General features: G+C 66.1%; 62 protein-coding genes (1 of these 62 running past the window's edge). 34 read left to right on the top strand and 28 right to left on the bottom strand.

Annotation, left to right across the window (positions count from 1 at the left end):
- The first annotated feature begins 40 nt into the window (after window positions 1-40).
- From ACFC0O_RS15545 to ACFC0O_RS15530, 4 genes are all read left to right on the top strand, one after another.
- Entirely contained in the window at window positions 41-811 is a 771-nt protein-coding gene (locus ACFC0O_RS15545; RefSeq protein ID WP_375958195.1) for an alpha/beta fold hydrolase, read from the top strand.
- The gene (locus tag ACFC0O_RS15540) at window positions 808-1,614 is read left to right on the top strand and encodes a class I SAM-dependent methyltransferase (RefSeq protein WP_375958193.1); all 807 of its coding nucleotides are present in this window, start codon (window positions 808-810) and stop codon (window positions 1,612-1,614) included. The genes ACFC0O_RS15545 and ACFC0O_RS15540 overlap by 4 nt, the downstream gene beginning before the upstream one ends.
- A 167-nt stretch (window positions 1,615-1,781) precedes the next feature.
- A complete protein-coding gene (locus tag ACFC0O_RS15535; RefSeq protein ID WP_375958191.1) occupies window positions 1,782-2,618 on the top strand; it encodes an NAD(P)H-binding protein in 837 nt (278 codons plus the stop codon).
- Between the two features lie 92 nt (window positions 2,619-2,710).
- Entirely contained in the window at window positions 2,711-4,174 is a 1,464-nt protein-coding gene (locus tag ACFC0O_RS15530) for an MFS transporter (RefSeq protein WP_375958189.1), read from the top strand.
- A 33-nt stretch (window positions 4,175-4,207) separates the two neighbouring features.
- Here the strand turns inward: ACFC0O_RS15530 and ACFC0O_RS15525 are convergent, their stop codons facing one another.
- Together ACFC0O_RS15525 and ACFC0O_RS15520 are read right to left on the bottom strand one after the other, a co-directional pair.
- Window positions 4,208-5,014 carry an SDR family NAD(P)-dependent oxidoreductase gene (locus ACFC0O_RS15525; protein ID WP_375958187.1) on the bottom strand — a complete coding sequence of 269 codons (807 nt, stop codon included), beginning with the start codon at window positions 5,012-5,014 and terminating at the stop codon, window positions 4,208-4,210.
- Between the two features lie 32 nt (window positions 5,015-5,046).
- Window positions 5,047-5,949, bottom strand: coding sequence for a DNA-processing protein DprA (locus ACFC0O_RS15520; RefSeq protein ID WP_375958185.1), 903 nt, complete (start codon window positions 5,947-5,949; stop codon window positions 5,047-5,049).
- A gap of 290 nt (window positions 5,950-6,239) precedes the next feature.
- Between ACFC0O_RS15520 and ACFC0O_RS15515 the strand changes: the two genes are divergently transcribed.
- The 4 genes from ACFC0O_RS15515 to ACFC0O_RS15500 all read left to right on the top strand — a co-directional run bounded on the left by ACFC0O_RS15515 (window position 6,240) and on the right by ACFC0O_RS15500 (window position 9,721).
- A complete protein-coding gene (locus ACFC0O_RS15515; protein WP_375958183.1) occupies window positions 6,240-6,608 on the top strand; it encodes a hypothetical protein in 369 nt (122 codons plus the stop codon).
- Window positions 6,609-6,704: 96 nt separating this feature from the next.
- Window positions 6,705-7,532, top strand: a complete 828-nt coding sequence (locus ACFC0O_RS15510) for an SGNH/GDSL hydrolase family protein (protein ID WP_375958181.1) — start codon at window positions 6,705-6,707, stop codon at window positions 7,530-7,532.
- Window positions 7,529-8,833, top strand: a complete 1,305-nt coding sequence (locus ACFC0O_RS15505) for an acyltransferase family protein (protein WP_375958179.1) — start codon at window positions 7,529-7,531, stop codon at window positions 8,831-8,833. Before ACFC0O_RS15510 ends, ACFC0O_RS15505 begins: the two co-directional genes overlap by 4 nt.
- Before the next feature lie 63 nt (window positions 8,834-8,896).
- Window positions 8,897-9,721, top strand: a complete 825-nt coding sequence (locus ACFC0O_RS15500; protein ID WP_375958177.1) for a helix-turn-helix transcriptional regulator — start codon at window positions 8,897-8,899, stop codon at window positions 9,719-9,721.
- Window positions 9,722-9,735: 14 nt separating this feature from the next.
- On the opposite strand, the gene ACFC0O_RS15495 is transcribed toward ACFC0O_RS15500, so the two are convergent.
- From ACFC0O_RS15495 to ACFC0O_RS15480, 4 genes are all read right to left on the bottom strand, one after another.
- Window positions 9,736-10,902 carry a serine hydrolase domain-containing protein gene (locus ACFC0O_RS15495; protein ID WP_375958175.1) on the bottom strand — a complete coding sequence of 389 codons (1,167 nt, stop codon included), beginning with the start codon at window positions 10,900-10,902 and terminating at the stop codon, window positions 9,736-9,738.
- Window positions 10,903-10,916: 14 nt separating this feature from the next.
- Entirely contained in the window at window positions 10,917-11,645 is a 729-nt protein-coding gene (locus ACFC0O_RS15490) for an MBL fold metallo-hydrolase (protein WP_375960732.1), read from the bottom strand.
- Window positions 11,646-11,712: 67 nt separating this feature from the next.
- Window positions 11,713-12,303, bottom strand: coding sequence for an SRPBCC family protein (locus ACFC0O_RS15485; protein WP_375958174.1), 591 nt, complete (start codon window positions 12,301-12,303; stop codon window positions 11,713-11,715).
- A complete protein-coding gene (locus tag ACFC0O_RS15480; RefSeq protein ID WP_375958172.1) occupies window positions 12,293-13,270 on the bottom strand; it encodes an alpha/beta hydrolase in 978 nt (325 codons plus the stop codon). Before ACFC0O_RS15480 ends, ACFC0O_RS15485 begins: the two co-directional genes overlap by 11 nt.
- 201 nt (window positions 13,271-13,471) lie before the next feature.
- On the opposite strand from ACFC0O_RS15480, the gene ACFC0O_RS15475 reads away from it, so the two are divergent.
- The 5 genes from ACFC0O_RS15475 to ACFC0O_RS15455 all read left to right on the top strand — a co-directional run bounded on the left by ACFC0O_RS15475 (window position 13,472) and on the right by ACFC0O_RS15455 (window position 18,953).
- Complete coding sequence (locus tag ACFC0O_RS15475) at window positions 13,472-14,077, top strand: TetR/AcrR family transcriptional regulator (RefSeq protein ID WP_375958170.1); 606 nt, start codon at window positions 13,472-13,474, stop codon at window positions 14,075-14,077.
- 6 nt (window positions 14,078-14,083) lie between these two features.
- Window positions 14,084-14,728 carry a TetR/AcrR family transcriptional regulator gene (locus ACFC0O_RS15470; RefSeq protein ID WP_375958168.1) on the top strand — a complete coding sequence of 215 codons (645 nt, stop codon included), beginning with the start codon at window positions 14,084-14,086 and terminating at the stop codon, window positions 14,726-14,728.
- A gap of 92 nt (window positions 14,729-14,820) precedes the next feature.
- On the top strand, window positions 14,821-16,350 hold the full coding sequence (locus tag ACFC0O_RS15465) for a flavin-containing monooxygenase (RefSeq protein WP_375958166.1): 1,530 nt from the start codon (window positions 14,821-14,823) through the stop codon (window positions 16,348-16,350).
- A 50-nt stretch (window positions 16,351-16,400) separates the two neighbouring features.
- Window positions 16,401-17,912, top strand: coding sequence for a phospholipase C (locus ACFC0O_RS15460; protein WP_375960730.1), 1,512 nt, complete (start codon window positions 16,401-16,403; stop codon window positions 17,910-17,912).
- Between the two features lie 84 nt (window positions 17,913-17,996).
- Window positions 17,997-18,953 (top strand): hypothetical protein, encoded by a 957-nt coding sequence (locus ACFC0O_RS15455; RefSeq protein WP_375958164.1) that lies wholly within the window; start codon window positions 17,997-17,999, stop codon window positions 18,951-18,953.
- Between the two features lie 6 nt (window positions 18,954-18,959).
- Here ACFC0O_RS15455 and ACFC0O_RS15450 read toward each other — a convergent pair whose 3' ends face one another.
- Together ACFC0O_RS15450 and ACFC0O_RS15445 are read right to left on the bottom strand one after the other, a co-directional pair.
- Entirely contained in the window at window positions 18,960-19,646 is a 687-nt protein-coding gene (locus ACFC0O_RS15450) for a permease prefix domain 1-containing protein (protein WP_375958162.1), read from the bottom strand.
- Window positions 19,631-19,984, bottom strand: coding sequence for a helix-turn-helix transcriptional regulator (locus ACFC0O_RS15445; protein WP_364644831.1), 354 nt, complete (start codon window positions 19,982-19,984; stop codon window positions 19,631-19,633). The genes ACFC0O_RS15450 and ACFC0O_RS15445 overlap by 16 nt, the downstream gene beginning before the upstream one ends.
- 74 nt (window positions 19,985-20,058) lie before the next feature.
- On the opposite strand from ACFC0O_RS15445, the gene ACFC0O_RS15440 reads away from it, so the two are divergent.
- From ACFC0O_RS15440 to ACFC0O_RS15430, 3 genes are read left to right on the top strand one after another with little or no spacing between them, the layout of a single operon-like run.
- Window positions 20,059-20,718, top strand: a complete 660-nt coding sequence (locus ACFC0O_RS15440) for an LppX_LprAFG lipoprotein (protein WP_375958160.1) — start codon at window positions 20,059-20,061, stop codon at window positions 20,716-20,718.
- Between the two features lie 11 nt (window positions 20,719-20,729).
- Window positions 20,730-21,473, top strand: a complete 744-nt coding sequence (locus ACFC0O_RS15435) for an ABC transporter ATP-binding protein (protein WP_375958158.1) — start codon at window positions 20,730-20,732, stop codon at window positions 21,471-21,473.
- Window positions 21,473-22,210: an ABC transporter permease gene (locus ACFC0O_RS15430; RefSeq protein ID WP_364644823.1), complete on the top strand. Its 738-nt coding sequence runs from the start codon at window positions 21,473-21,475 to the stop codon at window positions 22,208-22,210. Before ACFC0O_RS15435 ends, ACFC0O_RS15430 begins: the two co-directional genes overlap by 1 nt.
- Window positions 22,211-22,464: 254 nt before the next feature.
- Here ACFC0O_RS15430 and ACFC0O_RS15425 read toward each other — a convergent pair whose 3' ends face one another.
- The 3 genes from ACFC0O_RS15425 to ACFC0O_RS15415 all read right to left on the bottom strand — a co-directional run bounded on the left by ACFC0O_RS15425 (window position 22,465) and on the right by ACFC0O_RS15415 (window position 23,634).
- On the bottom strand, window positions 22,465-22,782 hold the full coding sequence (locus ACFC0O_RS15425; RefSeq protein ID WP_375958155.1) for a DUF6247 family protein: 318 nt from the start codon (window positions 22,780-22,782) through the stop codon (window positions 22,465-22,467).
- Window positions 22,783-22,852: 70 nt separating this feature from the next.
- A complete protein-coding gene (locus ACFC0O_RS15420) occupies window positions 22,853-23,227 on the bottom strand; it encodes a cupin domain-containing protein (protein WP_375958153.1) in 375 nt (124 codons plus the stop codon).
- A 32-nt stretch (window positions 23,228-23,259) separates the two neighbouring features.
- On the bottom strand, window positions 23,260-23,634 hold the full coding sequence (locus ACFC0O_RS15415) for a cupin domain-containing protein (RefSeq protein WP_375958151.1): 375 nt from the start codon (window positions 23,632-23,634) through the stop codon (window positions 23,260-23,262).
- A gap of 83 nt (window positions 23,635-23,717) precedes the next feature.
- On the opposite strand from ACFC0O_RS15415, the gene ACFC0O_RS15410 reads away from it, so the two are divergent.
- The 3 genes from ACFC0O_RS15410 (at window position 23,718) to ACFC0O_RS15400 (ending at window position 27,802) form a co-directional block, all read left to right on the top strand.
- The gene (locus ACFC0O_RS15410; protein ID WP_375958149.1) at window positions 23,718-24,164 is read left to right on the top strand and encodes a MarR family winged helix-turn-helix transcriptional regulator; all 447 of its coding nucleotides are present in this window, start codon (window positions 23,718-23,720) and stop codon (window positions 24,162-24,164) included.
- Between the two features lie 185 nt (window positions 24,165-24,349).
- Window positions 24,350-26,254 (top strand): alkyl/aryl-sulfatase, encoded by a 1,905-nt coding sequence (locus ACFC0O_RS15405; protein ID WP_375958148.1) that lies wholly within the window; start codon window positions 24,350-24,352, stop codon window positions 26,252-26,254.
- Between the two features lie 168 nt (window positions 26,255-26,422).
- Complete coding sequence (locus ACFC0O_RS15400) at window positions 26,423-27,802, top strand: hypothetical protein (protein ID WP_375958146.1); 1,380 nt, start codon at window positions 26,423-26,425, stop codon at window positions 27,800-27,802.
- Here ACFC0O_RS15400 and ACFC0O_RS15395 read toward each other — a convergent pair.
- The 4 genes from ACFC0O_RS15395 to ACFC0O_RS15380 form a co-directional block, all read right to left on the bottom strand.
- Window positions 27,788-28,654, bottom strand: a complete 867-nt coding sequence (locus ACFC0O_RS15395; RefSeq protein ID WP_375958144.1) for a hypothetical protein — start codon at window positions 28,652-28,654, stop codon at window positions 27,788-27,790. The genes ACFC0O_RS15400 and ACFC0O_RS15395 overlap by 15 nt on opposite strands.
- A 46-nt stretch (window positions 28,655-28,700) precedes the next feature.
- On the bottom strand, window positions 28,701-28,910 hold the full coding sequence (locus tag ACFC0O_RS15390; protein ID WP_375958142.1) for a hypothetical protein: 210 nt from the start codon (window positions 28,908-28,910) through the stop codon (window positions 28,701-28,703).
- A gap of 77 nt (window positions 28,911-28,987) precedes the next feature.
- Complete coding sequence (locus tag ACFC0O_RS15385; protein ID WP_375958141.1) at window positions 28,988-29,311, bottom strand: SHOCT domain-containing protein; 324 nt, start codon at window positions 29,309-29,311, stop codon at window positions 28,988-28,990.
- Window positions 29,312-29,326: 15 nt separating this feature from the next.
- Complete coding sequence (locus ACFC0O_RS15380; RefSeq protein WP_375958139.1) at window positions 29,327-29,749, bottom strand: DUF6325 family protein; 423 nt, start codon at window positions 29,747-29,749, stop codon at window positions 29,327-29,329.
- A gap of 163 nt (window positions 29,750-29,912) precedes the next feature.
- On the opposite strand from ACFC0O_RS15380, the gene ACFC0O_RS15375 reads away from it, so the two are divergent.
- The 3 genes from ACFC0O_RS15375 to ACFC0O_RS15365 are packed head-to-tail and all read left to right on the top strand — an operon-like array spanning window position 29,913 to window position 33,007.
- Window positions 29,913-30,572, top strand: coding sequence for a GAP family protein (locus tag ACFC0O_RS15375; RefSeq protein ID WP_375958137.1), 660 nt, complete (start codon window positions 29,913-29,915; stop codon window positions 30,570-30,572).
- Between the two features lie 38 nt (window positions 30,573-30,610).
- A complete protein-coding gene (locus tag ACFC0O_RS15370) occupies window positions 30,611-32,329 on the top strand; it encodes a SulP family inorganic anion transporter (RefSeq protein ID WP_375958136.1) in 1,719 nt (572 codons plus the stop codon).
- A gap of 21 nt (window positions 32,330-32,350) precedes the next feature.
- Complete coding sequence (locus tag ACFC0O_RS15365; RefSeq protein ID WP_375958134.1) at window positions 32,351-33,007, top strand: GAP family protein; 657 nt, start codon at window positions 32,351-32,353, stop codon at window positions 33,005-33,007.
- Window positions 33,008-33,063: 56 nt separating this feature from the next.
- Here ACFC0O_RS15365 and ACFC0O_RS15360 read toward each other — a convergent pair whose 3' ends face one another.
- Together ACFC0O_RS15360 and ACFC0O_RS15355 are read right to left on the bottom strand one after the other, a co-directional pair.
- Complete coding sequence (locus tag ACFC0O_RS15360) at window positions 33,064-33,438, bottom strand: SHOCT domain-containing protein (RefSeq protein ID WP_375958132.1); 375 nt, start codon at window positions 33,436-33,438, stop codon at window positions 33,064-33,066.
- 52 nt (window positions 33,439-33,490) lie between these two features.
- Window positions 33,491-34,642 (bottom strand): AI-2E family transporter, encoded by a 1,152-nt coding sequence (locus ACFC0O_RS15355; RefSeq protein ID WP_375958130.1) that lies wholly within the window; start codon window positions 34,640-34,642, stop codon window positions 33,491-33,493.
- Between the two features lie 390 nt (window positions 34,643-35,032).
- Between ACFC0O_RS15355 and ACFC0O_RS15350 the strand changes: the two genes are divergently transcribed.
- The 4 genes from ACFC0O_RS15350 to ACFC0O_RS15335 all read left to right on the top strand — a co-directional run bounded on the left by ACFC0O_RS15350 (window position 35,033) and on the right by ACFC0O_RS15335 (window position 39,383).
- The gene (locus tag ACFC0O_RS15350; RefSeq protein ID WP_375958129.1) at window positions 35,033-37,558 is read left to right on the top strand and encodes a LuxR C-terminal-related transcriptional regulator; all 2,526 of its coding nucleotides are present in this window, start codon (window positions 35,033-35,035) and stop codon (window positions 37,556-37,558) included.
- Window positions 37,559-37,696: 138 nt separating this feature from the next.
- Entirely contained in the window at window positions 37,697-37,903 is a 207-nt protein-coding gene (locus ACFC0O_RS15345; protein WP_364644775.1) for a hypothetical protein, read from the top strand.
- Window positions 37,904-37,913: 10 nt separating this feature from the next.
- On the top strand, window positions 37,914-38,882 hold the full coding sequence (locus ACFC0O_RS15340) for a TIGR00341 family protein (protein WP_375958127.1): 969 nt from the start codon (window positions 37,914-37,916) through the stop codon (window positions 38,880-38,882).
- A gap of 93 nt (window positions 38,883-38,975) precedes the next feature.
- Window positions 38,976-39,383, top strand: a complete 408-nt coding sequence (locus tag ACFC0O_RS15335; RefSeq protein ID WP_375958125.1) for a hypothetical protein — start codon at window positions 38,976-38,978, stop codon at window positions 39,381-39,383.
- Window positions 39,384-39,390: 7 nt separating this feature from the next.
- Here the strand turns inward: ACFC0O_RS15335 and ACFC0O_RS15330 are convergent, their stop codons facing one another.
- Complete coding sequence (locus ACFC0O_RS15330) at window positions 39,391-39,756, bottom strand: hypothetical protein (protein WP_375958123.1); 366 nt, start codon at window positions 39,754-39,756, stop codon at window positions 39,391-39,393.
- 28 nt (window positions 39,757-39,784) lie between these two features.
- Here ACFC0O_RS15330 and ACFC0O_RS15325 point away from each other — a divergent pair, with 28 nt between their 5' ends.
- Window positions 39,785-40,159, top strand: a complete 375-nt coding sequence (locus ACFC0O_RS15325; protein ID WP_375958121.1) for a hypothetical protein — start codon at window positions 39,785-39,787, stop codon at window positions 40,157-40,159.
- Window positions 40,160-40,205: 46 nt separating this feature from the next.
- Here the strand turns inward: ACFC0O_RS15325 and ACFC0O_RS15320 are convergent, their stop codons facing one another.
- Window positions 40,206-41,009, bottom strand: coding sequence for an alpha/beta fold hydrolase (locus ACFC0O_RS15320; RefSeq protein WP_375958119.1), 804 nt, complete (start codon window positions 41,007-41,009; stop codon window positions 40,206-40,208).
- Window positions 41,010-41,047: 38 nt separating this feature from the next.
- On the opposite strand from ACFC0O_RS15320, the gene ACFC0O_RS15315 reads away from it, so the two are divergent.
- Both ACFC0O_RS15315 and ACFC0O_RS15310 read left to right on the top strand, forming a co-directional pair.
- On the top strand, window positions 41,048-41,668 hold the full coding sequence (locus ACFC0O_RS15315; RefSeq protein WP_375958118.1) for a TetR/AcrR family transcriptional regulator: 621 nt from the start codon (window positions 41,048-41,050) through the stop codon (window positions 41,666-41,668).
- Window positions 41,669-41,759: 91 nt separating this feature from the next.
- The gene (locus tag ACFC0O_RS15310) at window positions 41,760-42,881 is read left to right on the top strand and encodes an epoxide hydrolase family protein (RefSeq protein ID WP_375958116.1); all 1,122 of its coding nucleotides are present in this window, start codon (window positions 41,760-41,762) and stop codon (window positions 42,879-42,881) included.
- A 13-nt stretch (window positions 42,882-42,894) separates the two neighbouring features.
- Here the strand turns inward: ACFC0O_RS15310 and ACFC0O_RS15305 are convergent, their stop codons facing one another.
- From ACFC0O_RS15305 to ACFC0O_RS15295, 3 genes are all read right to left on the bottom strand, one after another.
- Complete coding sequence (locus tag ACFC0O_RS15305) at window positions 42,895-43,386, bottom strand: hypothetical protein (protein ID WP_375958114.1); 492 nt, start codon at window positions 43,384-43,386, stop codon at window positions 42,895-42,897.
- Window positions 43,387-43,651: 265 nt separating this feature from the next.
- A complete protein-coding gene (locus tag ACFC0O_RS15300; protein WP_375958112.1) occupies window positions 43,652-44,239 on the bottom strand; it encodes a hypothetical protein in 588 nt (195 codons plus the stop codon).
- A 273-nt stretch (window positions 44,240-44,512) separates the two neighbouring features.
- A complete protein-coding gene (locus ACFC0O_RS15295; protein ID WP_375958110.1) occupies window positions 44,513-45,232 on the bottom strand; it encodes a DUF1990 family protein in 720 nt (239 codons plus the stop codon).
- On the opposite strand from ACFC0O_RS15295, the gene ACFC0O_RS15290 reads away from it, so the two are divergent.
- From ACFC0O_RS15290 to ACFC0O_RS15280, 3 genes are all read left to right on the top strand, one after another.
- Entirely contained in the window at window positions 45,231-45,794 is a 564-nt protein-coding gene (locus ACFC0O_RS15290; RefSeq protein ID WP_375958108.1) for a TIGR03086 family metal-binding protein, read from the top strand. The genes ACFC0O_RS15295 and ACFC0O_RS15290 overlap by 2 nt on opposite strands.
- A gap of 71 nt (window positions 45,795-45,865) precedes the next feature.
- The gene (locus ACFC0O_RS15285; RefSeq protein WP_375958106.1) at window positions 45,866-46,732 is read left to right on the top strand and encodes an SDR family NAD(P)-dependent oxidoreductase; all 867 of its coding nucleotides are present in this window, start codon (window positions 45,866-45,868) and stop codon (window positions 46,730-46,732) included.
- Between the two features lie 19 nt (window positions 46,733-46,751).
- Complete coding sequence (locus ACFC0O_RS15280) at window positions 46,752-47,219, top strand: MerR family transcriptional regulator (protein WP_375958104.1); 468 nt, start codon at window positions 46,752-46,754, stop codon at window positions 47,217-47,219.
- A gap of 34 nt (window positions 47,220-47,253) precedes the next feature.
- On the opposite strand, the gene arr is transcribed toward ACFC0O_RS15280, so the two are convergent.
- The 4 genes from arr to ACFC0O_RS15260 all read right to left on the bottom strand — a co-directional run bounded on the left by arr (window position 47,254) and on the right by ACFC0O_RS15260 (window position 51,195).
- Window positions 47,254-47,667, bottom strand: a complete 414-nt coding sequence (gene arr, locus ACFC0O_RS15275; protein WP_375958102.1) for an NAD(+)--rifampin ADP-ribosyltransferase — start codon at window positions 47,665-47,667, stop codon at window positions 47,254-47,256.
- A 102-nt stretch (window positions 47,668-47,769) separates the two neighbouring features.
- Window positions 47,770-48,645 carry a hypothetical protein gene (locus ACFC0O_RS15270; protein WP_375958100.1) on the bottom strand — a complete coding sequence of 292 codons (876 nt, stop codon included), beginning with the start codon at window positions 48,643-48,645 and terminating at the stop codon, window positions 47,770-47,772.
- A gap of 79 nt (window positions 48,646-48,724) precedes the next feature.
- Window positions 48,725-49,420: a YitT family protein gene (locus ACFC0O_RS15265; RefSeq protein ID WP_375958098.1), complete on the bottom strand. Its 696-nt coding sequence runs from the start codon at window positions 49,418-49,420 to the stop codon at window positions 48,725-48,727.
- A 17-nt stretch (window positions 49,421-49,437) separates the two neighbouring features.
- The gene (locus tag ACFC0O_RS15260) at window positions 49,438-51,195 is read right to left on the bottom strand and encodes an adenine deaminase C-terminal domain-containing protein (protein WP_375958096.1); all 1,758 of its coding nucleotides are present in this window, start codon (window positions 51,193-51,195) and stop codon (window positions 49,438-49,440) included.
- Window positions 51,196-51,358: 163 nt separating this feature from the next.
- Here ACFC0O_RS15260 and ACFC0O_RS15255 point away from each other — a divergent pair, with 163 nt between their 5' ends.
- Window positions 51,359-52,270, top strand: a complete 912-nt coding sequence (locus ACFC0O_RS15255) for a LysR family transcriptional regulator (protein WP_375958094.1) — start codon at window positions 51,359-51,361, stop codon at window positions 52,268-52,270.
- 8 nt (window positions 52,271-52,278) lie between these two features.
- Here ACFC0O_RS15255 and ACFC0O_RS15250 read toward each other — a convergent pair whose 3' ends face one another.
- Both ACFC0O_RS15250 and ACFC0O_RS15245 read right to left on the bottom strand, forming a co-directional pair.
- A complete protein-coding gene (locus tag ACFC0O_RS15250) occupies window positions 52,279-53,673 on the bottom strand; it encodes a serine hydrolase domain-containing protein (protein ID WP_375958092.1) in 1,395 nt (464 codons plus the stop codon).
- Between the two features lie 29 nt (window positions 53,674-53,702).
- Window positions 53,703-54,707 carry an alpha/beta hydrolase gene (locus tag ACFC0O_RS15245; RefSeq protein ID WP_375958090.1) on the bottom strand — a complete coding sequence of 335 codons (1,005 nt, stop codon included), beginning with the start codon at window positions 54,705-54,707 and terminating at the stop codon, window positions 53,703-53,705.
- A gap of 223 nt (window positions 54,708-54,930) precedes the next feature.
- Between ACFC0O_RS15245 and ACFC0O_RS15240 the strand changes: the two genes are divergently transcribed.
- On the top strand, window positions 54,931-54,961 hold the beginning of the coding sequence (locus tag ACFC0O_RS15240; protein WP_375958088.1) for an LLM class F420-dependent oxidoreductase. It continues 914 nt past the right edge of the window; the window shows 31 of its 945 coding nt (coding positions 1-31); its start codon is at window positions 54,931-54,933; the stop codon falls past the right edge of the window.

The raw sequence follows: 54,961 nt of genomic DNA, 5'->3' as shown, positions 1-54,961 counted from the left end.
CCGGGAGTCGGTTCGGCCCTCGGACGGTAGTGAACTCCATGTGACCCAGGACGGGCCGCGCGATGCCCCGGCGCTGCTGCTGATCCACGGTACGGCCGCGTCGGGGCGGTCGTGGGATCCGATGGTTCCGTTGCTCACCGGGTCACATCAGGTCATTCGAGTGGACCTGCTCGGGTGCGGTGAATCGGCCGGGCTGGGCGCTGTGGGCTATAGCGTTCCGGATCAGGCACATCGGGTCGCGGCGGTGCTGGATCGGCTCGGAGTCGAGCAGGTCGTCGCCGTGGGTCATTCCAGTGGCAGTGCGGTGGTCACGGCGCTGGCCGAGCTCCGACCGGATTTGGTGAGCGCGGTGGTGGTCATGGATTTCGGGCCGCATATGCGCGCCTATCTGGACCCGCTGCTGCCTGCGGTGTCGGGGCCGTGGTCGGAGCTCTCCGATGATCAGTTCCGTGAGCTGATGCGCTCGGGCTTCAGCCCGGACTATGAGATCCCGCAGGAGTACGTGGATCAGTTCCGTGTCATCGATCCGATCGTGTTCGCCGCCGCGTCGCAGGCCAATCTCGCCTATATCGACGAGCGTTCGCTCCCCGAACGCCTTGCGCCCCTGGGCAAACCGCTGCTGGTCATCTTCGGGGAGGACGACAGCAGATTCGATCCCGCCTTCACGGTCGAGTACCGCGTCGTGCCCGATACGACGGTGGTGCTGCTGCCGGGCGTGGGCCACTCCCCCAATCTCGAGGATCCGGCCCGCACGGCCGCAGCGCTGCTGGCTTTCACCGGTGAACACGACACGGCAGGGACAGACCGATGACGCAAACTCAATTGTCCGGGGTGCCCGAGACGGCGCTGTGGACCCTGCGTAACCGCGCCGAGGAAGCATTGCGCCCGGATTCGGTCTACACCGACGATGAGTCGATTCGCCTCTACCGTGCCCTGGCCGCTGAGGATTTCGACCGCTTCGGCCCGCCCAGTCAGGTGCATTCCCTGCGTGCGATGGTGATCGATGAGCAGATCACGGACTTCCTCGCAATCCATCCGGCCGGGCCGGTGGTGGCACTCGGCGAAGGTTTGCAGACGACGTATTGGCGTGTGGGCGCACCCGAGGTCGCCTGGTACTCCATCGATCTGCCGGAGATGATCGCCGCGCAGGAACGCCTACTGCCACCCGCACCGGGCATCACGCGACTGGCACGGTCGGCGCTGGATCGATCGTGGTTCGCGGAGGTGCCGCGCGGGCCCGCGGTGATCACCGCAGAGGGCCTGTTCATGTACCTGCCGACCCCTGAGGTCCATCGGCTGATCGCCGATCTGGCCGAACATTTCCCGGGCGGTGTCCTGATCTACGACTCCATCCCGCGCGTATTCAGTGCCATGACCATGCGCGGCAGAGTGCGTTTGAGCGCCCGCTACACCGCCCCACCGATGCCGACGAGTCAGAGCCCGCGCCAGGCTCGCCGACTCCCCCGCATGATCCCGGGAGTTGTTGCCTCCCAAGACCTTATCCCGCCTCTGGGTCGCGGGCGCTGGGGTTCTCCGCTCATGCGCCGGGCCGCGAATACCCCGCTCGGCCACGCACTGCGCCCGTCCCTGACCCTGCTGCGTTTCGCCGACTAACCCACTCTCCCCAAGGGATTTCGACCGTCGACCGAGCCGCTCGAGCATGGCGTCCCAGGTCCCCCACGTGACGTTCTTTGACACCGCGATACCCGCAGATCGAACCATACAGTTTGCGTATCGGACGCGGTCCGCTCAGGACCGCGCGGGGATGAAGGGGAATGCCAATGTTCTTGGTAGTCGGCGCAACCGCCCATTTCGGCCGTCAGACCGTGGACGCATTGCTGACCGCCGGGCATCCGGTGCGGGCGCTGACCCGCCGACCGGAATCGGCGGGATTGCCCGCGGGCGCGCAGGTGGTGGCGGGCGATCTCACCGATGCGGAGTCACTGGATATCGCGCTGGCCGGGGTGAGCGCGATCTTCCTGGTGCTGCCGTATCAGATGGATGTCGCGCCACTGCTTTCCGCTGCCCGGCGCGCGGGTGTGCAGCGCATCGTGTTCCTGTCCTCGGGTGCGGTGGTGGACGGTGCCGAGCGCCAGCCCGATGTGATCGCGCAGTATCACCGCGATGTGGAGCGCGCGATCGAGGAGTCCGGAATCGAGTGGACGTTCCTGCGGCTGCTGTTCCCGGCGATCAACTCGCTCTCGTTCGCGATGCAGTTGGCGGGCGGGGATGTGATTCGCGCGGCCTACGGGCAGGCCACCGCGTCGGTGATCCACGAAGACGATGTGGCCGAGGTGGTTTCGGCGGTGCTGGGCGGTGGATACGCGGGCCGGAGTTTGGATCTGACCGGGCCGCAATCGCTCACCCAGGTCGAGCAGGTCGCGGTGCTCGGCGAAATCCTCGGTCGCCCACTGGTTTTCGAGGAGCTGGACGATGCGCCCGTGCGTGAGCAGATGGCGCAGTTCATGGATCCGGCGTTCATCAACGCCCTGTTCGATCTGATGGCGGCCACGGTGGGCAAACCCGCAGAGGTCAATTCGGTGGTCGAGGACCTGACCGGGCACGCGCCGCGTAGCTATGCGCGGTGGGTGGCCGATCATCGCGGCGACTTCGCCTGATCCACAGCACTTGAACGGAACGGAATGATCTGCTTCAATAACGGAACAGATCATTCCGTTCTAGTTTGCAGCATCTCCCCGAGGAGTCACCCGTGACCGCCGTCGCCGAACAACCGGCCCTGCACACCCCCACCACCCCAGGCGATTCGACCGCACCCCTGCCGCGCCGGTGGCTCGGTCTGCTCGCGATTCTGGCCGCCACCCTGCTCAACCTGCTCGATGCCAGCATCGTCAATGTCGCCGCACCCGCCATCCGCGGCGACCTCGGCGGATCGGTCGCCACCCTGCAGTGGCTCAGCGCCGGATACACCCTGGCCATGGCGATCGGGCTGCTCACCGGCGGACGCCTGGGCGATATGTACGGCCGCAAGCGCGTCCTGGTGATCGGGTTGATCGGATTCCTGATCGCCTCGGTGCTCTGCGGATTCGCGGTCTCGGTCGAGATGCTGCTGATCGCGCGCATCACCCAGGGCTTGTTCGCCGCGGTGATGGTGCCGCAGTGCTTCGGACTCATCCGCGATCTGTTCGGCCGCGAATTCGGTAAGGCCTATGCGGCTTTCGGCCCGCTCATCGGCGTCGCCACCATCGCGGGACCCATTGTCGCCGGACTGCTCATCGACGCCGATCTGCTCGGCACCGGATGGCGCTCGATCTTCCTGATGAACCTGCCGCTCGGGGCGATCGCACTGGCGCTCGGTATCTGGATCCTGCCCGCGGCGGCCCCGATGCCTGGGCTCACCCTGGATCTACGCGGCGCGCTCATCGTCGGCACCGGTATGGCGCTGCTGCTCTACCCGCTGGTGGAGGGACGCGAATTGGGTTGGCCGTGGTGGACTTCGGCCATGCTGGTCGCCAGTGTTCCGGTGCTCGCGCTGTTCACCCGCGATCAGATGCGCCGGTCGGGCAGCGGTCGGGTCGCGCTCATCGAGACCAGCGTGTTCGCCAAGCGTTCGTACACCTCCGGCATCGGCTTCGTCACCGTGTTCTTCGGTGCCATCGGCGGGTTCTCCCTGGTCGTCGGGCTCTACCTGCAGATGGGCCTCGGCTACGGCGCGCTGCGCGCCAGTATCACGATGGCACCCTGGGCGATCGGAGCGTTCCTGGGCTCCGGCGTCGGGGCGGGGCTGGCTCCCAAGCTCGGCCGCAAGGTGCTGCATATCGGACTCACGAGCATGCTGCTCGGATTGCTCATCCTATTCGTACAGTTCGGTGCCGCGAGCGCGCCCGCACCACTGGCATTGGCACCGGCGCTCACGCTCTATGGACTCGGTATGGGCATGATCTTCGTACCGCTGTTCGGAATCATCGTCGGAGAACTCGAGGATCACGAAATCGGTTCGGCCTCCGGACTTTTGGAATCCTTCCAGCAGGGCGCGGCCGCGCTCGGAGTGGCGGCGCTGGGCACACTGTTCTTCAGCCAATTCGCCCTCGGCGACAGCCCCGAGGTCGCATTGACCGCGATGCGATCGGTCACCGGTGTGGCGATTCTGCTGACCGTGGTGTCCTTCGGCGCCGCATTCGGACTCCCCGGACAAGCTGCGGCGCAAGAACACTGACCGATCGAACCGCGCACCGGATCCCCGTCCTGGTTACCAGGGCAGGGATCCGGTGCTGTCGTAATAGCCACCGGTCGGACCATCCGGGGCCACCTGCGCCATCCGCACGATGATCTCCGCACCCTGAGCCACGGTCTGAATGCCCGCATGAGCGTTGAGATCGGTGGCGGTGTACCCCGGTTCGACCGCATTGATCCGCATCTGCGGCAACGCTTTCGCATACTGCACCGTGAGCCGGTTGACCGCGGTCTTCGACGCCGGATACGACAGTCCGGGATAAGCGAACGCATTGGTCCCCGGCGTAGTGCTACGCGTCATCGAAGCCAGCGAACTGCTGACATTGACCACCACCGGAGCCGCCGACCGATGCAGCAACGGCAGAAACGCGTGCAGCATACGCACCACCCCGAACACGTTGGTATCGAACACTTCTCGCATCATCTCGGCAGTAACCTCACCAACCTCCAACGCACCGTTACCCTCCACATCGATCCCCGCATTATTGATCAGCACATCAACACCACCCTCGGCGTCAATACGCTTGGCCGCCGCCTGCACCGACGCGTCATCGGTGACATCCAGCAGCACTGACCGCGCACCCAACTCCGCCGCGGCCCGCTGCCCCCGTTCAGCGTCACGGCTGCCGATATACACGATGTGCCCCGCCTCGATCAGGCGACGAGCGGTCTCGAATCCCAATCCCTTGTTCGCACCGGTAATGAGTGTGGTTGTCATGGCTTCAGATTCGCGCGACGCGGGGAGATCAACCAGTCGTCCGAGCGTCCTGGGACTGCCGGTACCAGGCTGATGCTCCCTGTCGCGCCCCACCGCTTTCAACAACGCACACACCGATTGGGAATGACCGCGCCCGACTACCGGTCCTGCGCGAGGGCGTAGAGCGCCTGTTCGATGGCTTTGGGCTGCTGACGAATGTCGGCGATGATGTCGGCGACATCCTGCAACCCGGCCGCCACCCACACGCCGGGGCATCGCGCCAGAGTTCGAGCCCAGCTGGTGGCGGCTACGACACGATCGGTGAGCACGACGGGCCTGCCGTGTTCGACAGCCTTGCGGGCGTGAATGCGCGCCCCGGAATGTTCGCTCGCTTCGACCACGATCGTGGCCAAGCCATATCCGGACATCACTGCGTTCCGCATCGGGAACGATGTCGTCGATGGCGATGCCCGGGGCCAGAATTGCGACAGGACCGCACCCTCGGACGCGATCCGTCGTTGCAGATCTCGATTTTCCGGCGGGAAGCAGTTCAGCGACCCGGTGCCGATGAAGGCCACTGTCCGGCCTCCCGCCGCGAGCGCGGCGGTGTGCGCTGCGGTATCGATACCGACGGCCAGACCGGAGATGACGGTCAGCCCGGTCTCGACGAGGTGAGTAGCGATCGTTGCGGCCATCGCCCGGCCTCGTTCGGAGGCGGCGCGGGAACCGATCATCGAGACTCCCTCGTCGACGGGGTCCACTCGTCCTTGGGTGATCAGGAACGGCGGCGTCTCAACGACATCGAGCAGGCGACGTGGGTACAGAGGGTCCAGCACCGAGACGAACCGCAACCCGCTTGCCGCCCAGGACCGAAGATCGGTGGCAGCGTCGCTGAGCCTGCGTTCGTGGTCGTCGCCCGGAATCAACTGGGCGCGAAAGTAGTGCTCCCACACCTGCAACGCGCTGCCCGACTCGCGGACCTGCTCGGTCAGCTCACGCCATGTGGTCTTCTGCGGCCGGGCGCGCAGCAACGCCACCAACGCCACCTGCTCATCGCTCACCCGTCCATCAACTCCCCACCGCGCCATGGTGGACCACACGCGTTCGCGGGGACCCCAACTCCCCACCCAACCTACGACGAGCCGCCGACAACTGGCCCACACGACCGCAGTTGGGACACGCGGTCAGAGGTGATAGCAGCTGGCCGCGATACCGAGCGGCCCGGTACCGACGGGGGTACAGTGCCCCAAGGATTCTCGGCTTGCGCGAATCGGGGTGATCCGGGCTCGGCGTCTTGTACACTCCCCGCGAAGTGAAACTTTCACACTTCAGTTTTCGATTCGAGGATTCTATGACGCTCCACGCCCCTGGTGTTTCGATCGCGCGTACCGCGGCGGTACTGATCGGAGGGGTTTTGCTGATCGCCGGGGTGGCGGCGTGCGGAAATGACGACACCGCCGGCGGGTCGACCGGCACGAGTACCACGACCAGCGCGGTGAGCGCGCCCGTCAGCAGTACCGCAGCTCCGGTGAGCACCCCGGCGCCGGTGAGCAGTACCGAAGCGCCCGCTCCGGCGCCCGCGCCCGAGGTGGTCGAACCGCCCGCGCCCCAGCCGGTCGCGCCGAAACCGGCGCCGCAGCCCGCGCCGCAGACCCAGGCTCCCAAACCCGCGCCGCCGAGCCTGGATGTGCCCGGGTTCGAACCGCGCGCCGGCTACTAGCGGGACCGGGGATACGACGTGCTGGGTAACAGCGGTCGGTGGCTGTGTGCTGCCGCGATGGCGGTCGCGGCCACCGTGACCGGGACTGGAAGTGCCGTGGCGGATACCGCGCGCGAGGGCAAAGACCTTGTCGTGCTGGGTGATTCGTTCTCGGCGAATGTGTGGAATCCGCTGTCGGAGGTCGGGTCGTGTGAGCGCGGAGCCACCGCGTGGCCCGAACGGCTCAGCACCCTGATGGGTGTCGCGGGCACCGACCGGGTGGAGAATCGATCGTGTCTGGGTGCGTCCATCGACACCTCCGGATACACCCTCGGCGTGGAAACGCGCGATGCCGATAAGGCGGGAGCGTTCGGGCCGCGCACCAAAGTGGTGACATTGCAGTTCGGGCTCAACGACCGCTGGGGCACCGCGGACCAATCCCTGTGGGCCGCAATGCAACACTGCGTCTTCGACCTCGCCGAAGGGTGCGGAGCGGATGCCGTCGCGGCCGGGCGTCTGCCCGACTCCCGCGATATCACCGGGGCGTCCTATGCCGCGCGCATCCGCAACGCGGTGACCTACATCCGGTACTACGCGCCCAACGCGCGCATCGTGCTGGTCGGATATCCCGAACTGTTCCATTCCGAACAGGACACCGTATGCCTGGACTTCTTCGGCGTCGTGCCGTTCACGCAACCGCGCGGACGCACCGTCGTGGAGTACTTCAACCGCATCGACCAGGCACAGCGCGAAGCCGCACAGGAATTGAAGATTGAGTTCCTGGACGCGCGCGCGATCACCTCCGGGCACGGGCTCTGCTCCCCGCAGCCGTGGGTGAACGGTGTGCTGGATCCGACCGTCAATATCGAAGGACTGCCCTTCCATCCCTCACCCGTGGGTGATGACGTGGTCGGGAAGGCGATCTTCGACAGGTACGCGCGGTGACCGAAACCCTGCCCGCGCGTGGCACTGCGGCACAACCGATTTCGGCCGACACGCAGGCTCCCGCCCACTCGGCGGAGCATCGGCCCGCACTGCCCTCGCTGACCGGTGCGCGCTGGTGGGCCGCGTTCGCGGTGTTCGTACTGCACGCGCTGGTGTTCCTGCCGGTCTATCCGTTCCAGAAGTCCGAGCTGTTCCGCCATATCCACCAGTGGATTCCGATGCAGTTGGGGGCCGCGGGCGTCACGTTCTTCTTCGTGCTGTCGGGCTTCATCATCTACTGGTCGTTCCGGCCCGGAATGTCGGTGCGCGGGTTCTATCGGCGGCGGGTGCTCAAGATCTATCCCACGCATCTGCTGGCCGCGGCGGCGTTCGTGGTGGTCGCGAGTGTGCCGCTGAGCCGCGCGGTGGTGTGGGTACCGAATCTGCTGCTGGTGCACACCTGGGTGCCGAAATGGACCACGGTCGGCGGGCTGAATGTGCCGTCCTGGTCACTGGCCGCGGAAATGCTGTTCTACCTGAGCTTTCCACTGGTGCTGCCGTTGATCCGGCGGATTCCCACGCGCCGCCTGCTGCTGGCGATGGTGCTGCTCATGCTCGGTATCGCGGCCTTGCACACCGGATACTTCCTGTGGGCGGACGGACCCAAGGGCATCGCGAATGCCTTTGCGCCCCGGCTGGTTCCGGGCAACACCTCGCCCTACTACGAGCTGCACGCCTCCCCGGCGTGGTTCGCGCAGCCCAATATCCCGGTGTCGCCGTCATATTGGCTCAGCTACACCTTCCCGCTGTCCCGGCTGCCGGAATTCTTCCTCGGTGTGCTGGCCGCGCGGATGGTGATCGAAGGGCGCTGGCGCAACACCCGGCTCACCCTGCCGCTGCTGGCGCTGGGCATCGCGTACGCGGCGACCTGGGTCGTACCGGTGAACTACAAGATGTCGGTGCTGCTGCTCGCCCCCATGACCGCGGTGGTGGCGACCCTCGCGGCGCGGGACCTGCAGGGCGTCAGCGGACTCACCGCGCATCCGCGCATGGTGTGGCTGGGCAATATCTCCTTCGCCTTCTACCTGATCCAATTCCCGGTGATGGCGCTGATCACCCGGCATCTGATCGGCGGTAAGGAGTTCGGCATCCTCGGCTGGGCATTGTTCTCCCTGCTGAGCCTGGCAGTGTCCACCGTGATCGCGGCGGCGCTGTATCACTGGGTCGATCTGCCGATCATGCGGCGCTTCGCCCGGCCACGGGCTGCGGCACCGGCGAGGTCGGCTGTGTCTGCGGAGTCCGGGGCGAACCCGTCGCCATAGGTTCCTCCCGATGCGCTCGGTCCCGGTTGCGGTCCCCGGGTGCTCGGTGGCGACAATTGAGCCATGGCGACAGCGGAATTCGGACTGGCGGTGCGGCGCTGGCGTGATCAGATCCCACCCGATCCGGCGCGCCCGGTCGCGGGTGGGGTGCGCCGCGCGCCCGGGCTGCGCCGTGAGGAATTGGCCCTGCTCGCCGGTATCTCGGTCGACTACGTGACCCGGCTGGAGCAGGGCCGCGCCTCCAACCCGTCACCGCAAGTGGTCGAGGCACTCGCACGGGCATTGCGGCTCTCGCCGGACGAACGCGCACACCTGCACCAACTCGCGGGTCTGGCACTGCCCGAGCCGGGCGCGGTTCCGACCACCATTCCCCCGGCCGTGCAGCGCATGCTGGATCGGCTCGTCGGCATTCCGGTCGCCGTCTTCGACGCGTCCTGGACACTGCTGCAAGCCAATCCGGCCTGCGTCGCACTGCTCGGGGACCCCGAGAGCTGGCAGGGCAATGAACGCAATCGGATCTGGCGGCATTTCGTCGCCCCGGGCGGAGTCGGCCGCTACGCCCCGCAGGATCTGGCCGCCCTGGAACTCGCGCTCGTCTCGGACCTGCGCGCCACCCGGTTGCGTTACCCGGCAGATCAGCGACTGGCCCGGCTCGTCGACGAATTACGCGGCCACAGCAGCGAATTCGCCGCCCTCTGGGACTCGGGAGTCGTCGCGGCATTCGACACCACGGTCAAGACCATCGCCCATCCGAAGGTCGGTGACATCACCTTGGACTGCGCGGTGTTGACGGTCGCGGGCAGCGACCTGCGCATCATGATCGACACCGCCGAGGCGGGCAGCCCCGACGCCGACCGCTTGGCCCTGCTGCTCGGGCCGACTGAGTAGTCGCGGCACAGCCGTCATCGGGCGGCATCGGCCAGCGCGCGAAAAGCCTGCAAAGCTTCGGCCATATGGTCGGTGGAGTTGAGGTCTTCACTGGTTTTGACGATCACGATGCCGTCTTTCGGTGAGACATAGATGAATTGACCGAGGAACCCGACCGCGGCGTAATCACCGCGGTCGCCATCTCCGAGCCACCACTGGTAGCCGTAACCGAAGGCGTTCTCCGACGCGTTCGGCCGAGCCGGGATCAGCTGATGCGGTTGTAGATACGGTTCGGCGCTGTGCGTGGACTCGTCGATCCACTCCCGAGGTACGACCTGCCGACCGCCGACTTCACCACCGTGCAGATACAGCAACCCGAAACGCGCGAAGTCGCGAACGGTGGCGTGATAACAGCAGAACCCGACGGTATTACCGGCGTAGTCGTGCCCGACCAGTGCGTCGCTCGCCATCCCCGCCGGTCCCCAGATCCGGTCCCGCACATAGCTCGACAGCGGCGCACCGGTCACCTTCGACACGATCCAGCCCAGCACAAAGCTGTCCATCGAGGCGTAATTCCATTGCGTCCCCGCCGGGCGCTCACGCGCCATCGCGCGACTCTGATCGGGCAGCGAGATCCCCGCGACCATTCGGATCATCGTGTTGGTCGAGCCCTTGGTCGGATCGGTGTTGGTGGATTCGTCATAGGCGATACCCGATGCCATATGCAGGACATCGCGAATGCGCACACCGTCGTAGCCGCTGGTCGCGAGTTCGGGCACGTACTCGGTGACCGGATCCTCGACCGAGGCGATCCTGCCCTCGGAGATCGCGATACCGACCGCGGCGGCGGTGATCGACTTGCCGACCGACCAGGAATTGAATCGGCTGTCGGCGGAGTACCCGCCGAAGTAGCGCTCGTCGAGAATCCGGTTGTCCCGCAGCACCAGAAAGCCCCGCGTCGATGATCGGTCCAGGAACTCCCCGACGGTGTGAGTCTGCCCGTTGAAGACGTAGGTGGCGTCCAGGTGCGTTCCCCCGTCCGAGTCTCTCAGTAGGGGTTCGGGGTGACTGGACGGCGACATGGTGTCGGTTTCATAGAAGGGGATGTGCGGCAGCAACGGCAGCGGTAACGCATGGGCCGGGGCATTCCACGCGAGGGCGAGTGTCATGGTGATCGCGTTCACCGCGATTCGCTTCAGCATTCGTTCTTCCTGTCTCACAGTGCCCAGACCGATTCCGCGTGAATCGGCCGACCGTGCCCCGGAAGCAGATGTGCCACAGGCAAATCCCGCAGCCGATGCTCGGTGCGCGTCGCGGCCTCGGCATCGACGACGTCCGGGGCGAAACACGGCCTGCCTCGGATCGAGACGACCGCGTCCCCGGAGATCAGCGTGCGGGTGCGCTCGTTCCAGAACACGATGCTGTCGTCGGTGTGCCCGGGACTGTCGAGGACGGTCCACTCCGGCGCATGCGGTAGCGACATCCCTTCGGACAGTCCGCCGACCGGACGAGGCCCGGTCCACACCATGCCGCGTGGGCCACCGAATCCGGCTGTGCCGGTGGCCAGTAGCGAGCCGACCGCGCCGCCTCGGTCGAACGGTTGCCCGAACAGCAGCGGCCAGGCGCGTGCCATCTGCGCCAGAGTCGGCGTCCGGGGACGCGTTCCGTCGAGATAGCTCAGGGTGAGCGCGGGCAGATGGATCGCCGCATCGCTGCGGCGCGCAAGATCCACCGCACCGCCGACGTGATCGCCGTGCCCGTGCGTGGCGGTGACGACCCGGACCGAACCGCGTAGCTCGGCTGTTAGCGGGGCCAAATCCTGTGCGATCCGCGGCATTCCGGGATCGACCACCACCAGCGCGTCATCCTCACCCCTGAGCAGGTAGCAATTGAAGAACCATCGCGAGACCCGCGTGAGCGACAGTTCCGGCATTCGCTCGATCACAACACTCAACGAAACTCCCTGTACCGGAATGCGATTCGAGCAGGCAGCGATCGACGCGCTAGCACGGTCACCCCTCGCCGCCCGTCCGCTCGGCCCCACCCAGCCCGCGCACGGCCTGCACGGTGAACGCCCGATACGGCGGCCGGGCCAGCATCCGGGGCACCCGAATGCGCGGCGTCATCGCAACCCGCACGGTCAACAGCGTGGAACCCTGTGCGATCGGCTGCAATTCATAGGATTCGACGGCGGAGACCAACGCCGGAATCGACATGCCGACGAAGGTGTAATCGAGGCGTTCCCCCTCGCGGTAGGCGGTGAACTGCTCGCGCACAGCCATCAGCGGATTGAGCAGCACCCGCGTCGCGCCCAGGCCGCGATCGGGTGAGTCGTACCGGAAACCCGATACCCCTGGAAGCCAGGAGAAACAGGATTCGTCGAGCAGTGCGTCGAACACCGCCGTCGGCGGTATCGGCAATTCGGCGTAGACGGACGCCGTGACCGGTGCGGTGGCGAGGTAGTGATCGGTGCGTTCGGCGGCGATCGGCTCCAGCGCGAACCGTGACGCCGCCTGCGCCGCACGCCCTTTCGGGATGTACAGCGCGGCCGCGGCCGCGATAGCGGCACCGGGTAGCAACCAGGTGCGGACATCAGATCTCATGATTCTCCTGTATGAAACGCGCCATCTCGGCGATGGCAGGACCCGACTCGGGCAGAACGCCGAAGACGGGAAAACCGTGCGGCTGGCGGTCCCACAGCTGCAGACGGCAGCGCACGCCTGCGGCGGTCAGTCGCCGAGCCATGAGTTCGGCGTCGCAGCGCAGCAGTTCGGTGGTACCGACCTGGATCAGCACCGGCGGCAGCCCGCGCAGATCCGCATCGACCGGCGACACCGGTTGTCCGCGTTCGTCATTGACCAGGAAGCGATCGACCAGGCGTTGCACGGCGGACGCGGAGAAGAAGACCTCGGTCCGGCCATGGGGCGATGCCACTTTGCCCGCGCCGTCGAAATCCGTCCACGGCGACGCCGCGACAATGCTGCCCGGCAACGGCAGACCCGCGGCCCGGAGCGCCAGCGGCACCGCGAACGCCAGACACCCTCCGCTGGAGTCCCCGGCGCAGACAATGCGATCGGGCCGGAAACCTCGCGCCATCAGGTATCGATGAGCCCGCACCCCATCCGCGACGATCGCCGAGAACTCCGCGGGCAACTGTCGATACCCCACCAGGCACACCGGCAGACCGGTCGCGCTCGACAGTCTCGCCGCCATACCGCGGAAGGTGCGCACACCGCCCGCGGCGAACGCGCCGCCGTGGAAGTACAGCACCGCACCGCGAGCCGATTCCGGTGATGCCGCGGTCGAGCACCACACCCATTCGAGGTCGAGATCCGGCAGGTACACCGGCCGCCGCGACACCCCCGCGGGCATGCGATGCAGGAGCCCCACGAAGTCGGTGACCGCGGCCAGCCGCACATTCCACGGTCGTGCGAGCACCGAGGACGCCTCGATTACCGTGCGCACGATCGGCCGCAGGGCCGTACTCACCGCCCGGGTGCGCCGACTCGCGGGGCCGAACTCCTCGATCACCAGGCCGTCCGCCGAGGAACCATCCACGTTCACGCTCATGAACGGCGACAATATGACAGTGCCGTAAGTTAAACAAGAGCGCGCCGGTCGAATGGCGAAGAACCGCCGATGGCCGGGGTGATAAGGTCGCATCGCCTGTCATCAGGGCATTGCCAAAGAGACGAACTCCGAATTCGAGCGGAAGAGGTGGCCGTGACGGCGGGGCGAAACACTCGCGCCAAACGGCGATACGCACCGCGCTTGAGCGTCCCCGAGCGCCGCGAACAGCTGATGGACGCCGCCATGGCCCAGATCGCCGAATCCGGCTTCCAGTCGGTGAACGTCATGGCTGTGACCCGCCGCGCCGAGGTGACCCGCCCGGTGTTCTATGACGCCTTCGAAGGCGTCGACGACCTGTTGCGGGCGCTGCTGCAGCGTGAGAGCCTGCGCGTCACCGAGCAGATCGACTCGGTCTTCCCCGCCGAAATCGCCGACCACGTGGACGATTTCGACCTCGACAGCATTATCGGCGACTTCCTGGCGATGGTCGTGCGCCATCCCGATACCTGGCGACTGGTCTTCTCCGGCGCCGCGGGCCTGCCGGACAGCGTGCGGCAGTGGATCTCCACGCATCGGGAAACCCTGCGCACCCGGCTCGCGGCGGTGCAGACCCAGCTCGCCGCGACCGGCCGGGTGTCCGCCGACCTCGATATCGAGATCGCCTCGCATCTGGTGATCGGCTTCGCCGAGATGGCAAGCCGGCTGGTGCTCGAGGATCCCGACCGCTATCCCCCACACCGCGTCGTGGACTTCTACACCACGACCATCACCGCGGCGGGCAAGCTACTCGCCACCGATCCGGACTGAGGGGGTATGCCGGCGATGCCACCGGTCGGCCGCACCGAACGCACCCGTGCCACGCCGCGTCAGCGACGCGAGCAGATCCTCGACGCCGCCCTCGATCTCGTTGTCGAACAAGGCTTTCCGGGCTGCACGATGCAGTCGATCGCACGCACCCTCGGCGTGACGCGACCCGCGCTGTACGAGTACTACCGCGATCACGAACAGCTGCTCGCCGACCTCTGCGCCCGCGAACATCAGAAGATGGTCGAACTGGTGGTGCGCTGCACCACCGTCACCGCCGCCGCGGCCGACCACGAGGATCCGGCCGGGTTGTTCGCGGCGTTCCTGCGCGAATACCTCGACGGTGTGGCCGCGACACCGCGCACCTGGCATTTCATGCTGACCTCACCGCTGGGCGCGCCGCCGCAGGTCCGCGACGATATCGACGCGCTACGCCGCCTGGTCCTCGAGCAGGTGCGATTCGCGGTGCGCTCCCTGCCCGACCCGTACGGCGGAGCCGATCTCGACTCCGAGATGGCCGCGCTGTCGATCATCGCGGGCGCGGAGTCCGCGGCCCGGCTGATCGTCGAGGACCCCGAGCGATTCCCACCCGAGCGGGTGGCGGCGGTGATCTCCGCGCTGGCCGCGCACATCGCCCGGGCCTGGCCGCGCTGAGGGCATCGCCCTCCCGAACGAATTCCCCCTGTTGACCTACCTGACGACTGCCTCTACTGTGCAATTTGACACAGCCGTAAGTAGGAGCAGTCGTGATCGCAGCAGCTTCGCCCGCCGAGACGGGCCCACCGCATCCATCAGCCGATTACGAGGTGGCCGTTCTCGGCGGGGGGCTCGGCGGACTCGGCGCCGGAGCGATGCTCACCCGCGCCGGAATCGACGATTTCGTGATCATCGAAGGCACCCATGCTTTCGGGGGCACCTGGCGTGACAACGTCTACCCCGAGGTCGCGGTCGATGTGCCCGCCCTGGCGTACCAGTTCTCCTTCGACAAGTATTCGCAGTGGACGCGGGTGTTCCCGCCGGGCGAGGAAATCCTCACCTACACAGCACATTTCGCCGAGAAGTACGCGCTGACCGAACGCTGCCTGTTCGACACGATGGTCGAACAACTCGACTACGACGAGGACAACCAGTGGTGGCGGATACGGACCTCGCGCGGGGTGATCACCGCGAGGTATGTGATTTCGGCGCTCGGCGGCCTTACCGAGCCGAAGCTGCCCGATCTCCCCGGCCTGGACTCCTTCGAGGGGCCGGTGGTCCATTCCGCCCGCTGGCCACGCGATCTCGATGTCCCGGGCAAGCGGATCGCGCTGATCGGCACCGGGGCCAGCGCCGTGCAGATCGTGCCGTGGCTGGCCGAGCATGCCGCGGCCACGTACGTCTATCAGCGCACGCCCATCTGGGTGATGCCGAAGGCAGACCTGCCTATCCCGCAGCCCGCGCGCACTGCCCTCGACCGCGTCCCGGGCCTGCATTCGGGCCTGTACCTGGTGGTGTCGGCGGCGACCGAGGCGCTGATGACCCTGGGCGCGGTCTACAACCGGCAGTTGAAACCGTTGACCCGGACCGTCGAGGCGCTGGGACGGCTCTACCTGCGGACGCAGGTTCCCGATCCGGGCCTGCGCCGGCGCCTGACCCCGCACTACGGTTTCGGCTGCAAGCGACCGACCATGTCCAACAAATACTTTCGAGCCTTCGGTCGCGGTGCCGCCGATCTGGTCACCGCGCCGATCACGCATGTGACGGCCGATGCCATCCATACGGCCGACGGGATGCATCGCAAGGTCGACGCGATCGTATGCGCGACCGGATTCCTGGTGACCGAAGCGGAGAACATGCCCAAGGTGCCGACCATCGGCCGTGCCGGGCAGGACCTCGGAAAGTTCTGGGAGGAGCGACGGCTGCAGGCGTACGAGGGCACCACGGTCCCGGGATTTCCGAACCTTTTCCACACGTTCGCGCCGTATTCGGTGATCGGCACGTCGTGGTTGTTCATGATCGAATATCAAGTGACCCATGCGATTCGGGTTATCACCGAGACCCGGCAGCGCGGTGCGGTCAGCGCGGAGATCCGGCGCGAGCATCACGAGGAATACTTCCGCCGCACGCTGCGCCGCATGCGCAACACCGTGTTCTTCGCCGGTGACTGCGCGGGCTCGAACAGCTACTACTTCGACCGCCACGGCGACGCACCCCTGCTGCGGCCCTCGACCATGTTCGAAGCCTGGTGGCGGGCAAGACATTTCGACCTCGACCACTACCGGTACCGGACCAGTTAGATCCACCGAACCATAGGAAGGACACGTACGACGTGGGTGTTTTCGATGGGATGAACCGCCGCGACTTTCTCGCCAAGGCGATGGCGGCGGGCGGGGCGGCAGCGGTCGCATCGTGGGCCGGGCCGATTATCGAGCGCGCGCACGCCGCCGATCCAGCGGGCATGGGCGGGCTCGGCGATGTCGATCATTTCGTACTCCTGATGCAGGAGAACCGGTCCTTCGACCACTACTACGGGACATTCGCCGGGGCGCGCGGTTTCGATGATCCGTCACCGGCGTGGCGGCAGTTCGGCTACAGCCCCGGCATCGGCCCGACCGCCGAGGGCTATCTGCTGCCTTTCCGTCTGGACACCACGCGCGGGCCCAGTCTCGACGGCGAGTGCATCAACGATCCCGATCACAGCTGGGGCGGTATGCACCGGGCCTGGAACGGTGGCCGCAATGATCAATGGATGCCGATGTCCATCGCCAAGGTCGGGGTCGGCAACGGCCCCGCCGCCATGGGCTATTACACGCACGAGGACATCCCGGTCCATCACGACCTGGCCGATGCGTTCACGCTCTGCGACGGCTACCACTGTTCGGTGCTCGGACCGACCGATCCCAATCGCCTGTACTGGATTTCGGCGACCATCGATCCGGACGGCCGCCACGGCGGGCCACAGGTCATGACCAATCCCCTGATCCGGCAGAACACGTTCAGCTGGCGCACCATGCCCGACAATCTGTCCGAGGCCGGGGTGAGTTGGAAGATCTACAACAACCGCGATGCCGGGCCGATCTCGCAGGTGTTCCTCGACGGCATGCTGGGCTCATTCGTCCAGGCCGCCGATCCGATGTCCGAACTGGCACGGCGGGGTAAGGCTCCGGTCTACCCGAACGATTTCGCCGCCGATGTCGCCGCGGGCACCCTGCCGTCGGTATCGTGGGTGATCCCGCCGCTGCTCAACTGCGAACATCCCGCGCTGCCACCGGCTTTCGGCGCGGTGGGCATCATGCAGGTGCTCGATATCCTCACCTCGAATCCGGCGGTGTGGGAGAAGACGGCGCTGATCGTCTCCTATGACGAGAACGGCGGCTTCTTCGACCATGTCACTCCGCCGACGCCACCGCCGGGCACTCCCGGGGAGTACCTATCGGTGGAGTTGAACCGAGTCTGGGATGCACAAGGCATCGCCGGTCCGATCGGCCTGGGCTATCGCGTGCCCTGCCTGGTGGTCTCGCCCTATTCCCGCGGCGGGCTCGTCGCATCGGAGACCTTCGACCACACCTCCCAATTGCGTTTGCTGGAACGACGATTCGGTGTCGAGGTGCCGAACCTGACGTCGTGGCGGCGGTCGGTCACCGGTGACATGACCTCCACCTTCGACTTCGGCTCCGCACCCGACAGTGTGCGACCGGCGCTCACCGACCCCGCGAGTCGCGCCGATGCCGCTCTGGCGCAATGCGGACCCAATATCGGTCTGGGCACCGCCACGATCGGCATCCCGTACCCGGTACCGCCCAATGAGATGCCCGTCCAGCGGCCGGGCACGCGCCGACAACCCAGCGGTATCGTCTGAACCGTTCACCGGTCCCTCCCCCCGCGCGAATCTGTCACCCCGGCTCACTACTGTCGGCGGCAGAACCGAACGGGGAGAGGGAATATGGGTTACGACATCAGTTTTCATCCGATCGATCTGCGCATGGCGCAGGAGCGGATCGCACCGTTCCTGGCCGGGCACGGCGGGGATGATGATCTAGATGATCTGATCGCGGACGCGGTGCGCCAGGCCAAGGTGCGGTTCCGCGCCAACGCCTGGGGGCTCGGGGTCCGAAAGGCGTACACCGGAGCCGATTTCGATACTTTTCTGTACATCTGGGGGCGGCCGTTCTTCGTCACCGCCGACGATCCGGCCACTGTCGCGGAAACCGTTGTGCGCTATTGCGATTCCAGCCTCGACGCGGTCGACGGTCTGGCGCGGAGTCAGATCGCCCTGATCGATCCCGCTCTGGTGAAACATGTCGAGCCCGAGATCAGCGGCACGCTACCCAGTGATGAGAACCTCGCCGCCGGATTCCGCTGGAAGCTCGATCTCCTGCGTGAGGCGTCGACCGCGATTCGCGCGGGCCGCTCGACCATTCGCAATGCCGACGGCGATGACATCTCCGCGGCGGGCGCGCTCACCGGCAACGCGCAGTTCTGCCTGGTCGAGTTCCTGGCCGCGCTGCTGCCGGGCTGGATCGAGCGCGGCAAGGTGTGGCCGAGCGAGCTGGCCGAGCAGGCGAGCACCGAAGGGCCACTGCCGATGTCCGATAACGCACCGCTGCTGGGAGCGCTGACCACCGAATTCCCCACGCTGGATTGGGACGTGAACTGGACCATCCGGAGCAACTATGAGATCGGCGGCTACGCGGCCCCCGATCAGGTCGCTCCGATGCGGAAGTGGCTGTCCCGCAATGCCGAAGCGCTCATGTCGGTCGGCGATCGATGGGATGACCGCCCGTACGTCGCCAAGGCGATGATCAAGATCGACGAGGCGCTGGCGCTGGCCGAGCTGACGGGTTCGGCGTTCGTGGAAGCCGCCGAGATCTACATTCCCATGCAGGGCACCATGAACTGAGGCGGGTCAGATCCGTACGGGGGTAGCGCCGCCCAGGTTCCCGCCGCGTGCGGGTCCCAGGCGGGGCACGCTCGTCACCGCGATGCTGATGCGGGCCAGACTGACCAGCGCGCCGAGGGTCACCGGTAGGACGACCAGGTCCCGGGGATTCTCGGCGAGCAGGGTCAGCAGCGTGATCAGCAGAATGCCGTCGATGAGCATGGCCACTATTGCGGTGACGAGTAAACCTTTGGCGGCCAAGCGAGTCGGGATGCGGACCATCCTGCTCGCGCGGCCGGTGGAGGCTACCGCGAGCAGCGTGAACGGCACGCCCGCCGCCACCGCGATGGCCATCACCACCAGGCCCACGATCGTGAGTGATCGTGGGACCGCGCTGAACGAGCCCAGCAATGCCGCTGTGCCCCACAGGGTTCCGATCGCCGCACCCATGATCGGGAAGGTCAGGCCGTAGCGGTGAATGCGCTTGGATACCAGGACGGGTCCGAACTCCTGGGCCAGAGCCGCCGGGCCGCCGAATTCCTCGATGGCGGCTTGACTGGCGTGCTCGAGCGAAAGCCCTTGCGCCCGGTAGTGGTCCACAGACTCCTGCAGGCCGTCGCCGATTTCGGCGAGGATCGCCTGACGTTCCCACCAGGTGCCGGTCAAGCCGGTGCCGAGGTCGTCCAGATATGCGTCGATTACAGTGCGGGACAAGGTGTTCCCCCCATGTCGGTGTTCCCCTCCATCAGTGCGCCGACCGCGGAGACGAAGTCGCGCCAGGACGCCCGCTCCTGCGCCAGCCGCCGATGTCCGGCGGGGCTCAGGGTGTAGGTGCGTCGCTGACGGCCCCCCTCGGTGGACCAGGCCCCGTCGATCACTCCGGCCTGTTCGAGCCGGTGCAGCGCGGGGTAGATGGTGCCCTTGGGGAGGTCGAATTTGCCGCCGGTGCGGGTGCGAAGCGCGTCGATGACGCCGTAGCCGTGCCGCGGACCGTCGGCGAGCACGGCCAGGATCATGCCGTCCAGGTGTCCTTTCAGCACTTCTGCACTCATGGGTAGTGAGCCTACCCTTCGGGGTGAAAGTGTCCTAGCCTATGGATAGCGTCCCTACCCATAGGAGGTTGCCGGTGCGCTACCGAATTTCGAGTGCGGTCCTCGCGCTCGCCCTGGCCGGTGTCATGACCGGGTGCGCGGATGGATCGGGCGGGCTGCCCGATGCCGGGCTGATGATGCGTGATGCCGCGATCTCCGCCGGTGCGATGAGTTCCGCGCATCTGGTGCTGCAATCCGAAGGCAGCGTGCCCGGATTCCCTTTGCGCACATTGGAGGCCGAGGTCTCGGCCCGTGACGGCGGGAGCGCATCGGGTACCGCGACACTGCCCACCGGATCGGTGACCCGCTTCGTCTCCGATAACGGCAAGGTGTTCAGCAAGTCCGACAATGGAACCCTGACTCCGCTGCCGTCCGGATTCCCCAGTCCCAGCGGCCTGGTCGGGCGCGACGGCGGACTGGCGCAATTGCTGCGGTACCTGCGTGATCCGAAAACCACTGCGCGCGAACAGTTCACCGGAATCGACGCGTTCAAGATCGAGGCGATGGTTCCCGCCGCCTCGCTCGCGGCGATACTGCCCGGCACCACCAAGGACGCGACCCTCACGGTATGGGTTCGCGTGCGGGGCGCCCATATACCGCTGCGTACCAGCCTCGGTTTTCCCGAGCATCCGGACGCGCATCTCAATGTCACCGTGTCCCCGGCACAGTCGCCCCGCAAGGGCGGTCGATCGTGAAGGATCCCGAAATGAGCGACACCGCAATCGATGTGCGGGAGTTGAGTGTGACCCGCGGTAAGCAGCAGGTGCTGCGGGAGATCAGCTTCGCGCTGCCGCCGGGCAGCGTGACCGGACTGCTCGGGCCCAGCGGATCGGGCAAGACCACATTGTTGCGCGCCATCGTCGGGGTGCAGCGCATCCGCTCCGGCAGCGTCACCGTACTGGGTCATCCCGCCGGGACCGCCGAATTGCGCAGGCGCGTGGGCTATGTGACGCAGCAGCCCTCGGTCTACGGCGATCTGACGATCCGCCAGAACGCCCGCTATTTCGCCAAAATCCAAGGCACCGGGGCGGCTTCGGCCGATGCCGCCATTCGCGATGTGGGGCTGGCCGATATCGCCGACCGTATGGTCGATGACCTCTCCGGGGGCCAGCGCGCCCGGGTATCGCTGGCGTGCGCGCTGCTCGCGCACCCCGACGTGCTGATCCTGGACGAACCCACCGTGGGCCTGGATCCCGTTCTGCGCCGGGACATCTGGGCGCAATTCCACGATCTCGCCGAGGCGGGCACCACCCTGCTGGTGTCGAGCCATGTCATGGACGAGGCCGACCGCTGCGAGCGCCTGCTTCTACTGCGCGACGGCCGCCTGCTGGCCGACGAGACTCCCGCGGATCTGCGCACCGCCACCGGCGCACAGGATCTCGAAGAGGCGTTCCTGCGCCTGATCCTGCAGCAGTCCGACACCGCGACCGACCGAAAGGTGCTCGCCTGATGTCCATTTCACTCACCCTGGCCACCACCGCCCGGGTCCTGACCCAGGTCCGGCACGACCGCCGCACCATCGCCCTGGTCATCACCGTCCCCAGCCTGCTGCTGGCGCTGCTGCGCTACATCTTCGTGGACCGTCTGGACATCTTCGACCAGATCGGCCTGATGCTGCTCGGCATCTTCCCCTTCACCTCGATGTTCCTGATCACCAGCGTCGCCATGCTCCGCGAACGCGTCAGCGGCACCCTAGAACGCCTACTCAGCACTCCCCTGCACAAACTCGACCTGCTCTTCGGCTACGCCATCGCCTTCGCCGCCCTGGCCGCGATCCAAGCCAGCATCGCCTGCGCCATCGCCTACGGCCTGCTAGACCTGCGCACCCAAGGCAATATCGCCACGGTCCTACTGATAGCGGTCAGCACCGCCATCCTCGGCTGCTGCACCGGCCTGCTCACCAGCGCCTTCGCCCGCACCGAATTCCAGGCCCTGCAATTCATGCCCGCGATAGTCTTCCCCCAAATCCTGCTCTGCGGCCTAATCTGGCCCCGCTCGGACATGTCCACCCCCCTCCAACTCGCCAGCGACATCATGCCCCTGCGCTACGCCGCCGAAGCCATGAGCGAGGTCGGCACCTTCCCCCTCCCCACCACCACCCTCTGGCTCGACCTCCTCATCCTCGCCCTCTTCGCCATAGCCACCCTCCTCGGCGGCGCCGCAACCCTCCGCCGCCAAAGCAACTGACCGCAACCATGTCCCGCGAGCACACCCAGCTCTAGGGTTGGGAAAGCTCAATGGCGTATCGAGGCGATCATGAACGGCGGCGGATTGTGAGTGCGTTGACGCAGGAACCATGGCGCGCACGCCACGTCGAACTGACGCCCGAGCAAGTCGAAGTGAATCGTCGCGAAGCCGAGAAGCTCCTGGGTCGCAAGCTCCCCGATCGCCCCACCCCAGCAACCGACAAGCCCGACTGACTGCCTCGCCCGCACCACCAATCAGTCGGCGTGCAGGCGACGGGCTATCGCGGCCCGGTGCTCCTCGATGGTGACGGTTTCGGCTCGTCCACCCGCCCGCAGGATCTGCTCGGCCTTCGCCAAAACCTCGAACCACGAGCCTGGTGAACGCGATTCCATCACCGCGATGTGCTGCCACTTGTTCAGAAGATCTGTCACGGCGTGCAGATCGACTTGCTCGCACACCAGATCCCACTCGCGATCGAACTCGGCAACCAATGTTGGGGTGAGCAACGCTCGAACCGCCTCCGCTTCAGCCACGGGGACCTGCGGGGTTGATTCATCGCGGGGTGCGACCATACGGACACGATAGTTGCTGGTACCGACCATATTCCGTGTTGAATGCCTTGCTCTTGGCAAGGTGGACTGTTCAGCGCGCCCAGGGGGCGATGACCGGGGGTTGGCCGGGGATCAGGCCCTGGCCGCCGACGGGGAGGACCACGATTGCCTCGAAGGGTTCGGGGTGCGGGTTGGCCATGGCGAATTGCTGGTGGGCGGGGACTATGAGGGCGTCTCCGGCTGTGACGGTGAGGATTTCGTCGTTCATGGTGACTTGTATCGAGCCGGAGAGGGCGATGAAGATTTCCTCGCGGTCCAGGGCGTGGGGTGGGGCGTCGACGCCGGGTTTGAGGGTGAGGCGCCAGGCGGAGTTCTCGGTTGATCCGCGGCTGGGGGCGGCCAGGCCGATGAAGGTCGCGTGGTCGTTGTCGAAGCGCGGGGTCTGGGCGGCGGTGATGAGTGGCATGACTCTCCTGAGAAAACTGTTGTGTGCGTGGACTATTGCGCCCAGGGCGGGCTCACGCGGTCGCCGCCGGGGGCTTGGGCGTAGGCGCCCACGGGCAGCACCGCCACCGCTTCGAACGGCTGATCGCCGGGAACACTGAGGTGAAAGACGGTGTGCGCGGGGATGACCAGGGCGTCCCCGGCGGTGAAATCGTGGGTGTCGCCGTCGATGGTCACCCGCGCCTGCCCCGACAGCGCGATGAAGATCTCCTCCCGCGACACAGCGTGCGCGTGCCCGGGGCTGCCCGCTTCGAGGGTGAAGCGCCACACGCTGTTCTCACTGGATCCCCGGCTCGGAGCGGCCAATCCGACGGCGGTCATGAGCGGGGCCTGGAAGGTGGGTGCGTCGGCGGATTTGATGAGTGGCATGCTCTACTCCTAGATGTTCAACCAAGGTGTTCAACTGTGGTGTACAACTTGAGTTGAACATATCGACACGAAGGGAGTCAAGGATGGATCTCGGCGTCCTGCTCGGACAGGCATACCAAGGATTCGTCCGGGAGCTACACGCCCACCTGGCCGCGCACGGCCACGAGGTACTCGGCGCCTCGTACGGCTACGTGCTGCGCACCCTGGCCGAAAACGCCCTCACCGCAAGCCAACTCGGCGAACACCTCGGAATCACCGCCCAGGGCGCGGCCAAGGTCGTCGACGAGATGGTCCGGCACGGCTACGTCGAACGCCACCCCGACCCCACCGACAAACGCGCCAAACTCCTACACCTGTCCGACCGCGGCCGCGACATGCTCGACACCGTCCGCGCATTCCACGCCGACTACGAACGCCGCCTGACCGCCCGCGCCGGCGCTGACCAGATCGCCAGCGTGCGCGCTGTACTCGGTGAAATCATCTCCACCGCAACACATTCCAGCGACACACGCGCCTTCCGCCCACTCTGAGGTACGCACCTTCGATCCACACCGGAGAGTCGACGCCTCGGAGCGCCGATATCCATCCGCTCATCGCCGATCGCGTGAGAGGAGGCGCGTTTTCGGGGACCTCACCCTGTCCGGGTGAGGTGGCGGGTCCGTGGACGAGCTGATCATGAGGATTCGACCCGTGTTCACCGACAGGAGCGTGCCCTGTGTGCCAGAACCCGAAGCCTGCCAGTCCCGCGACCATCGACACCAACCACGCCGCCACCGAGCTGTACGACATGGCCAACCGGCAGGATTTCACCGATGCCCAGCGTGGCTTGATCGCTCCGTTGCCGGGGCCGGTCTATTCCGACTCCGATCCCTCGAAGGTCGGTTTCGACCCGGCCGAGTTCGACTACCTGCGGGGCGACCCGCCGCCCCCGGACACGGTGAACCCGAGCCTGTGGCGGCAATCGCAGTTGATCACCATCGGCGGCCTGTTCGAGGTGACCACCGGCGTCTACCAGGTACGCAACAACGACATCGCGAACCTGACCGTCGTGGAGGGCCAGGACGGGATCATCGTCATCGACTGCATGGCCGGTGTGGAGAGTGCACGCCAGGGCATGAACATGATCCGCGAGCACGTCACCGACAAACCGGTGAAAGCCGTGATCTACACCCACACCCACGTCGACCACTACGGCGGAGTCAAGGGCGTGGTCTCGGCCGAGGACGTCGCCTCGGGCAAGGTACCGATCATCGCGCCGGGCCTACAGTTCGACAAATACGCCATCGGCGAGAACATCATCGCCGGAAATGCCATGTCGCGGCGCAGTTTCTACGCCTTCGGCGGACTGCTGCCACCGGGCCCGCAGGGGTTCGTCTCCTGTGGCATCGGCGCGGTCACCGCCCGCGATGTCACCATCTCCTACATTCCACCGACGGATCTGATCACCGAGACCGGTGCGCGCCGCGAGATCGCCGGAATCGAGTTCGAATTCCTCTACGCCCCCGACACCGAGGCCCCGGAGGAAATGCACATCTGGATCCCGCAGCTCAAAGCCCTGACCTGCGCGGAGAACGCCAACCACTCGTTGCACAACATCCAGACCCTGCGCGGCGCGCGCACCCGCGACGCCCGCAACTTCGCCCGCTACCTCGACGAAACCCTGCAACGGTGGGGCGACGAGGCCGAGGTGCACTACGGCCCGCACACCTGGCCGGTATGGGGCAACGAGAACGTCACCGCACTACTGGAATCCCAGCGCGACACCTACAAATACATCCATGACCAGGCGCTACGGCTGGCGAACAAGGGCTACACCCCGCTCGAGGCGGCCGAGGTGATCGAGCTGCCCGAAGTACTGGGCCGCAACTGGGCGAACCGCGGCTACCACGGCACCCTGCACCACGACGTGCGCGCGGTGTACACCAAGGAACTGGGCATGTGGGACGGCGACCCGGTCTCCCTGCATCCGCATCCTCCGGTCGAGGCATCGAAGCGGTTCGTCGAATTCGCCGGTGCGGACAGCATTCTCGCCGAAGGCCAACGCGCCATCGACGCCGCCGACTACCGCTGGGCCGCACAGATCCTGCACCCGCTGGTCTTCGCCCAGCCCGACAACCAGCACGCCAAGAACCTGCAAGCCGACGCGTACGAGCAGATGGGCTACCAAGCCGAAGGTCCACAGTGGCGCGGCGTATTCCTCTCCGCCGCACTGGAATTGCGCGAGGGCACCCAGCCCCCGCCGTACGCCACCGCCAGCCAGGACTCCATCCTGGCCATGCCGATCGACATCCTGTTCGACTTCGTCGCGGTCCACATCATCGGGGACAAGGCCGCCACCGCGGACCTACGCATCGACCTGCACTTCGCCGACGCGGACGAACAATGGACGATGTGGATCCGGCACGGAGTCCTCAATGCCCGCCCCGGCACCTCCGCGGACGCCCAACTGACCATCACCGGCCCGAAAGCGCTGATGGTCGCCGCACTACTCGAACCCGCCGCCGCAACCGGATTGGCCGAGGACGGGAAGATCACCCTCGACGGGGACACCGCGATTCTGGACACCTACGCCTCCCTGCTCGACGAATTCGATCCGGCCTTCGCCATCGTCACCCCATGAGCAACAGGTAGGTGTGGCGCGCCGGGCGATAGGCACCACCCGGCCCGGTGTGGTGCCTAGTTCACCCGTTTCGGATGAGCCTTCCCAGGTGAGGTGGATCGCAGACTCTCGACATAGCCGCCACGAGTTTCACCGCGCGACCGGGCCGATACGAACGGAGCCGATGGCATGGACGCCGAGCATCCGATCCGTGCATTGAACGAGACCGAACGCGAGGAACTCACCCGGCTGCGTCGCGAATCCGCGGCGCGGCACGGCTCGCCGGGCGAACGGGGCGACGCGGTCGGCGTCGCACCGGGGCGGCGGTATCGGGTAGCGCGCTGGACCGCGACCACCGTACTGGTGATTCTCGTTGCCCTGCTGGGTCTTTCGTCGGTCCTGGCGCGATTCGTCAACTCCGAGCTGCTCGATACCGATCGCTATGTGACGACGGTGACGCCGCTGGGATCGGATCCGGCGCTGCGCAGCGGGCTCACCAACCGGGTCACCGACGCGATCATGACCCGCCTGGACGTGGAATCCATTACCGCGCAAGCGCTGACCGCCATTGCCGACAACGCCCCGCGCGTCCCGTCCGCCATTGTCGGCCTGGCTCCGCTGGTCCAGGAGCAAGCCCGGCAATTCGTCTCCGAGACAACCGAATCGGTGCTGGCCTCGGATGATTTCGAGGCGCTGTGGATCCAAGCGAACCGGCGCGCGCACCAGGGCGTGGTCGCGGTGCTGAACGGCGATACCCCCGCCGCGGTCGGCATGGACGCGGACGGCACCGTGAGCGTGTCACTCGGTCCGATCATCGACCGAGTGCGTACCGCGTTGACCGCGCGCGGTTTCACCTTCGCCGAGCGGGTGCCCGCGATCGACGAATCGTTCGTGCTGTTCCGAGCTCCGGAATTGGTCACCGCACAGCGGTGGGTGGCGCTGCTCGATCGCGCGGCCGGTGTCCTACCGTGGCTCACGGTGCTCGTCGCGGCGGCCGCGGTCTGGGTTGCGCCCAAAGGCGCTCGCCGACGGGCGTTTTCGTGGGTGGGTGGTGCGCTCGGCCTTGCCATGCTGGTGCTGGCGATCGCGCTCGGCATCGGACGAGCGGAATACCTGCGCGCGATACCAGCGGACGTGCTCGCCCAACCGGTGGCCGCGACCCTGATCGACACGGTGCTGGTGCCGTTGCGGACCACGATGCGCGCGGTATTCGTACTGGCGATGGTGATCGCACTGGCGGGATACCTCAGCGGATCCGCGCGCGGCGCGGTCGCGATCCGCACCGCGTACGCGCGGGCGATCGGCGTGCTGCGCTCGCGGCGCGCCGCGCGGGAACCCGGTGCGGTCGCAGTGGCCCTGGGCCGATTCCGGGGCCCGTTGCGGGTGCTGATCGTGGCTCTCGCGGCGATCACCCTGATCTTCTGGCGGTACCCGACCGGGCTGGTGGTGATCGTGACGGCAGTCATCGCGGCAGCGGCGTTGCTGGTGCTGGAAGTGACGGCTGTATCGGCACCCGACGATGCGCGCGCAGCGGCGCGCACGGAAAAGGTTGAGTCACAGTCGATCTGATACGTCGGCTACGCCATCGGGACCGCGAAGGAAGCGGCCAATGAACATCTCATCATCGGCGAACGCCCGAACGATGGCCGCCGCACCGACGATGACGATCGACATCACGAAAAGCCAACTGACAGAAGTGAATGCCAGGCCCAGGGACCCGAAATGCTGTTGTGCGTTCGCCGTGATCCGCGGCAGGGCGACGCGACCGGCCGCGTGCACCGCCGTCAGGCCCACCGCGGTCAATGCACCGGTGACCCACAGCAAGCGGCCGGTCAACGCGCCCTTGGTCAGCAGGAACGCCGCGAACGTCCAAACCAGCGTCCACACGACCAGTTCGCCAATCACCGCGAGCGGAAACCCGACATAGTGCACATGTGACAGGTCGCGGGTCTGCCCGACCAGCCCGACCGACAGTGCCACCGCCAGCAGCGCCGCGAGCCATCGCCACGCATCGCGCGGGCCCATCGACGGCACCTGCCACACCGCGCCGTACACCCGGCCGAGCGCGCGGGCGAAGGAGGTGCCGCTGAGCACCACCATCAGCAGGCCGACCACACCGAACGCGGCGAACGACGGATCCGAGGTGTCCGCATCGGGCGCGGCCAACGTCTTTGTGCTGAAACCGAACTGGTCACTGATCGTCTCCGCGCCGGTATGCCACCCGCTGAACACCGACGCGGCGATGATCACCGGCAGCACCGAGGTGAACATCTGGGCCGCGAGCGCCAAGGCCCGATCCACGAGCTGGATCTCGACCAACCCGTGCACCACCCGCGCCACGGTCCGGCCGGGGCGTGTGTCGCGCAACCAGCCGCCGACCGCCGCGGTACGAAACTCGGCGGCCCGCTGCGCCAACGACATTCGCGATCTCATCGAACGCACGAGGGATCACCCGCCGCGCCGGCGGTTACGGCCAGCACCAGTCCAAGGTGGCCGATCCGGGTGTGGGGATGTGCACGCAGATGGTGATCGAGATGTAGGGCGCGTCCACGTACGTTCTGCCGGGCTGGTTCACCGTTGGCGCGGGCTGATCCGCGGACGCGGGCGGTGCGGCGAGTGCGACGAGCGGGACGGCGATCGCGGCGCCCACCGCCGCACGGGCGATTCCAGCGAACATGTCGGCCACTCCTTCGGATCGAGAATCATTGGGGTTATAGGCATTTCAACCACTCGCGAGTCGCCGCTGCGCCCTACTCAGGCGAGCAATCGAGCTTTGGCGGCGGCGAACTCCGCATCCGAGAGCGCGCCGGAAGCGTGCAACGAGCCCAGTTTCTCGAGCCGGGCGACCAGATCGTCACCGGCGTCCGGGGACGCCGCGGCCGGTGGCACCTGGTAGACCGGGGCCTGCTGATAGGCCGGGGCTTGCTGCGCCGCGAACGCCTCCTGTTCGGCCGTCCGTTGCTGCGACCGCCGGTTGACCGCGTTCGCGGTGGCGCTGGCGGTACCCGCGACGACCGCGGTGCGGGCCACGGTTCCGAGTAAGCCGGGTCGGCCGATTCGGCCTCTGCGCATGATCATGTGCGGCAACCTTTCTCACGGGATGGCCAGGGCGGCCTCGATGGTGTCGTGCGGGACCTGCACATGCAGCGTGACTTCCCCGCCCGCGGCGGTAACCGCGTCGGCGAGTCCGCGGGCCCAGCTCTGTTCGTAGACCACCACGACCGCCGAGGTTCCCGGGCGCAAGGTGTCGCGCACCAGGTCCAGGTCGTCGTCGCTGATCACCTCGCGCACGTCCACGCTCACCCCGGCCAGGCCGAGCTCTTCGAGGGGCTCATCGATCTCCACCTCGGTGAGGGAGCCGTCGAGATCCTTCGACAGATAGATCAGGTCCAGCACCGTGACGTACCCCCGATCGACGACCTCGCTCAGCGCGGCCCGCACCGCCGCGTCGACACGCGTGCCGGGAAAGGTGAGCACGACCAGTTCGACCGGTCCGGGATTCGATGATTCGGTCATGGCGCTGATGCTGTCAGCGCCTCACCACCTCCCACCTCACCCGAAACGGATGAAGGACATCACTGCCCATCCCGCCCATGACCGGCGTGTGATAGGCATCGGCACTCGATTTCACCCGGAACGTGTGAGCAGCGCGGCGTGCGCACCGGCCTACCGTGCCCGGATGGGCAGCGTCCTGGGTGATCTACTCCCGCTGGCGGTGGGTGTGGCGATTTCCCCGATACCGATCGTGGCCGCCATTTTGATGATCCTGTCGAGCAACGCTTCCGGGTCCGGAACGGGGTTCGCGCTCGGCTGGGTAGCCGGTATCGCGGTGGCGACCACGGTGTTCGTCGCACTGTCCGGCCTGTCGGGCGGCTCCGGCGACCGGGAACCCTCGACCGCCGCGTCCTGGGTCAAGGTCGGGCTGGGCGTGGTGTTGCTGGCTTTGGCCGTATCCCAGTGGCGCAAACGCTCCGATGAGCAGCCGCCGGGATGGATGCGCGCCATCGACGAGCTCACTACGGGCAAGGCGGTGGGGCTGGGTCTGCTGCTGTCGGCGGTGAACCCGAAAAACCTGCTGCTGTGTGTCTCCGCGGGTGTGACCATCGGATCCAGCTCGCTCGATGCGGGCGGGAAATCGGTGGCCGTCGTGGTGTTCACCGTCTTGGCCGCCGCCAGCGTGCTGGTGGTCATCCTCGGCTACGCGGTGGCCGCGGACCGCCTGCGCGAGAGCCTCGATGCCACCCGGCGGTGGCTGCAATCCAACAATCACGCGGTCATGGCAATCGTGCTGCTGGTGATGGGCGCGGTCGTGATCGGCAAGGGTGTGGGCGGTCTGTGAACGACACGAGCGGTCGACGACAGGATGGACGGTAGCCGATGACGACGTGGCCGGTGTTCCAGTCTTTGCAGGGCTACCAGTCCAAGTGGCTGCGCCCCGACCTCATCGCGGGCCTGACCGTGTGGGCGGTCATGGTGCCCGAAGCCCTGGCCTACGCCTCGATCGCGGGGGTCCCGCCGGTCGCGGGACTGTACGCGGCACTGCCCGCACTGGTGCTGTACGCGCTGGCGGGCAGTTCGCGCCATTTGATCGTCGGGCCGATGTCGGCGACCGCGGCCTTGTCCGCGGCGATCATCACTCCGCTGGCGGGAGCCGACAGCGGCCGCTATATCGCCCTGACCACCGCACTGGCCATCGCGACCGGACTGGTGGGGCTGCTGGCCGGACTGATCCGGCTCGGATTCGTGGCCGCGTTCATTTCCGAACCGGTCCTCAAGGGGTTCATCGTCGGCTTGGCGCTCACGATCATCATCGGCCAGGTTCCGAAGCTGCTCGGCATCCACAAGCATGAGGGAAACTTCTTCCAGCAGGCCTGGGGAGTGCTGACTCATCTGGGCGAAACCAATTGGCGCGCACTGCTTGTCGGCGGCATCGCGCTGGCGGTGGTGCTGGGGCTGCGGCGCTGGTTACCGCTGGTGCCGGGGTCACTGCTGGCGGTGCTGCTGGGCATCGCCGCCGTCGCGGTGCTGCACTTGGACGATCACGGCGTCGCCATTGTCGGGCACATCGATTCGGGTCTGCCCGCGGTGGGATTGCCCGGCGGCGTGGGCCTGCACGATTACCTCGACCTGCTCGGCCCCGCGGTCGGTGTCGTGCTGATCGGTTTCGCCGAAGGGCTCGGCGCGGCGAAAACGTATGCGGCCAAAGCCGGTTACACCGTCGACGCGAATCGGGAGTTGCTCGGGCTCGGCGCGGCCAACCTCGGATCCGGGCTCGCCTCGGGAATGGTCGTGAACGGCAGCCTGTCCAAGACCGCGGTCAATGGATCGGCCGGGGCCAAAACACAATTGAGCGGACTGACCGTCGCGGCGCTGACCGTACTGACACTGCTGTTCCTGACCGGGCTGTTCGAGAAACTGCCCGAGGCGACCCTGGCGGGCGTGGTGATCGCTGCGGTGATCGAACTCGTCGACATCGCCGCCCTGCGCGCGCTGTACCGGGTCTGGACCGAACGCCTCGGCAGTATCTACGGCCGCGCCGCACGCGCGGACTTCATCGGCGCGGTGGCCGCGATGGCCGGGGTGCTGCTGTTCGACACGCTTCCCGGTCTGCTGATCGGCATCGGCATCTCCATGCTGCTGCTGGTGTATCGCGCCTCCCAGCCCCATGTGGCACAGCTGGCCGAACAGGGGTCGCTCTGGCTGGACGCGCAACGACATCCGGATCTGCCACTGCGGCCCGATGTGGTGGTGGTGCGGGTGGAATCGGGACTGTTCTTCGCCAATGCCGACTATGTCCGCGAGCGCATCGAGCAACTGTGCACCGAGCGCACTCGGCTCGTGGTCCTGGACGCGGAGACCTCACCGTCCATCGACGTCACCGCCGCCGCGATGCTGACGGCCTTGCGCGACAGCCTTGCTCGACGGCGCATCGATTTCCGCATCGCCCGCTCGATCGGGCAATTCGGTGACGAACTGGGTTCCACCGACAGCAGCACACTGATCTCGGCGGTGTATCCGACGATCCGATCCGCGATCGCCGATCTCGCCGCGGGCCCCGAACCCGGTGGCGGCGAGCGCGATTCGACGACGAGATGACGGCGAGACCAGGAGTCGAGCATGGGTGAGCTACTGCTGGAACTACTTCCGGAAATGGTGGGGTTGCTCATCACCCCGGGCGCGGTGATCGGATGCATCCTGCTACTGCACTCGCGGGCGCCGATTCCCAATGCCGCGGCGTTCGGCGCCGGATTTCTCGTGGTCTATTCGATGATCGCGCTCGCGGCGCTACTGGGCGGGGCGTCGGATCCGGGAGCGACCTCACCGGAGGTCTCACACGGTGCCGGGCTGGCGGTCGGGCTGCTGTTCCTGGCCATCGGCTGCTGGATGGCGTTGCGTAAACCGCCACAGGTCGCCAAGCGACCTCGCCTGCTCCTGGAACTCGACACCGCCGGCCCGCCGAAGGCTTTCGTCATCGGCGTCGCCCTGGCGGTGATCAACCCGAATCTGTTCATCATGATCGCGGCGATGAGCACGGTGTCGAGCTCACACGTCGGCACGGCGGCCGCCTTGATCACCACACTCGCCCTGTTGCTGGCCGCCTCGCTGGACTTCCTGATCCCGATGATCGTGTTCGCCGCGCTCGGCGAACGCGCCCGCACCGGACTCGATCGCGCCGAGTCCTGGATGCTCGGCCACAGCCGCGCCTTATCGCTGGCGGTGCTGTTCGGCTTCGGAGCGCTGTTCACCGTGCGCGGCCTGGTGAATCTGAGTTGAGAAATGCCCGCCGCCGAAGGTCGAATTCGGCGGCGGGCGTGATGCTTAGCGGTGGTTCATGCCAAGGCTTTGGCCTTGAGATGATCGAATTCCTGCTGGGTGATCGTGCCGTCGGCCAGCAGCCGTTTGGCGTCGGCGATCTGAGCCGCCGGACTGGTTCCCGCGGTGTCGCGGATGTAATCGGCCTGTGCGGCTTGCATCTGCCGGGCCGCTGCCTCCGACCGTTCCTGCATGCCGCTGCCGCGCACGATGAGGTACACCAGCGCGGTGAGCATGGGCAGGAAGATCAGGAAGATGATCCAGACCGCCTTCACCCAGCCCGAGGTCTGCCGGTCACGGAACAGATCGCCGATGATGTAGAACAGCAGCAGCAGGTACGCGATGAACGCGAAGCTCACGATGATGAGCCAGATTGCGTCCCAGAACGACATGGTGCACCTCGATTTGCGTCGGCGGTATACCGCCCGGTGTGGGGCGATCCGGTCACGGTATTGCGCGGCGCGCGGTCGAGGGCTCACCCGATTCGGGTGAAGCAGACACCGCCCCAGTGGAATTGCCGCCGACCGGACCGGGCGCACTGCTGATCAACGCGCTCACCCAACGTGTGGTCGGGTCGATATCGAGCAACAGGGCCCGCACGAGCAGGGTGAGCGGAATCGCCAGCAGCGCCCCCAACGCGCCGAGCACCCAGGTCCAGAAGATCAGCGACAGGAATGTCACGGTGACACTGAGGCCGACCGCGTCTCCGACATACTTGGGCTGAATGATCGACTGGATGACGAAGTTGATCACGCAGTACACGACGATCACCCAAATCATCAGTCGCGGTCCACCTTCGAGCAGAGCCAGCAGCGCCGGAGGCACCAGCCCCACCACGAAACCGATGTTCGGAATGAAGTTCGTGATGAACGACAGCACCGCCCACAGCAGCGGGAGCGGCACCCCGAGCCACCACAGCGCCAACCCGTCCGCCACCGCGACGATCAGCCCGAAAACTGTTGACACCAGCAGATACTGGCGCGTTCCGGATGCGAAAGAGCCCAGCGCGTAAGCGATGTCGGGCCGCACCTGATCGACGATCTCGATCCGCCGCCCGATCGACATGCCGTCGAAGGCCATGAACAACAGCAGCGCCAGCACGAACGCCAGGTTCGACAGCACCCCTGTCAGCCCGCGCAGCGTGGATTCCAGGACGGACAGCAACTGCTGAAAACTCAAGCCACTGAGCAGATCGTGGATCTGGTCCCTACCCACACCCCATCCCGAGAGTGTGGAGCGAAGCCCGCCGAGCAGATCGTCGAAACGTGTTGAATAGTCCGGTAATTCGGTAGCCAGCTGGGCTACCGAGACCACCAGTACCGCGAGCAGCCCCACCACGATCGCGTACGCCGCGATCAGCGCCACCAGCATGCCCAGCCAGGCCGGCCAGCCGCGGCGGCGCAGGTACGACTGAATCGGCTGGACCGCGACGGTGAGCATGAGCGCCAGGAACACAGGTCCGATGATCGATGCGAACACCTTCATGCCCGCGATCGAGATCACCATGCTCGCGGTGGCCAGCAGCACGATCAATCCGCGCGGTATGGACCAGGGAACCCGCACGGCACCGGGTTCGACTGAGTCAGCGTCCGGCACCCTGGCCCACCTCCCGCTCAAAGGTTGCTGACCCTCATCCCCGGAGCGATAACGGCGACTCCGGTCCGAGTGCCGCACCGCGTGGATCCGCTCGTCCGACCGTCCGGGAATGTCGAGCGCATCGGACCGCAAACGCTAGGTCGACATGTGCGGATATCCCTTCACCCGTTTCGGGTGAAGTTTCGGACACACTCCTGTCGGGTGTCCAATATGGGCGATTGACTCCGATAACGTGCCTTGTCGAGGGCCATAGACCGCTATCGGACCGCCGCAGGAGCCACGATGACCGTTTCCCACAGTCGAAGACCGGCAAGGCGACCGGGCCAGTCTTCGACGACCGGAGACGGAATCCCGACACTGGCCTTTTCCGCGGTGCCCCGACGCCGCCAAGTGGCGCAGCTGAATGACGCGATAATCGACTCCGACGAGAACGTGCTGCTCATTTGCTCTCCCGTCGGAACCGGCAAAACCGTACTGCTGACCCAGTGGGTTTCCCAGCACTCTCCACGAGCCTTCCCCGGAGGCGTGGCATGGGTGACCCTGATCGATGGGCCGCACTCGACCCCGACCGTATGGCAGCGCCTGCGCGCGGAATGGGACCTGCCCACCCCGGCCCGGGGCCTGTTGACCACGCCCCTGAGCGAAGCCGCGGATCTCGCCGACGCGCTCACCGAACGCAACCTGTCGACCCTGCTCGTCATCGACGACGCACATCTGGCCACCGATCCGGTGACCCTCGCCGGTCTCGAGCATTTCCTCCTGCACGCCCCCGCATGCGTGCGCATCGTTCTCTCGGCCAGATTCGACCCTCCCATCCGCTGGCACCTGCTGGAACTGAGTTCGCAACTGCGCCGATGGTCCGCGCAGGATCTCGCGTTCTCGGCCGCCGAAGTCCAGCAGCTGTGCCGCGAACAGCATTGCGCGCTCGACGAATCCGGTGTCGAGGCGCTGATGGACCTCACCCGCGGCTGGGCGGCGCTGGTGCGTATCGCCGCGATCTACCTCTCCTCACGACGCGAGGAGCCGGCCCAGGCCCTCGCCGCGCTCGCCACGCTGCCCAGACCGGTCTCCGATCTGCTGGCGGGTGAGCTCATCAGCACCCTCTCCCCCGGATTGCGCCTATTCCTCACCTACACAAGCATTCCCGCCGAATTCACCGAGGAGCTGGCCGACAGCCTGATCGGCGGCGGCACGGCCCAGTGGATGCACGAACTCAGCTCACTGAACTATCCACTCACCAGTGTGCGGCGGGACGGCAGCACCTGGTTCGTGTTCCACCCCATGCTGCGCACGTACTTTCGGGCCGAACTCAACCGCCTGGGCACCGAAATCGCGGACGAGCTCCAGCTGCGGACCGCCCTGTACCTGCAGTCGATCGGCGAAATCGCCGCGGCGCTGCCCCATCTGCTGGCCGTGGCGCGCGAGCAGCCGCTGCGGGACTTCGTGAACGAACACGCCTTGGCCTTGACCGTCGCAGGACTGGGTGCGCTGCTGTTCGACGGATTGGCCGCAATGGACGCCGGATCGCTCTCGGACCCGTTCGTACGATTACTCCATGTCGTGGACGCGTTGAGCCGGACCGACCTCGCCACCGCCCGCGCCTACCACGACGCCTTCGAACAGGCTCGCACACAAGCGAGTTCGCTGGTTCACACTGACACTCTCACCGCCCTCACCCGTGCCGTCGATATCGAGCTGGCCATGGCCACGGGCACCTTCTCCGGCACCGAGGACACCGAAATCCCCACCGCGACAGGCCAATCGGATGTGGATTTCTACCTCGCCGTCGAATCCGCCACCGCGCTGTTGGCAACCGGCGACGTGCCCGAGGCCGAACGCAGGTTGCGGGCGGCCATCGCGGTGGCCGATCAGCGGGCGCACCCGCGACTGCGATTGCGCGCCCGCACTCGCCTGGCACTGAGCGCGGGCCTCGACGGCAGCCTCACCGCCATGCGCCAACGTGCCGAAGCCGCACTGGAATTCGCACAGGAACAGCACTTGGACGACACCGCCGAAGCCGCGCACGCGGCGGCGATCGCGGGCTTGGGCGCGTATCTGCAGGGCGAGCATTCCGGTATCGCGTCGCTGAGTTCCGTGCGGTGGGAGCAGCAGCACTTCGACGGATCGACAGGTCCACTCGGGGGCTGGCTCGCCCATATCGTCGCCGTGCTGACCTGCGCCGACAGCACTGACGATCCGAGCCGGGACGCCGAGACGCTGCGACACGAATTCGGTCGACTGCTCGACACGCATCCGGCCACCAACAGCGGCGGGTTGATCCCCTTCGTGGTGTGGCGATTGCTGGCGGTGTCGCAGACCTACGAGGCGCAATTGCTGGTCGATCAAGCTCGCACCGTGTACGGCGACTCGCCCGAGGTCATGGTGGCCCAAGCCGCGCTCGAGGCGGCGGCCAATCGCTCACGGGCGGTGCTGGACCTCGTTCGGCCCCTGCTCGACCCGGCCGCGCCCACCCATCCGGTCCACGCGGTGACCGCGTGGCTGCTGCACGCTCGCGCGCACCACGAATTGGGTGCGGTGACCCATGCACGCGAAGGCATGGAGAACGCGCTACGTCGTGCCGCGCCCGAAGGCATCGTGCGACCGTTCCTGGACGTCGGCGGCGCGCTCGAGCTGTTGGACGCCTTCGCCGGCAGCCTCGCCCACCAGGACGGCTTCGCCGCGTTCATTCGCCGACATCCCCTGGTGCACAGACGTTCTCGGCATCCCGCGCTCACCGACACCGAACTCAAGGTGCTGCGGCAACTGCCGTCCGCACGCACCACCCAGCAGATCGCCGACGATCTGGGGGTCTCGATCAACACCGTCAAAACCCATCTGCGCGGCATCTACGCCAAGCTCGGCACCAACTCACGCGTGCAGGTCATGGCCGTGGCTCGCCGCAGCGGCCTGCTCTGAACCTCGCCGAGTCCAATTCACCCGTATCGGATGAAGCTCCCCCGCGCACGGTGCGCGCAGACTCCCACACGAGCAGAGCTCGGGTGGCTCGCCGACGCCCGAACCACACGCGTGGCGGGAAAGCGAGGTCCATGGCCGATGTCGACGAGATACCAGTTCGTGGTCGAGGGTGAGCTGTCCGACCGCGCGCTGGCGGCGTTTCCCGACCTGTCGTGGACCCCTCCGACGCACGGCACGACCACGCTGTTCGGCGCGGTCACCGATGCCACCGCGATGCGGGGCATCCTGGCGCGTCTGGACAACCTCGGATTGACCCTGCTGGAGATGCGCCAACTACCCGACTGAGGAGAGCGTCATGGATCTGCTGGCACCGCGCAGCCAACGCCGAACCCTCGACGAGCTGCACGATCGGCTCGATTTCACCGTCGGGGATACACGCTCGAAGCGGTCGGCGTTCTGGATCATGCTCACCCTGTCGAGCGTCATCGCGATCTCCGGCGTCATCGGCGATTCCACCGCCACGGTGATCGGGGCGATGATCGTGGCGCCACTGTCGGTCCCCATCCTGGGTGTGGCCCTCGGAATCGCCACGGGCAGAGCGACTCTCGTCGGTCGCAGCCTGCTGCTGGTCGCGATGGGAATGCTCTTGGTAATCGCGGTCGGATACCTGTTCGCGCAGGTGCTGCCCAATCCGACGAATGTGCTGTCCAATTCCCAGGTGCTGGGCCGCACCTCACCCAAGCTGATGGACCTCACCGCCGCGCTGGCCACCGGACTGGTCGGGGTGATCGCGATGATCCGCCGCGATGTCGGTGACGTGCTGCCCGGTGTGGCCATCGCGATCTCGCTCGTACCGCCGCTGGCCGTGGTGGGGGTGTGCCTGGGCTCGCACGCGCCGTCCCTGGCGCTGGGCGCGTTCATCCTGTTCGCCTCCAACATGATCGCGATGATCATCACCGCCACCGTCGTGCTCGTCGCCACCGGATATGCCCACGACGCGGGCGTGGGCGAGGCCCGCCGGGGCCGGGTCTACGCCGTCCTGGCCGCGGCGCTGGCACTGGTCGCGGTACCGATGGTGGTGAATTCGCTGTCGTCGCTGTGGGCCGATCGAATCGCGAACGCCACCCGCGAATGGCTGACCGACGTACCGGGCGCACAGGTCACCGAGGTGACCCTGCACAGCGATACCGCGACCGTGAACGTGCTCGCACCAACCGATCTGCCTGCGGTCGAGCAATTGCAACGCAAGGTCGACGATATCGTGCCGTGGAATCCGCGCGTGGTCATCGTGCACACCGTCGGCAGCCGGACCGAAAACCGGTGACCCCCGGATCCCAACTCATCCGAATCAGGTGAGGCGCACCGCGTGACACGTCGGTGACAGTGGCCCTATCGCCCGATTCGGAAAGGTGCTGTCATGAGTGAACCGGTCGCCGCGCATCCCGTTCGTCAGGGTTTCGCGTTCGGAATCTCCTTCGCCGCAGGCACATTGCTGCTCGCTGTCGCGGCCATGTCCATCCTGCAAGGGATTTCAGCCGTCTCCGACGACGGACTGTTCGCCGAAGTGCACAATTACTCCTACCGCCTCGATCTGAGCACCTGGGGCTGGATCCACATCGTGGTCGGCGCACTGCTCGCCGTCGCGGCGCTGGGCCTGATCATGGGTGCGGTCTGGGGCAGGATGTTCGCCATCGGCCTGGCCGCCCTGTCGATGGTTCTGAATTTCCTCACCCTGCCCTACGCCTCCTGGTGGGCGGTCGTGCTCATCGCCCTCGACGCGGTCGTCATCTGGGCCGCGGCGACGTGGAATCCCGAAATCGTCTGAGGGACGGTCAGATCCGATAGAGAATCCCGAGTTCATCGGCGACGAATGTCGAGCCCCTATTGCGCGCGACCCACATCTGGCCGAGGGCGAGATTGCGTTCGTAGACGAGTCCGGCCTGCCTGCCGTACGCGTCGGCGAAGCTCGGGACCTCCAGCTGCATACCCGTCAATCCCAGGTCGCCCTTGGGGTTCTTGCCGATATACGGCCAGCCCACGGCGGTGATCAGGACCCGCCCGCCGGGGTTCAGGATTTTGGCCGAATTCGCCAGCACCGCCATCAGCAGCTTCTGATTATCGGTGCTCGACGCCAGATACGACGACATGCCGGGGTCCTGACTGTTGCCGTAGGTCCCGGTGTGCGGATTGCGGAACACGATCAGATCCCACCCCCCCGATGGAGTAGTGGCCGGTGGCATCGGTGTCGAATCCGACTGCGACACCCGCGTTTCCGAGAGCCTGAACGTTGGTGGTGACCGCGTCGCCGTACACCTTGCGCAGTTGGCTCTCACTTCGCAGCTCGGTGGCCAGCACATCGTCACTGGGCTCGGGATGCGCCGCATCGACCGGCTGGAAGGGCCCGTACCCCAGCTGTTGTTTGATGAAGGACAGGGTCTCGATCACATTGGCGAAGTTGCCGCAGCCGTAGAGAAGGATGCGCATGGTGATTACCCGCGATTCTGCATATCGTGTGCGCTCCGGCACCACGCCGGAAACCGCTCGCTCATTGCAGGAACGAATACCGTTGTGCCGCAGCGAATTCGGAGCCACACGGCATAACGGCCGGTCGGAATGTCCGGCACACGATGCGCGAATTTCCGTGGAACTACGCCTGTCCGGGTGCGAGGTCATTGAGCAGGCGGCCGAGTTCCGCGGGCGCCTGGATATGCCCGAGGTGGCCTTGGTCGGGTAGTTCATGGATGCCGGCATGGGCGATGCGCCGCCGGACATCGTCGAACGAGGTGCCGTATGGGGCCGTGCCGCGATTGTGCTCTCCGATGATCAAATCCACCCGCGCCGCCCGTCGTGCCAGCGCGTCCGGCACCGGCGTCGTGTTGATCACGGTCATCTCGGCGTACAGCGATTCGCTCAGGCGACGCAGGCTCGCCCAGCCGTCGCGATCGGCCCGCAGGGCATCGACCTGCGCCGCGGGGAATCCGGAGATCTGCCGGTTCACGATCTCCACACAGCGGTCCCAGTCCTGGCGTTCGGTGGCGTCCTTCAATGCCGGTAGCGCGTGGCCGCCGAACGGTCGCATCACCGGCTCGTAGGCGATCACCTGGCGCATCGGACGATCGTCGGCGGCCAGCAATACGATCAGGGCGCCGTAGCTCCAGCCGAAAAGGGTTGCCGGAGTCCCGAGTTCGTCGATCACCAGGTCGAGGTCCGCGAGTTCGCTCCGCATCGAGTACTCGTCGGTCAACGGCCCGGAGGGGGCGCGGCCCCGGCGGTTCACGACCGCCACCGACGGCCAGGCGTCGACAGCGCGCGCGACGTGACGCCAGGCGTGCGCGTCGGTCATCACGCCGGGGACCACCACCAGGCCGGGAGTGTCCGGATCCCCGTAGATATCGACGACCACCCGACTGTGGGCCCCGGTCGGCAGTATTTTCTGAATCGATCGCTCCATAATTTGATTATGGATCAAATGCTCTACAATTGGTAGTCATGCCCGAGCGACACCGTGGACGCCCACGTGCTTTCGACCGCGACGACGCGGTTCTCGCGGCGGCCCGGCTGTTCTGGCGCCGCGGCTATTCCGGCACCTCGACCCGAGATCTGACCACCGCGCTCGGGCTGTCCACCTCCAGCCTCTACGCCGCCTTCGGCAGCAAAGCCGGACTGTTCGAGGAAGCGGTCCGCACCTACGCCGAGCGCTACCGGGAGATCCATCAGCACGCCGTCGCCGAGCCGACCTTCCGATCCGTACTCGATCGCCTGCTGGTCGACTCCGTTCACGAATTCACCCAGCCCGACGACGCGCACCCCGGATGCCTGATCAACAGCGCCGTAATGATCGACAGCACAAGCACACTCGACACCAGCGCCTATATCGCCGAACTCCGCCACGCCAACCACCTGACCCTCCTCGCGCGGATCGAGCAGGCGATCGGTGACGGCGACCTGCCCGCCCACACCGATGCGACGGTCCTGACCGACCTCATCCAATCCATCTGGGACGGGTTGTCGGTCCAGTCCAACCTCGGCACGCCGCGCGAGAACCTCCTGGCGACCGCACACCTCGCCCGCGAACTGATCTGCCGGCAGATCACCGCACCGACCGCCTGACACCACGAAAGACCAACGGGCTGAACGCTGTTCGTGCACCGTTGCGCGATTGACTGATCCACCCACGCTGTGACCAGTAAGGAGCCATGCCATGGCCGCCGAGCCGTTCGAGGTCGGTATCACCGAAGCCGAGATCGCGGACCTGCGTGAACGATTGCGGCGCACCCGCTGGCCCGAACGCGAGCCGGTGCGGGACTGGTCCCAGGGCGTGCCGCTGGCGTACGCACAGGAGTTGTGCCGCAGTTGGGCCGAGGACTACGACTTCGGGTTCGCTTCGCGGTTGAATGTGTTCCCGCAGTACCGCGACACGATCGACGGGCTGGGCATTCACTTCCTGCATGTCCGCTCGCCGGAGCCGGACGCGTTCCCGCTCGTGCTCACGCACGGCTGGCCGGGGTCGGTGCTCGAGTTCCTGGAAGTCCTGGGCCCGCTGACCGATCCGCGCGCACACGGCGGCGACCCCGCGGACGCGTTCCATGTGGTCGCGCCGTCGTTGCCCGGATACGGCTGGAGCGATAAACCGTCGACAACAGGATGGGGCGTCACGCGCACCGCGCGCGCCTGGGACACGCTGATGGTCTCGCTGGGTTACGACCGGTACGGCGCGCAAGGCGGCGACTGGGGTTCGGCGGTATCCGGCGCGCTGGGCGAGGTGGCCGCCGAACGCGTCGCGGCCGTACACCTGAATCTGGGATCGGTGGCGGCGGGCACGTTCGGCGATCCGACGCCCGCGGAGCTGGCGAATCTGAAGGCCGAGAAGGAGTTCCAGCGCACCGGCCGGGGGTACTCGGCGATCCAGGCGACCCGTCCGCAGACCCTCGGCTACGGCCTCACCGACTCTCCGGCGGCGCAGGCCGCCTGGATCGCCGAGAAGTTCTGGGCGTGGACCGATAACAACGGTCATCCCGAGGACGCGGTATCGCGGCAGATCATCCTCGACGAGATCTCGGTCTACTGGTTCACCGCCTCGGCCACATCCTCGGCGCGCCTGTACTGGGAGAGCTTCGCCGACTTCCGCGCCAAGGTCACCGCGCCATCCGGGTTGTCGATCTACCCGCGCGATATCACCCGCCCGTCGCGGCGCGAGGCCGAACGACGGTTCACCGACCTGCGCTGGTTCGAGGAGCTACCGCATGGTGGCCACTTCGCCGCACTGGAGCAGCCGGACTCGCTGGTGGACCAGATACGCGGATTCTTCCGCCTGTTCCGCTGACCGCGTCGGCTCGTCAGCAGGAGCCGAGCCACCACCAGCCACCCGCCAGTTCCATTGTGGGGCAGATAGGTTCACCGAATCCGTCGTACGGTCCGGGTTCGGGTGTTCCGACGAAATGCCCGTAGCCGTACGCATCGTCGGGAATCCCGATGGAGTCGGGCACGAACCGCACCGGATGTCCCCCACTGGTGCCGATCACCGCCACCTTGCAGTTCGCCGACACGAAACACAGGTGATCGGGCAGCTCGACGCCGTAGTACTCGATGTCGCGATCGGTGGGCAACTCCATCGCCGCGATAGCGGAGAACGCCGGTCGCTCGAGCCAAAACCTGGTCCACGCGGTGGCTTTCATGTTGAAGAACAGAAAAACCGATCCGCCGAGCCCGATCAGCGCGAGTACCGCGGTCGCCACCAGCGGCCACCGCCGTGCATCACAGCTGGCCAGATACAGCGCGATCACGAACAAGGCCAAGATGACCAGGAACACCATCGCCAACAGTGGCAAGGCGAGTATCCAAAAGGTCGTGATAATCCAACCGCTATGCAGCGTCACGACAATCGCTATCGCGGCGAAGACGAAGGCGCACAAGGGGATAGCGGATAACCGTAGCTTTTCGGCGAACACGAAAGGAACCTATCGCTCCGATGTGCATGCACTGCGGCGGAATTGTGAGGATCCTGTGAGTGACCCCGTTCGTCGAAATTCCGTGGCCGCCAAGGGATCAGCCATGGTTCTCGGCGCGATCACCACCGTCGAGCGGCCTGGAACCTCAGCAGGCCGTGAAGTACTTCTTCAGCGTGTCCGGGGCACCATCGGACTTTGCCTTGGACCAGCACGTATCGTGCGGGAAACGGACGTAGTCCCGCCACGGACCCACGCTCGTGCGGGAGACGACTCGCTGACTGTCGCCCGGCACGTCCCACGACACCACCGCCCACAGCTCCTCACAGACCCTGACCTGCGTGGTCGCGGACCGCAGTCGCTGCTCGATATTGAGATCGTGCACGAAAGTCTGTGCCGCACAGGTCGGTACGGGTGCCGGATCCTGGAATCGCAACCGCCCGCTGACCGTCTGCCCCGCGGACTCCACGAACAGGGTATGCATCCCCTCCGGAACCGGATCGGTCCCCTTCGGGGCAACCATCCCGAACCGATAGCACCCCACCGGCATACCCTCGAATACCGCCTGCCCGGTCAAATCGGTGACGCCGTCCCAGTTCCCCACCTCGGAGGCACCCTCGGGCAGGTCCCGCTTGCTCACATCGCACGGCTCATAACGCCGAATATTCACCGGCACATAGGGAATCGCCGTTCCCCGCGGCGTCACCGTCTGCAACACCACGGTTCCGGTATTCACCCCGCCCGATTGCGGCCTCGTCGTCTCGCTCTTCGGCGCCGCCGAACCCAGTGGATCCGTCTCCGTACCAGTCGATTTCGAAGGAGCGCTCACCCTCGACTCACCTTGATCGGCCTCACATCCCGAGAGGGCCATCATCATCCCGATCGTCACAACAGCCTGAGCGAATCCCATCCCGCCGATTCTCATACCTATGACATCGCATCACCCCGATCATGATTAACCAGGCCGCCGCCACCAAAATCAGGGGTTTCACACTTCGAACGAAGTCTGCTATCGCCCGCGGGATGAGACGGCGGAGATATAGCGATCGACATACCGGCGTTGGATGATGCGCACAATCGGGCCACCAACGCGGGCGTACCACGCCCCACGCCGGGAGAAGGCCGCGACCACGCCGTAGACCGATCCATCGGCCGGGTCGAACTCGACGGTGAAGACTTCCTCCCCGATCAACGGATGCCCGGGAAGGGTGCCGTAGGCAAAGCCTTGACGGTTGACCTCGTCCACGACATAAACCACCCGGCAAGGGGCGGTAATCCTCACCGGCCCCCAGCTGAGGCGGACGGTGAGCTCGGTCCCGGGTTCCGCGGTAACGGTACTGGCCGAGTCGAAAACGCCTGCACCACGCTGCATTTGATAGGCCAGCACCCGCCCGGCGGCCTCGTCGAACGCAGACCTCCCCGCCCCGATCACGCGGCGGCGAACGAAATGACTGTAGCCCGACGGAAACTCCCCCCGGGTCGCCCCGACATCGGGGTACGTGAACCCGATCATGGCCTGCTCATACGACATCCCTACATCCTGGCCTTCCCGAGCGAACACCACCGAATCCCGTTCGGTGACAACAACCACCTGCACCCGTGCAACCGGGTCGACTCCGCCGGGTTGGGGACCCGGGGTGGCCGACGTGGCGGCAGGACCTGTGGTGCGATGAATTTCCATGGCGCACACCGTCGACACGGGTAATACGACAACCCGGAGGTACGTCATGACGATCGAGCACCTGTCCCGCGCAATCGATCAGCTGGGCACCCTCATCGCGGATGTGCGGCCGGAGCAGGCGGGCCTGCCGACACCGTGTGCGGCGTGGACTGTTCGTGACCTGGTCAATCACGTGGTCGACGAGACCCATCGCTTCGCCGAATCGGTGGCGACCGGGCAGCGCGGGCCCAGCGATGGCGATTATTTAGGGGCAGACTGGGATTCGGCGTTCACCAGGGCCGCGGCGACGCTGCGGGCGGCCTGGCAGGCGCCGAACGCGATGGACCGGGCGCATATCTTTCCCGCCGGTGCGGTGCCGGCGATATGGGCGATCGGCCAGCAGACCACGGAATTCGCGATCCATGCCTGGGATATCGCCAAGGCCACCGGGCAATCCCTCGATTTGGATGCCGAACTCGCCGAGTTCGCGCTGGATTGGGCTCGGGACAATCTGGTCCCGCAGGTACGCGGTGCCGAGGCCGACGGATTTCATATCGCACCCGCGGTCACGACTTCCCACGACGCGCGGGTCTATGACCGCCTCGCCGCCTTCGGCGGGAGACAACCCTGAAGGTGTGTGAATCGGCCGGATCCGCACGAGGGCTTGCCTTCGAGCGCACTCGAAACTTTAGCGTCGGTGTCATGGCGAACGAGACGAAGACATGGATCATCACCGGCGCGAGTTCGGGACTGGGACTGGCGCTTGCCGAGGCGGCGCTCGCGGTTGGCGAGCGTGTGGTCGGGATCGCGCGGCGGGCCGACCGGCTCGGCGGATTGCAGGCGCAATACGGGGATCGGGTGCTCGCGATCGAGCACGATGTGCGTGACACCGAGGGTGCGGACACGGTCGTGCGGCGGGCGTTGGAGGTTTTCGGGCGCGTTGACGTGCTCGTCAACAATGCCGGTGCCGGACAGGTCGGGGCCGCCGAGGAGATCACCGATGCGGCGCTGCGGTCCATGCTCGAACAGCATCTGTTCGGCCCGGCCGCCTATGTGCGTGCTGTGCTGCCCCACATGCGCGCGCGTGGTTCGGGTGCGATCGTGCAGATGAGCAGCCAGGGCGGGCGGATGTCGTTCCCCGCAGTCGGCAGCTATTCGGCGGGCAAGTTCGCACTCGAGGGCTGGTCGGAGGCACTCGCGGGCGAGGTCGCGCCGTTCGGCATCCGCGTCCTCATCGCCGAGCCCAGCCGGTTCCGCACTTCGTTCAATGCCACTGACGTACTCAACACGGCGCAGCAGAGCTCTATCTACGACGATGTCATCGGTGCGGTGCGCGCGAATATGGCCGAGGCCGACGGCATTCAGGAGGGCGATCCGGTACGCGCCGCCCAGGTGATCCGCGACATGCTCGACACTCCCGATGCGCCGCTGCGGCTTCCGCTCGGTGCGGAGGCGGTTCGCAATCTCACCCGCGTCTATCGAGGTGCGCTGGACGATGTCGAGAAATGGGCGCCGGTGAGCGAGTCGGCCGATTTCCCGAATATGCCGCGCGCGGTGCGCGCGTTCTGACGTCCGTACGCTGTGAATCATGGCCACCGAAGCGCTGATCGAGCGCATTCTCGCTGCCGGTGACGGGCCATCGGCGATCGATGCGCTGCACGAGTTGCTCGACGACGCCGCGATCGAGGAGTCGGCGACGCTCAAGAGCGTCGCCGAGGCCGCCCGGCTCGTCGGTCTCTCGGCCCACACCCTGCGATACTACGAGCAGGAGGGACTCGTGCGCCCGGCGCGCAATGCCTCCGGGTACCGCGAGTACTCCGCGTTCGACCTGCGCCGCCTCGTATTCCTCACTCGGATGCGCGTTTCCGGCATGACCATGGCCGACCTCAAGCGCTACATCCTGCTCGTCGAACAGGGCCCGAGCACCATCCCCGAACGCCGCCGCATCATGCTCGAACAGCACGATCGCATCACCCGTCAGATCCGTGAACTCGGCCTGGCATTGGAGGCCACCAACTACAAGATCCGCGTCTACGACGGACACCCGGAAGGCTGAAACTCCGCCCGCAGCACCGCAGTCCGCGAACGCCCTAGTTCAGGATTTCGCCACGCACCACGGTCGAGAGCCGATCCCGCCACATCTGCAGCTGTTCCGGTGTGAGGCGCGTCCAGTCGGTGATCTCACCGACAATGCGCAGCGGGGCGCTGCTGCGGTAGGACCGGGTGGGGTTACCGGGAAACTTCTTGTCGGTCACGTTCGGGTCGTTCTCGAACTCCCCGGTCGGCTCGACCGCGTATACCCGCGGAATCGCGTCGCCCTCCGACAGTTCCGCGGCGATCTCCGCGGCGAGACCGGCCCCATCGACCAGGGCGGTGAAATAGATGTGGTTCATCACGATCTCACGCCGGTAGTTGGACGGGCGGCCCGCGGTAAGGAAATCACCCACACGCAGATCCGCGATCGTGCCGTGGAAAAACGGTCCATCATCGAGCTTTCCGGACACCTGAATCCTTTCCTCTGACTGGTGGAACGGGCGATTCTGCCGCATCACCCGGGCCTTGCCGCAAGCCCCGGCTCGTGTCTTATCCTGAAGGTAGAGGCTTGACTATTGCATCATCTGGATGTGTGGATGCTCGCGTGATGCCGGGCAGACGCGAATGATTTGGGCGTTGTCGTCGGAGACGCAGATCCGGGTGGGTCTTTTCGGTCCGTCTTGGACAGGACCCCACGCTGTATTGGCGTCCTGGTCCTCGTACGGGATCCAGTGCTCGATATCGAAGCTCCACTCCCTACCGGTGATCGTCAGCAGCGGTTCGGTCTCGGTGCCGCAGGTGGGACAGGGGTTCGGATAGGGATCCGTCATGCCCCAGTTGATGTGGCCTCCGACCTTGAACCCGGGCGCGATACACAGGTTCTGGTATTCGATGCCGAGTTCGTCGATGGCCCAGCGGTCCAGTCGGTCCCGTGTCTCCCGGCCGAATTCGAGCGAGCTCGGGTAGTCGATCACCTCTTCCGGATGGATGAGGCACGGCTCGGGCACATAGGCCGGGTCGTCCACTGTCGCTTCCGGTGGGGCGAGCAGGACTTCGGTCACCGCCGCTGCGGTCCGCCAGAACACCGCGGTCGTTGGCATTCCATCAGGGTGAAATTCGAAGGGGCACCACAACACCTGCAGCAGATCCGCGCCTTCGGGTGGGCGCAGACCGGGCACGTCACGCAGGTACAACTGGACGATCGGCAGCATCGCGAACCGCCCCTCGGGGACGTCCGCCTTCTCGATGTCGTGGCCGTGCTCGGTACAGTGCGGCCACGGCTCGTCCGCCGGCCACAACAGTGGTCCGCCGATCGAACTGTGCTGGGGCGTCGGGACTCCCGGCCGCGGATGCAGTCGGGTCGCGATGCGGGCCAGTGGCCGCAGCTCGGGAAATGCGGCTTCGAGATCGACCGGACGTGGTGGGGTAGTGCGGGTTGAAGCAGTCACAGCGGCTGACACTGCCATGGTCCACCGACAGTCTCGATGCCGGACAGTGAGCTGTCCGGCATCGAGGGTGTCAGTGCGGTTATGGGTGGGATATGGCTCCGGCGGCGGATTTTCGGGTTGTGTATTTGCCGTGGAGGTAGAAGTAGAGCTTGATGTACTGGCCCACCAGGATGGCGTTGATGATGGTGCCTTCGCGGATGAAGTGGGGTGCGCCCAGGCAGATCAGGCCGATGGTTGCGGACAGGGCCAGCAGGGTGCAGTCGAAGGCGGTTTTGATGTTGCCCCATTTCCAGCCGGTTTTCTGCTGGAGGGTGTTGACGAACATGTCGATGGGCATCAGCACCAGGTTGGCGCGGATCATCAGGAACAGCCCGAACGCGAGCATGGCGTCGGCGAAGAACAGCAGGACGAGTTTGGGTGGGTAGGACCCGAGGTGGATCCAGGTGGTGAGCGAGAGGTTGAAGTCCAGGAGCAGAGCCAGGATCAGGGCGGGGATCATCGCGAGCAGGTAGGCGGCGCGAAATGTCTTCGGGCTCACCAGGAATGTCGCGATGAGCATGATGATTTCGAGGATGAGGTTGAAGTTGCCCTGGGTCAGCGGCGGCAGCACCAGCGTCATGGTGCGGGTGAGGCTGCTTTGCGGGGAGATGCCGATGCCGGCGCGCACCGCCAGGCTCAGGCCGAGGGTCAGGATGTAGATTCCGGCGACGTAGGTGATCCAGCGGCGCACCTTGTTTCCGGTGTCGATGACTCCGGTGTTGTTGTCGTGCTGCATAACCGTTGCATCCCTTGCTATTTCATGAAACCGAAGCGGTCCAGTGAGATGAACAGCGTCAGCAGCTTGTTCACCACCGGCTCACCTTCGTTGTGGTTGCCGAGCTTCGCGAGGGCGTCGTCGATGGAGCGGGTGGCCTCGACGAGTTCGGCGAGGTCCATATCGGCCATCACGCCGTAGAAATTCAGGGGCAGAACGGCTTTCGACTCGCCGTCCTCGGTGACGATGCAGCCGCCGACCAGAGCGTCCAGTTGCGAGAGATTCTCGTGCATCTCCGCGCTGTCCGAGCCGACGACCACGAAATAGGCCGAGGGGGCGGGCCAGAAGGTGGAGACCGCGCCGCGCTCGATCGAGACGCCCTTGAACAATCCGTTGACCACGTGCCGCTCACCGTCGGTGTAGCGCTGCACGACCGAGATCCGGTTCAGTTGCGCGCCTTCGTATTCGGGCACCACCACGCCGTCGCGGAAGGGAACCCAGACCTCCTGGGCGAACTTGAGATGCCCGCGCCCGTACACATCGAACAGCAGCACCTTGGCCTGAGTGCCGTCCTCGGAGATCTCGAGCGGCACGAGATCGAGCTGCTCCGAACGCAAATCACCGAGTCCGGGCCGGGCCTGCTTGGTCAGCACCGAATAGTCGATCCCGGCGGGGGCGATCAGCTTGCGATCCTGGGCGACGAGCTTGCCGCCCTTGAACACGAAGCGCGGGTTGATCTTCGACAGACTGTCGGTCAGCACGATATCGGCGAATCGACCCGGGCTCAGCGAGCCGAGATCGCGATCGCGATGGAACGAGCGCGCGGTGTACAGCGTGCCCATCTTGATCGCCTGGATCGGCGCCATCCCCATCTCGATGGCCAGTGAGATGACCCAGTCGATATGCCCCAGCCGCAGCACCCGATCCACCGAGATATTGTCCGCGCAGAGCTGGAAGTTCTCCGCGGGCCAGCGCCGTTTCACGATGGCGCGCAACATGGTTCGAATCACCTCGGGGCTACCGACACCGAATTTGATCTGGGTGTTGAGCCCGTAGCGGACGCTCTTCTCGATGTCGTCCTCGTTCCAGACATCGTGGTTGTTGTCGACCCCGATCGCGGGCATGTAGTTCAGCAGCGTGTCCGAGAGCGCGGTGACACCCCAGTGGCAGTTCACCACTCCCGCATTGGCGCGCCCGAGAGCGGATTTACGGAAATCGTCGGCATTGCCGGTCATATACGACAGGTGCGCCAACTCCCCCAGCCCGATGACCGGATCCATCTCCAGCATCGCCTCGGTGACCTCGGTGGAGGTCTTCTTGCCCGGCGCGAACGCATAGAGCCGATACGGCAGCTTGTGATGATCGGCGAACAGCGCCCGCGTGGCCTCGACCGCCTCATCCCCCGCCGCGCTGGCGAAATCGAGCGTCTCACCGAATACCGTGGTGGTTCCGCTGGGCACGATCGCCTCACCGAATGCCGCCGGATGCGCGAGCTGGGATTCGAAGTGCAGGTGCGCATCGATCAGACCTGGAATCGCGTACAGGCCCTGGCCGTCGAATTCTTCCCGGAACCGCACGATCGACTCGTCCGGATTCAGCGCGATGATCCGCTCACCGTGCACCAAAAGCGTTCCGGGATAGACGCTTTCGGTGTGCACATCGAGAATGTAGAGATTGCGCAGCAGCAGGTCCGCCTCCCGCTCGCCTTCCAGGATGCCGAAGATCGTGCGTACGTGATCATCCTGGGCGGCCACATCGGCGTTTGCGAGCGGGTTGTCGGTCGTCGAATCGAGCATTGGCGGTCCTCACGTCGTGTTCACGTACTTGCAGGTGACGGGGCCGCTGTGCGGTGTCCCGTGCCCTGGTACTGATGGAACTCGACCACACCGTTGCCCACAAGCATCCGTTTTCGCGCAATGTGTGCACATTTTTCGTACACTTCCGCGCAGGAGGTGCGCCATGCTCCATTCACGATTGCTGGAATACATCGACGAGGTGGCACGCCTCGGATCAATCCGCGCGGCCGGCGCGCGGTTGCATGTCGCGCCCTCGGCGATCAACCGGCAAATCCTGTTGCTCGAGGCCGAATTGGATCAGCCGCTGTTCGAGCGCCTGCCCCGCGGTATGCGGCCCACCCCGGCGGGTGAGGCCCTGCTCGCGCATATCCGAGGCACGTTGCAGCAGTACCGCGAAACCGTCGCCGACATCCGCGACCTGCACGCGCTGGGCAGCGGTGAAGTCGTGATCGCCACCATGACCGGGCTGGCCAGCGGTGTAGTCGCAACTGCCGCAGCGAGTTTCCGCGCCCGCCATCCCCGCGTGCGCATCTCGATTCGCACCATGGGCACCCAGGACATTCTGCACGCGGTCGAAAACAGCGAGGCCGACCTGGGTTTGGGCTTCAACGTGCCGTCATCGACACGGGTCGAGGTGTGCTGGCAGATGAATACCCGGCTGGGAGTCGTTGTCTCCCCGCATCATCCGCTGGCCCAGCTAGATTTGATCCCGCTCGCGCGCTGCACCCCGTACCCGCTCATCTTCGCCGACCGCTCCATGCTCATGCACGGCATCGTCGCCGAAGCCTTCGCCAAGGCCGACCTCGCGATCGAACCGGCCTTCCACACCAACTCGATCGAGACCATGAAGCGCCTCGCGGTCTCCGGCGAGGCCGTGGCGTTCCTCAGCGAATTCGATGTCGCCGAGGAACTGCGCGACGGACGCCTGGCATTCCGTCAGGTCCGAGATGCCTTCAGCAACAACATCATCTCGCTTATCCGGCGCGATAAGCACGGGCGTGAGAAGCATGGGCACGGTCTGGCCATGCTGCTACTGGCCGATGAGATCACCGGGGCGCTCCAGCCCGGAGACTGACGTCGCGCTCACCGCTGATAGTTGCCGAGGGCACCGAGCGCACCGACGACCTGCCCGCCGGCGTCGAGCAGCAGTCGGAACACATCCACCGGAACCGGTTTGCCGTTGCACCACAAGATATTGCACGCGGTCGAGGCGTACGGTCCCACACCCAGCAGGATGCTGACCGCGGTGACCGGATCGATCACCTTGCCGAGATCATCGAGCCCGTGGATCGGCAGCGGCGGATCGCTGAGGGTGTACGGGTTCACGTACGGCTCGGCAGGAATGTCGGTGACCGCGGCGGTGATTCGCTGATACAGCTCTTTGTTGTCGGGATTGCCGCTGCCGGTCAGCATACCCACGGGATTGGCGAGGTTGATCCGCAGTGGCACGCCCATGCGAATGATCACCATGTCGCGGCTGGGCACGATGGTGACGAACTGGCCCAGCGCGCCCTCGAAGGAGAACAGGTCGCGCGGCGAGCCGGGGAACTGCGGGCGGTCGTAGGCGACCGCGGACGGCACCTCGGTGCCCCGATAGGTGTCCCCGGCATTGAGCCAGGTCAGGAATCCATAGCCGGGGTTGGCCGCGGTCCCGGTGGTGGCCTGACCGATGTAGTCCGCATCGATCAGCTGCCGGTCGCCCCAGGTGCCGTTCTGGAGCATGAGCCGCCCGAGCCGCGCCAGATCATCGGGCCGCATGGCCAGTCCGCCATTGAGCGCGGTATTGCCGCTGCGGTCGCGCAGCCACACCCAGTTCTCGCGGGCAATTCCCAAGGGCGTGAACAACTCTCGCTGCGCGAAGTCCTGGAAGTCGGTGCCGGTGGTGAGCTCCACGATCTTGGACAGCACCGCGATCACGTTCTGCGCGTACTGGAAGGTGGTGCCGGGTTCGAAATCGGCGGGCTCGGCCAGGGTTTGCAGCACCGGATCGGTGTACAGCCCGGCGATATCGGCGGGCCAGCTGAAATGCAGGCCGGTGCTCTGGGTGAGTACCTGTCGCACAGTGATATTCGCGTGTGCGGGGTCCGCGCCAGGGAAGAACTTGCCGAGCGGATCGTCCACCCCGAAGTACCCCAGCGTGACCGCCCGCCCGATCACCGTGGCGCTCACGCCCTTGGTGGCGCTGGCCAGTGGCAGCGGCACATTCCCGGTGGGAGTGCGGTCACCGACCAGGCAGCCGTGCCGGTAGATCTGCACCGCGACCCCGCCCGCTCCGGCCCCGAAATCCAGGGCGGCGTCGACGGCCGCGGGATCCATGCTCACCTGCGCGGGTTCGGCGCGCGGCAATGATTGCCCCGCAAGGGGTTCGGCGCAGGTGGTATCGCCGGTGGCGGCCGTCGCGGGCACCGCGACCGGCGCGAACGCGGTCAGCATCGCCGTGGCCACACCGGTGAACATGACAGCGCGACGGCTGGTCATCTCGAAACTCCTTGTCAGCGTGGGAATCATTACAGTGCGTCGGCCGCGGCATTGCGTTCGACGCTGAAGTAGGCCGGATCATCCCGGAGCCGCCATTGCGGGCCGATGAAGAACTGTTTCGCAGTCTCATCCCCGAACGCCAGGTATCGCAGCCAGGCGACAGCTGTCCCGGCGGATCGGTACGCACCTGGTCCGTCGACAGGCGAAAAGTGGCTCACTCCACGGGCGTTCGCGATCCAGGCCGGGGTGCCGCCCATGAGGTTGTATTCCCACCACCGCACCCACGCGAAGTCCGGCACGACGAAATCGTTGTAGCCGGTGAGGAATAGCGTCGGCATCCCGACCATCGCACCGACCGCCAGGGGGCCTGGTTCGATGGCCAGCAGGCCGATGATTTTCAGCGCCGGATCGACCAGGCCCGCGATGGGCGGGAACATCGCGGCCGCTTGCAATGTGGCCTGTCCGCCGCCGGAATGCCCCGCCAACATGGTGCGGCTCAGATCGATTCGGCCGAACAGCGGCGAAGCCGGATCCCGGTTCTGCATCACCGCCGTGGCCAATCCGATCGCGGGCACATAGGCCAGGGAGTTGAAGAAGTCGTAGGCGACGACCACGACGAAGCCCTGGCTCGTCCACTGCCGCACCAGCGTGTCGTAGTTTCCGGGATTGGAGGTGATGCCGCCCTCGAACAGAATCAGTGGGGCACTGCCCATTTCAGCGATATCGGCCGGGTAGTAGGTATTGACCCCGACCGGGGACCGCAACCCGTACGGAAAAGCCTGCGTGCAGCGCAGATCATCGCGATTGCCGAACGTGTGCACCACGATGTGCGCGATCATCCCGACCACCGACTCCTGGCACGGATTGGTCACCGTCGGGGTCGCGACCTGATGCGGGCCGGATCCGTCGAAAACGCTCTGCGCTGTTGCGCCGGAAGGTATTTCGTCCGCGAAGGCGGGTGCCACGGCCAGCCACGACGCGACAATCCCCACGATGCACGCGAGTATGCCCACTCGGGCAATGGACTTCGTCATTGATGTCCCCGTTCGATCTCCCGGACCATTCGTTCTGAAACTAAACAGTCTCGGATTCGGTACAGTAGCGCGGTGTGGTCCACGACACAAGAGACGAACGCGACTCCCGGCCGTGACCCCATTTCACGATGCCCTGACCTGCGGAGAGTTTCTCACCGGCGGGATTCGACGTCTGTATAGGTGGGTCGAACCCGACCACTCCCCACCGGAAGGCCACGGCAGCATGAAATTCAGCCTCTATCTACCCACCGGAC

Source organism: Nocardia sp. NPDC056100 (assembly GCF_042266325.1).
Taxonomy (GTDB): Bacteria; Actinomycetota; Actinomycetes; order Mycobacteriales; family Mycobacteriaceae; genus Nocardia.
This window is presented reverse-complemented; position numbering and strand designations above follow the sequence as displayed.

Bases quoted from the DNA above. Each gene is read 5' to 3' on its own strand.
- ACFC0O_RS15540 (WP_375958193.1), top strand. From the start codon at position 808: ATGACGCAAACTCAATTGTCCGGGGTGCCCGAGACGGCGCTGTGGACC.
- ACFC0O_RS15535 (WP_375958191.1), top strand. From the start codon at position 1,782: ATGTTCTTGGTAGTCGGCGCAACCGCCCATTTCGGCCGTCAGACCGTG.
- ACFC0O_RS15515 (WP_375958183.1), top strand. From the start codon at position 6,240: ATGACGCTCCACGCCCCTGGTGTTTCGATCGCGCGTACCGCGGCGGTA.
- ACFC0O_RS15500 (WP_375958177.1), top strand. From the start codon at position 8,897: ATGGCGACAGCGGAATTCGGACTGGCGGTGCGGCGCTGGCGTGATCAG.
- ACFC0O_RS15495 (WP_375958175.1), bottom strand. From the start codon at position 10,902: ATGCTGAAGCGAATCGCGGTGAACGCGATCACCATGACACTCGCCCTC.
- ACFC0O_RS15485 (WP_375958174.1), bottom strand. From the start codon at position 12,303: ATGAGATCTGATGTCCGCACCTGGTTGCTACCCGGTGCCGCTATCGCG.
- ACFC0O_RS15480 (WP_375958172.1), bottom strand. From the start codon at position 13,270: ATGAGCGTGAACGTGGATGGTTCCTCGGCGGACGGCCTGGTGATCGAG.
- ACFC0O_RS15470 (WP_375958168.1), top strand. From the start codon at position 14,084: ATGCCGGCGATGCCACCGGTCGGCCGCACCGAACGCACCCGTGCCACG.
- ACFC0O_RS15460 (WP_375960730.1), top strand. From the start codon at position 16,401: ATGAACCGCCGCGACTTTCTCGCCAAGGCGATGGCGGCGGGCGGGGCG.
- ACFC0O_RS15455 (WP_375958164.1), top strand. From the start codon at position 17,997: ATGGGTTACGACATCAGTTTTCATCCGATCGATCTGCGCATGGCGCAG.
- ACFC0O_RS15445 (WP_364644831.1), bottom strand. From the start codon at position 19,984: ATGAGTGCAGAAGTGCTGAAAGGACACCTGGACGGCATGATCCTGGCC.
- ACFC0O_RS15435 (WP_375958158.1), top strand. From the start codon at position 20,730: ATGAGCGACACCGCAATCGATGTGCGGGAGTTGAGTGTGACCCGCGGT.
- ACFC0O_RS15430 (WP_364644823.1), top strand. From the start codon at position 21,473: ATGTCCATTTCACTCACCCTGGCCACCACCGCCCGGGTCCTGACCCAG.
- ACFC0O_RS15425 (WP_375958155.1), bottom strand. From the start codon at position 22,782: ATGGTCGCACCCCGCGATGAATCAACCCCGCAGGTCCCCGTGGCTGAA.
- ACFC0O_RS15420 (WP_375958153.1), bottom strand. From the start codon at position 23,227: ATGCCACTCATCACCGCCGCCCAGACCCCGCGCTTCGACAACGACCAC.
- ACFC0O_RS15415 (WP_375958151.1), bottom strand. From the start codon at position 23,634: ATGCCACTCATCAAATCCGCCGACGCACCCACCTTCCAGGCCCCGCTC.
- ACFC0O_RS15410 (WP_375958149.1), top strand. From the start codon at position 23,718: ATGGATCTCGGCGTCCTGCTCGGACAGGCATACCAAGGATTCGTCCGG.
- ACFC0O_RS15400 (WP_375958146.1), top strand. From the start codon at position 26,423: ATGGACGCCGAGCATCCGATCCGTGCATTGAACGAGACCGAACGCGAG.
- ACFC0O_RS15395 (WP_375958144.1), bottom strand. From the start codon at position 28,654: ATGTCGTTGGCGCAGCGGGCCGCCGAGTTTCGTACCGCGGCGGTCGGC.
- ACFC0O_RS15390 (WP_375958142.1), bottom strand. From the start codon at position 28,910: ATGTTCGCTGGAATCGCCCGTGCGGCGGTGGGCGCCGCGATCGCCGTC.
- ACFC0O_RS15385 (WP_375958141.1), bottom strand. From the start codon at position 29,311: ATGATCATGCGCAGAGGCCGAATCGGCCGACCCGGCTTACTCGGAACC.
- ACFC0O_RS15380 (WP_375958139.1), bottom strand. From the start codon at position 29,749: ATGACCGAATCATCGAATCCCGGACCGGTCGAACTGGTCGTGCTCACC.
- ACFC0O_RS15375 (WP_375958137.1), top strand. From the start codon at position 29,913: ATGGGCAGCGTCCTGGGTGATCTACTCCCGCTGGCGGTGGGTGTGGCG.
- ACFC0O_RS15370 (WP_375958136.1), top strand. From the start codon at position 30,611: ATGACGACGTGGCCGGTGTTCCAGTCTTTGCAGGGCTACCAGTCCAAG.
- ACFC0O_RS15365 (WP_375958134.1), top strand. From the start codon at position 32,351: ATGGGTGAGCTACTGCTGGAACTACTTCCGGAAATGGTGGGGTTGCTC.
- ACFC0O_RS15360 (WP_375958132.1), bottom strand. From the start codon at position 33,438: ATGTCGTTCTGGGACGCAATCTGGCTCATCATCGTGAGCTTCGCGTTC.
- ACFC0O_RS15345 (WP_364644775.1), top strand. From the start codon at position 37,697: ATGTCGACGAGATACCAGTTCGTGGTCGAGGGTGAGCTGTCCGACCGC.
- ACFC0O_RS15340 (WP_375958127.1), top strand. From the start codon at position 37,914: ATGGATCTGCTGGCACCGCGCAGCCAACGCCGAACCCTCGACGAGCTG.
- ACFC0O_RS15335 (WP_375958125.1), top strand. From the start codon at position 38,976: ATGAGTGAACCGGTCGCCGCGCATCCCGTTCGTCAGGGTTTCGCGTTC.
- ACFC0O_RS15320 (WP_375958119.1), bottom strand. From the start codon at position 41,009: ATGGAGCGATCGATTCAGAAAATACTGCCGACCGGGGCCCACAGTCGG.
- ACFC0O_RS15315 (WP_375958118.1), top strand. From the start codon at position 41,048: ATGCCCGAGCGACACCGTGGACGCCCACGTGCTTTCGACCGCGACGAC.
- ACFC0O_RS15310 (WP_375958116.1), top strand. From the start codon at position 41,760: ATGGCCGCCGAGCCGTTCGAGGTCGGTATCACCGAAGCCGAGATCGCG.
- ACFC0O_RS15290 (WP_375958108.1), top strand. From the start codon at position 45,231: ATGACGATCGAGCACCTGTCCCGCGCAATCGATCAGCTGGGCACCCTC.
- ACFC0O_RS15295 (WP_375958110.1), bottom strand. From the start codon at position 45,232: ATGACGTACCTCCGGGTTGTCGTATTACCCGTGTCGACGGTGTGCGCC.
- ACFC0O_RS15285 (WP_375958106.1), top strand. From the start codon at position 45,866: ATGGCGAACGAGACGAAGACATGGATCATCACCGGCGCGAGTTCGGGA.
- ACFC0O_RS15280 (WP_375958104.1), top strand. From the start codon at position 46,752: ATGGCCACCGAAGCGCTGATCGAGCGCATTCTCGCTGCCGGTGACGGG.
- ACFC0O_RS15265 (WP_375958098.1), bottom strand. From the start codon at position 49,420: ATGCAGCACGACAACAACACCGGAGTCATCGACACCGGAAACAAGGTG.
- ACFC0O_RS15260 (WP_375958096.1), bottom strand. From the start codon at position 51,195: ATGCTCGATTCGACGACCGACAACCCGCTCGCAAACGCCGATGTGGCC.
- ACFC0O_RS15255 (WP_375958094.1), top strand. From the start codon at position 51,359: ATGCTCCATTCACGATTGCTGGAATACATCGACGAGGTGGCACGCCTC.
- ACFC0O_RS15250 (WP_375958092.1), bottom strand. From the start codon at position 53,673: ATGACCAGCCGTCGCGCTGTCATGTTCACCGGTGTGGCCACGGCGATG.
- ACFC0O_RS15245 (WP_375958090.1), bottom strand. From the start codon at position 54,707: ATGACGAAGTCCATTGCCCGAGTGGGCATACTCGCGTGCATCGTGGGG.